This is a genomic window from Hungatella sp., from assembly GCF_046966825.1.
This window is the reverse complement of sequence record NZ_JBKVCZ010000018.1, coordinates 1-57671: the sequence shown is the minus strand read 5'-3', so window position 1 is coordinate 57671 and position 57671 is coordinate 1. Positions and strand designations below refer to the sequence as shown.

Genomic DNA, 57671 nt, shown 5'->3' with positions numbered 1-57671 from the left:
ACTGATATTTGAATACACCCATTCTCAACACTCTTCCTTTACTTTTTTATAGTTTCCGGCCATTATACAGGCCAGTATGACAGCAAGAATTCCTCCTGTGAGCTTTGCCGCCATCATTGGGGCAATCATGCGCGGATCGATCGACTGGGTGTAGGCATAATGCGCCGTGATAATACAGATCGCATTCGTATACCACGCTGCCGATATTATGACCCCCCGTCTGTCCATATCCTTTATCAGCATAAAGGCTGATAACACATTTACACAGGATATGGGAATCGCTGCTGCCGCCACATCATTGATATGCAGAAGTCTTCCAGCTGCCGCAAGAGGACGTCTCAACAGATAAATAAAGAGATATGCCAGGGGGATACTGCCAAGCTGTACAATACTCATATCGGCCACAATACCCATAGCATTTTCAATCGGTTCCAATCCATTGATGAGTGGGGTGTGGGTAATATACGTAAATGCTGCCGCTCCCAGGCTGAGAATCGTAATGATCCTGAGAATCCTGGCAAAAAGCATAAATCCGCGGATAACGCGGTCTTTAAGGATCAGGAAGCCGGCAATCACCAATCCGGATATCAACGCTACCGGTATTGTATTTCGAATCAGCAGGACAGCGTCAAGGCCCATTGACAGACCGCCGGCCACAGCCCCGGCCGGGACTGTGATCAGTCCGATCATAATTCCTGTTGCAAAATCTCCCTGCTGGTCTTTATTGATTAATCCCAGCGCCACCGGTATCGTATAGACCAGGGTGGCCCCCAGAGTAGAAGACACAATAAGGCCGGAATAGAGTCCAACGCCCTGGTCATCAGCCATAGACATGGCCAATGGATAACCGCCCATATTATTAGCCAGAATACATCCGAACATAGCCGGGTCGATTCCGAAGGACCGGAACAGAGGCGCCACAACTATTGCACAGCTTTTTCCCAGCAGAGGAGCAAGACAGATAATCCCCACCATGCTGAGTGCAGTCGGCCCCATACATAGAAAACCTTCCTCGAACTTTTCTCCAAGCTTTAATTTATTTCCGCATACGCAGTCGGCCGCGCCGATCAGGGCCCCCACCGCTATTAATAAATTCAGCATATTTCTCTGTCACATCCCCTGCATCTGACTGCAGATCCGCTTCACCCGTCTGTCTGCTTCATATTGGACACGCTCCCGGTCTATCGTCAGGAATTCGCCTTCCTTATACACCACGCGTCCGTCTATGACGGTCATATATATATCAGACGCCTGTGCAGAATAGACAACATTAGCCAGAATGTCATGTTTCGGAATCAGATGGGGCTTGTCCAGATCCAAAATGATAAAATCAGCTTTCTTTCCTGTCTCTATCACTCCACAGTCCGCTCTCCCCTGCGCCTCCGCTCCGTTAACCGTTGCCATCTCAAGCACGGTCTGAGGCGGCAGCAGCGTTGGATCCAGGAAGGCACCTTTGGCCGCCAGCGATGCCAGATGAATCTCCTCCATCACATTTAAATTGTTATTGCTTGCCGCTCCATCTGTTGCAACTACTACCCGGATACCCTCATTCAGGTAGCTGCTGATCGGAGCGACTCCGCTTCCCAGCTTTAGATTAGAAGAGATACAGTGGGACACTGTCGCTTTTCTCTCCCTCATGATCTCCTTATCCCGCTCCTCGAGCCAGACACAGTGAGCGGCCAACACGGGATTTTCAAACATTCCGCGCTCATAAAAATACTGGACCGGTGTTAATCCTCCATGACGAAGCTTACACTCCTCATGTTCTTTCTTTGTTTCCGAAATATGAGTATGGACTGTAAGGCCCTGTTCCTTTGCGAAAGCGGCCACTGCCTGTACCAGGTTATCTGTAGAGGTATACTCTGCATGCAGTCCCATATCTATCCGTATCCGTCCATCCTTTTTGTCTCTGTATTCATTCAGCAGGGATACCGTATTTCTCCAGCCTTTTAAGCTTTCCGGTCTTTCATGGGGATCTGAGGAAGAAAGACCATGGCAGATATTTGCCTTCATCCCTGCATCGTAAAGGGCACGGGCAATATCCTGTACATGGAAGTACATATCCGAAATTGATACGCATCCGCCTGCCATTAATTCCATCGCACCTAAGAGCGCCCCGTAATAGCAGTCTTCCTCTGTCATGTTTCCTTCAAAAGGAAACATTTTTTTCGTCAGCCAGTCATTTAATGAGAGCCCTTCTCCCAGTCCGCGCGTCAGAGTCATCGGCACATGGCAGTGCGTGTTGTAGAAGCCTGGCATCAACAGTTTATTTTTTCCATCAATGACCATTTCCGGGTCTTTTTCCACCACGTCCACGCCAATAGAATCAAACCGGCCGTCTTTCACAACGACATTCCTGTGCTCCAGGGGCTCCATATTACTGTTTAGAACCGTAATATCCTTTATCAGCATACCTTTCCCCCTCACTCAGCGTCGATCCGGATTAATGCCTCCAGGGCAATTAATATTTCATGTTCAACCGCCAGCGCCACCATTTCTTCATCCGGCTGATATCCCTCTACGCCGACTAACTCGAAGGCCGGTGCGTCCGCCGCAAGAATAGCGCCTGCTTTTATCCCATGAAGGCTGGCCACCACCAGAAGTCCCGCCACCTCATTTTCCATGGCGATCACTCCAGCCTTCTGATATAATTTGACCCTGGATTCCAGGAGTCCCGGATAAAACAAAGCCTGAGTCAAGACAATGCCGCTATGGGCCTGTAACTGCAAATTGCCGGAGCTTTCCTCCAATGCCCTCACCACATCCATATCCGCAACTGCCGGATAGGAAAGCGGAAGCATTTTCTCCGTCACGCCGTCTTCACGGCAGGCTGCCTTCACGATTACCAGACTCCCTGCGGTAACTTCCTTCTGCATTCCACCGCAGGTACCTACGCGTATTATGACCTTTGCTCCCGCACGGCAGAGGCTTTCAAATCCGATTACAGCCCCTCCTTCTCCCACGCCATGGGAAGTTACCGTTACGGGAACGCCTTTATAGGTACCGCTGTACGTATGGTATTCTCTGTTTTTTGCAAGGCATTTCACCTTTTCCAGCTTCTCAGAGATTTTCTTAGCTCTGGCCGGATCACCGCAGGTCAGTACTCTGGGGTTGATATCTCCCTCGCAAACTGCAATACACGGTAAAACATCTCTCTTTTTTTCTTCCATCTTCTTACCTCTGTTTTTTTCTGATTTTTTTACTTCCAAAAATCGACAATGCCGCCACCGTCGCAATATAAGGAATTGTCAATGTCAGCTGAGAAGGAATAACATTCTGCAGCGATACTCCGATTGCCTGACAGAACCCGAAAAACAGGCTGGAGGCGATAATGAATACCGGCTGATTCTGGCCCATACTCGCCGACGCCATGGCTATGTATCCTCTTCCTGAGCTCATATTTTCCGAAAAGAGCGTAACCTGCCCCATACTGAGCACAGCTCCGCCGAGACCACACAGGGCACCCGACACCAGAACCGCAATCATCTGAGTCTTTAAAGTTTTAATTCCCAGACTTCCTGCCGCTTCCTCATTTTTCCCAATACTCTGTACATGAAACCCCTGCACCGTCCTGTATAGATAGATAAACATGAATATCGCCAGAATATAGGACAGATAATCAATAAAGGTCAGCTGCTCGAGCACGCGTCCAAGAAATGGAATATCCTTTATCACAGGTATGTTTAATTTAGGCAGTGCCTTTAACTGGGGACTTGAGAAGCTTCCCTTAACCCCTAAGATCGTATACAGCAGTACGCTGGTCAGACCGCTGACCAGGAGATTCACCGACGTACCAATTACCATATCAGCCGCCTTATACTTTACCTGCAGAATGGAAACAAGAGAGGCCACCGCCGCTCCGGATGCCACACCACAAAGCACAGCCATGTACACGTTTCCTGTATAATAATTAGCCACAATAGCTACGAAGGAGCCAATTAAAATCTGGCCTTCCAAAGCAATATTAAATACTCCTACCTGACTGCAGATTGCAGAGCCTAACGCAGCAAGCAGTACGGGAGTTGTGGAACGTATTGTCGAATTAATGATAACCGCCAACAGATTTAAATTCATGCCGCAGCGCCCCCTCCTTCGCTATGATCCATTTTCAGTTTCCGTTTCTTAATAAATTTAATTCCTATCTTTGCCGAAACAAACAGTGTAATCGTACTTTGAATCACAGTCGCCATCTGCAGCGGAATGCTGGAGGATCGCTGGATCGCCTGTCCCCCAACCTGAAGTCCGGAAAGAAAAATCGAGGATACCAGGATTCCTACCGGATGCAGGTCTGCAATCAGTGCGGCCATCAGGCCCGTCCATGCGTAACTGGCGCTCGTAAACATCCCATCCGTATACCGGTATTTATATCCGAATATCTCGCACATCCCGGCCACAGCAGCGATCGCTCCGCTTAAGGCCATCGTCTTAAGCATGACTTTCTTTTCGAATACACCGCCATACTTTGCAAAATGAGGGTTTAATCCGGTCATCTTTGACTCATAGCCAAAAACAGTCTTCCGTTCCATATAAAAAAACAGAATTGTAATAACCGCCGCGACAACTATTCCCAAATTCAGGGTGTTCGAGGAGCTAAACTGCAGAAAATGGGTGCTTTCAGGAATTGTTTTTGTTACAAGCGACAATCCGTCTCCCGATTTATCCTTAAACGGATAGCTCACCAGATAGGAGGCGATGTAATTGGCTACATAGTTTAACATGAGTGTACATATTACGATAGAGCTTTGAAATTTCATATTCAGAACAGCCACAAGAGTAGCGTAAAGACCTCCTGCAATGATTCCGGCGAGGATTGAAAGCGGCAGCAGCAAAAAGCCGGGAAGAGGCACGTATATCGCTGTAACTGTCGCGGCAAAGGCTCCGGTAATCATCTGCCCTTCCACACCGATATTAATGTATCCTGCCCGCCATGCCGCTGCGGTTGCAATTCCACAAATAATAATTGGTGTGGCTCTGGTTAATGTCTGTGTCAAATAATAGGGGTTGAAAAACGATTTTTCAAACATATTCATATAGATTTCAATTGGATTTTCATGAGATACCAATATGAATACAGCTCCCACCAGAAGACCCAGAAGTGTAGCCGCAACAGGCTGGGCCATAACTTTTCCAAACTGTTTTCCATAGTTTTTTAATTTATCCATTATGCCCTCCCATCATTAAAAATCCGACCTCCTCCGTGGAAACTTCTTCCCGGTTGAACTCTCCTCTGATTTTTCCATCGTAAATAACGTAAACACGGTCAGATAAAGCCAGTATTTCAGACAGCTCCGAGGAAACGAGCAGCACCGCGTCTTTCCTGTTTCTTTTTTCCACGATTCTGTCATGAATAAATTCCCTGGCTCCTATATCGACGCCTCTGGTCGGTTCTGCTGCAATTAAGAATTTTGAGTGATGCTCAATCTCCCTGGCCACAATCAGTTTCTGTATGTTCCCTCCCGACAGCGATCCGGCTTTATTCTGAATATTGTCATACTTTACACCATACTTCTCCAGCAGCTGCAGCGTAAATTCCTGATTTTGTTTCTTGTCCAGTATTCCCTTACGTGAAAATTTCTTCTGATACTCAAATCCCATGATTGCAGTTTCTTCCAAAGACGCTTTCTTAGCGCATCCATATTCATAACGGTCTTCCGGAATATGAGCGCAGCCTGCCTCCCGGATCTCCCGTACACCCAGGCTGGATATCTCTTTTCCCTCCAGCGTAATCTTCCCTTTCGTCAGATTAGTAAGCCCGGTAAGACACTGGATCAGCTCTGTCTGTCCATTGCCGGATACGCCGGCCAGCCCTACAATCTCGCCCTCCTTCACATGCAGGCTCAGACCCTTTAAGACCGTAACGCCATCGTTTTCACAGTATGCATCCTCTATCTCCAAAACGGTTTTCCCGGGTTCCTGCTTCTCGATCTTACGCTGCGGGATTCCTTTCCCAACCATGAGATAGGACAGCTCTTTTATATCCGTTTCACTGATTTTCCGTTCCCCTATGTAGTTACCTTTTCTCATAATAACTGCCCGGTCCGCCACGTCCATGACTTCCTGCAGCTTATGTGTAATAATAATAATGCTTTTTCCACGGCTCGCCAGATGTTTCAGAGTCTTCAAAAGCTCATCAATTTCCTGCGGAACCAAAACTGCTGTGGGTTCATCGAAAATAATAATGTCCGCATCCTGATACAGCACCTTTAATATTTCAATCCTCTGCCGCATTCCCACAGAGCACTCCTCTACTTTCAAATCCGGATTAATTGAAAGCCCATATTCCTCACTTAGGTTTTTAACGATCTCACTCGCTTTTTTTCTGTCAAAAAACAAGTTTTTCTTCGGCTCTTTGCCATACACGATATTTTCCGCAACCGTATAGCTGTCAAACAGCATAAAATGCTGCTGCACCATGCCAATGCCGCAGGCAATGGCATCCTGCACGGAATGAATACTTACCTTCTTCCCATCCAGAAATATTTCTCCCGAATCAGCGTGGCCCAGTCCATACAGGATCTTCATGACCGTGGTCTTCCCGGCGCCGTTTTCTCCTATGACTGCCAGAATCTCACCCTTATTCATCCCAAAGCTGATATGATTATTCGCAATCGTCTTGCCATATGTTTTTGTTATATCTTTTAATTCCAGGAACATATTAAGTCCTCCTGTTATGGAAGAAGATACTGCAAAACACAGGATCTCTGTCTTTCACAGCATCTCCTCTGACATCTAAGCCTATTGGTTATAGCTCTCTTCTTCCGGAACTACTGATAGATCAATCTCTTTGTTCTTAATTTTTTCAGCAGTCTCTTTTAATGTTGCCACATCCTCGTCAGTCAGTTTTTCATTTCTCGGATTTTCACTCTCATGGGTAACGAAAACAGCACCGATCGCACCCTCGGCAACACCTAAGGACTCATCCTCTGTCGTCCACTTATCTGAGTAATACTGATCAAGCAAATACTGCATGGTTGCATAAGTATCCTTGATCTGGCTGGTAACAATCCATGGATTGTCAGGGGAAGTCAGATCCACATCCTGACCTGAAGTATAGAATTCTTTTTCTTTTGCGGCCTCAAACACACCTTTATCTCCTCCTGCCGCCGCGGAATTGATAAACTGGCATCCCTGCTCATACTGCTGGATTGCATACTCTTTGGATTTCGCCGGATCATTATAGCTGCCGACGTAATTGAAGATAAATTTGGCATCCGGTTTTTCGGATTTTACACCTTCCATATATCCCCATCTCCATTTCCAGCTGCCGGGTCCCTGATTCACATGTACTGCGCCGAATTGGCTTGCAGTATCATCCGTTACCATACCGGCAATCTTTCCGATTAAATACGCACCTTCCTGTTCTCTATAGGAAATGCATTTTACATTTTCTACATCTACCTGGGAATCAATAAGCGCATAGTCCGCCTTATCCGGAAATTCAGTTGCAACCTTGGTAATTGCATCGCCTGCCTGCCAGCTGCCTCCGATAATTAAATCGGCGCCCTCTTCCACCATGGCTCTGCAGTTGTCTTCATATGCAGCCGCATCGGCACACTCAGCCACAACCGCTTCAAATCCATATTTCTCTGCGCTCGCTTTCAGACCTTCAATCATGTTTAATACGAATACCTGTGTACCTGCCACATCGCAGATCAACGCGACTTTTTTCTTTTCACCATTCTTTTCCGGAGCCGCTTCACTCTGTGCCGAATCCGTTTTTTCCGCCGCATTTGTATTGCCTGTCGTTTCAGAAGCACCACAGCCCGTCAGCACGACCATAGCAGTGCAAAGCCCTACTGCCAACATTTTTGTTATACTCTTTTTCATCATTCATCCTCCTGTGATTCCATATGCGCCAAAATGCTGCTCAGATATTTTTTGAACTCCTTTGCTGACTGAGCGGCCACATAATCAACCTCTTCCCCATCAACCCGATTATTGTTTACACCCGCTGCCATATTGGATATCAGTGATATAGCCAGTGTCTTCAATCCACAATGTGCCGCAGTAAGTGCTTCTGTGACAGTTGACATCCCTGCCGCATCCGCGCCGGCCATTCTTAAGAAACGAATTTCAGCCGGTGTCTCAAAGTGAGGTCCCGTCTGATATGCGTAGACCCCTTCCTGAATCCTCAGACTGCACTCCTTTGCCAGACTCTTTGCCAGAGTTCTTAAACCTTCATCATAGGCATTGCATACATCAAAAAACCTCGGCCCGATCCGGTCATCATTCGGTCCCCTCAGCGGAGAGGCGCCTGCCAGATTGATATGGTCCCTGATAATCATCAGATCCCCCGGCTTGTATCCCGTATTGATTCCTCCAGCCGCATTCGTCAGAATCATATTCTCAACTCCCAAAAGCTTAAAAAGACGAACCGGAGCCACCAGCTGTTCATAATCATATCCTTCATAATAGTGGAAACGACCGGACATACAGACTACCTTTCTGCCGTATAATTCTCCCAGAATCAGTTTTCCCGCGTGAGATTTTACCGTGCTGACCAGGAAGTCAGGAATATCCTCATAAGGAATCTCAACGGGGTTTTTTATATCAGAAGCCAGGCTTCCTAATGCCGAACCGAGAATCAAAGCTGTCTGTGGTTTGAAATCAATCTTACTCTTTACGTAATCTGCACTTTTTTCAAAGTATTCCAGATTAAAGTTGTATTTCATCTCGATATTATTCATGCTTCTCCTTTTTAATTAAGATACGTATTCCTTCTATTACCGTTCTTATGGCCGGTGATAAATCCCGTACAGTCTCACAGGGGAGTCCGGCCTGCTCCCTCTCTTTGTTCCAGATTACATGCAAAACTGCACCCGCACGGATCCTTCTGATCTGGGAAACTATGAACACGGCTGCACATTCCATCTCTGATCCAAGCGCCCCTGCACGAATCCATGCATCATAATGTTCTTTTAAGTCCCTTCCAACAGGCATTTCAGCCGGCATATGCTGCCCATAATAGGAGTCCTTACTCTGCACCACTCCCTTGTGGGCTTTTACCCCAATCACAGCTGCAGCCTCACTCAAGGCAGAGGTCACATCAAAATCAGGGACCGCCGGAAATTCTCCATATACATATTCCTTCGTTGTGCCTTCCTGTCTGATCGCCCCCGTTGGGAGTATAATCTCACCGCTGCCAACCTCCTGCTGCATCCCGCCGCAAGTCCCTAACCGTATGACCGTATCAACCCCAATCATGGCCAGTTCCTCGACCGCGATCGCAGCCGAAGGGCCTCCCATTCCAGTTGAAATAACCAGTACTTTTTCGCCTTCCAGATAGCCTTCGTAGCTCGTATATTCTCTATGTACCGATAACGGTCTGGGATTTTCCAGATAGCCTGCGATTACCTTCACCCTACCGGGATCTCCAGGCAGAATCGCATACCTTGCACCGACCTCCGGCCCTAAATCAATGCTGCTGCAATATCCCCTCTTTATCATAGCGTTTTTCCTTTCTCCGCGTAGGCCTTCAGCTGATAGGGAGAGAACACTCCTAAATCCGTAACGACACCGTTGCAAAGTTTAGGCGGTGTAATATCAAAAGCAGGGTAATATGCCTTCACCCCTTCTTTTGTGACCTTTGTTCCCATAGCCTCCATTACAAGTTCCGGATCTCTGTATTCAATCTTCACCGTGTCAATAGTCTCATGACGCAGATTCGGTGTTCCTGTTACGAAATACGGGATGTTATGATAACTGGCGGCCAGCGCAATCTGGAATGTTCCCACCTTATTAACCACATATCCGTCCATGGTGATAACGTCGGCAGCAGAAGTAAATACATCCACATTTTTTTCCTTCATGATAAACCCCGGCATATTATCCGTTATAACCGATACATCAACCCCCATATCATACGCTACACTGGCGGTAAGCCTTGCCCCCTGAAAATATGGCCGCGTCTCCGCGCAGATCATTTTGATGTCATTATTACGCTTGTGGCATTCCTTGATCAGAGTACCGATGATTGTCTCCGCAAAACACTGGGTCAAAATGGTTCCATTTTTCGGAATCAAATCTGCTAAATAGCTGCCGATCTTTTCATACTTTAAATAATTGTTGTTAATATAAGAGAATGCATATTCTCTTAAGGGTTCGACAAGTTCTTTTGCACAGCCGCCGTCTTTTGCGTGCTTTCTTACAAGCATCATGGCTCCATCTACAATCTGTACCATTTTAGCCACCGTCGTCGGCCTTGCATGGGATAGGGTATAGGCTGCCTTGTCCATATATTGCACAAGCTCATCTCCTGATTTCTCCCCTGCCTCATATGCGGCCAGTGCCATACCCATGGCCGCCGCTGTATATGGCCCGCCGCTCTGTGTCACCATATCAGCAATCGCCTGTGCAACCTCCTCGTGTTTACTGCAGATTACATATTCCGTCTTTACGGGGTAAATTCTCCTGTCCAGAATTTTCACCTTACCATCTTCATACCACGCTACATTTTCGTACCGCAGAAGAAAACCCATCTGCTCATCTGCTCTTCTCATGCTATCCTCCTTATTTTCCTTTCATGACATTCACATATTTTTCATCAATAATCTGTACCTCTCCATTATTTAAGGCAAGGCTGTATATCTTAGCCGCGTCCTCCGTGTAGACTGCCCTGATATGAGCCTGGTCCAAATTCTCTCCCACAGCCAGAACTCCATGGTTGGCCATCAGGCATGCATTTCTGCCATTCAGCTTCTTAACCGCTTCCACACCAACCTCTACAGTTCCAGGTATGGCAAAGTCCGCAACTTCTACCTCACCGCCTAAAAATGGGACCATCTCAATTAAGATCACCGGTATGCTCTGATTATTTACGGCAAACGAAGTGGCATACGGTGAATGTGTATGTATCACAGATGATATCTCCGGCTTCTGCCTGTAAACCTCGGCATGCAGCCTCCATTCTGATGAGGGTTTTCTTTCCCCTTCCAGCACCTCTCCATCCAGAGTCATTCGTACCAGATCCTCCTCCGTCATAGTTTCATATGGGAGCGAACCTGGTGTGATAAACATCTCACCCGACGCATGATCATAATAGCTGATATTTCCGCTGGTCCCTGCAAACAGGGCTTCACGATAAGACTGCTTTGTTACTTCAAGAAGTTTTTTTCTTATTTCCAAGTGATTATGTCCCCCTTTTCTTGGTTTTATGTTGTTTTATGTTTTATATAAACAAGATACCACACAATTCCAATTTATGCAACTATTAATTATTAGTTTCTTCTATTTTTTTTGTGATTGTAAGTTGTTTTTTGTATCTATTCAACACATTTATTGATAGTCCAACACGTTCTTTCCACAAATGCCTCTTTTTTTCCTTATCTATTTTCCAATTCTTAAACATAATATACAATCCTCCAAAACAAAAAAGGTGCTGTTTCATGGAGAACAATCCATAAAACAGCACCTTTTTTGTTTTCTATTCTTCTTAACACCTCGTGAAATAATCCTATTTACCGCATTCGACCAAATGTATACTGCATTCTTTTAAATGATTCTTCCAATCCTTCGTCAGCTCTTTATCCGTAACCAGCACATCAACGCTGTCCAGTGTACCCATCCTGGCAAATGCCGAACGGTCGAACTTTGTGTGGTCTGCAATTAGAAATTTCTTATCCGCACAGTTTAAAATACTTCTATGAAATTCAGCTATCATATCACCTGAATCATAAATTCCATAAGCAGTATCCAGGCTGGTACAGGATATAAACGCCTTGTCAAAACAGTATCTCTTTAAATACTGGATCGTCTCAATTCCAAAGAACGCCTGGCTTTTTTCATCAAAGTCTCCGCCCGGTATACATAACTTTATATTGTTATGCTGAGACAACAGCTCCATGGCCGGAAGAGAATTGGTCATCACCGTCAAAGGGATGTTGGAAATAAAATTACAGAGTTCAAACACAGTAGTTGTATGGTCTAAAAATATACAATCATTCGGCTGTATAAACGCTGCTGCATACATTGCCATCTGTCTTTTTTCTTCCCGCATGATCGACGACTTTATCTTCTGTGAAACGGTTATATTCTTCTTAAAAACCAGGGAGGCTCCTCCGTACGTTTTAATCAGAAAACCTTCATTGCTCAAAACTTCAAAGTCGCGGCGGATCGTCTCTGTACTCACGGAAAAGGCGTCTGCCATCTCGGCAACCGTTACATTCTTCCTCTCGAGTAAAATTTCCTTAATTCGCTCTCTGCGTTCAATAGATAACATCTTGTTCCCCATTTCCCATTATCTGATTGGATACTATGAACCGGATCGTACAAACATATTCTTAAATGCGCCGGGTTCCCGAAATTTATTCCGGTTCAGAACCAGATCAATTCCCATCTCTAGAATCCGTCTTTCTGCCTCTGCCCTTTTCCCCTGGCCCAGACTGACGATATCCTCTGCCTTAGCGCTGCCAACAACCCTACGAATTAATTCCAGACCTGCATATCCCGCTGTATCCTCTAATATACCCATATAATACCATTTATTCAGAATCTTTTCAAATGCATCTTTCTGAACCTGCTCATGATCCATTCCTTTCACCACAAACAACTCTGGTATCTTTGAAACTGTATTCTCTGCCCATATTACACCAGCCGGTTTTTGGTTCTGTCTGGCATTTTCCCTTGCAAGCAGCAAATGTGCAATCAAATTTCCTATATCATATCCCATCGGGCCGTAAAATGCAAATTCCGAGTCAAATATTTTCATTCCCAGCTCATTTACAAAGATGGATCCTGTATGCAGATCACCGTGCAGCAGTGCCTGTGCCTCGGTCATATAGCGGTATTTCAGCTTTCCGGCTTCCTGATGCAGTGTCTCATTCTGGTAAATATTGGTTTTAACAAACAACTCATTTTCCGGTTCCACTGAATTTTTTCCCGAAAGGTTAAACATAGCTTCATCAAAAACAAGACGTTCGCTTATCTCACACAGTTCCGGATTGGTAAATCTCTTAACCTGATACTTTTTTTGAATATGATCCTTACCGACATCCGATGTCCTAACCCAGGTTTCCGCCAAAAACGAACTGATCTGTTCTGCAAAATCGGGGAAAATCCTGTCTTCTTCAATCAGCGCCTTCCTCAACACAGTATAGTCCTTCAAATCTTCCATAAACATACAGTCCATGGTCTCATCGTAGAGATAGACCTTCGGAGCACAGCCGGGCAATATCTCGTTTTCGGCCTCCAGAGCTGCAGCCTCTCTTCGGTTTCTTTTTCGGCTGATACTTCTTTCCGATGAAAGGCGGGTTGACAATCCCGCCTGTTTTAAGATAACGCTTTTCTCACCATCGCTGATCCGGTAAATATAATTCATATTCCCGTCCCCAATCTCCTTACAGCGCACGTTTGCTCCCTGACTGCAAAAAAATCCTTTAGCACATGCGTATTCAGCCGCACTCTTTTCATCCAGTGCAAAGTACTCCCCATTTTCCATGCAGTTCACTCCTGTCCTGAATCCATGTAAAGCAGATGAATAAGCCTTTCTCTGTCTATGTGACATACCTGGCTGATATTCATCTCCTCCTCCGTGTGCTCCAAACGGTTGTTAATATCAATAACCAGCATGCCAAATGTCAGCTTCCCCTTTAAATCCACCTCTCCATATCGCTTTTTCTTCTCACAAAGCCATGGAAGTACTGCCGCTGCCACCGCCGCCATCTCCTGCATGGGGAGATGCCTTTTTCTCTCCCCCATGGGGGCTTCTGCGTTCACATCACACCACCGTTTTTTCAACAGCCTGTTGAATTGATGCATGACCGGCTCTGTCTCATATCTTCTGCTGTCAACCTCACTCAAAGACATATAGCAGAAAGTTCCCGCATCAACCGGACACATGGTAAAATTTAATCCCTGTTCCAACACATACTGCGCCGCTTCCGGGTCGAGATATGTCTGCACATCCTTTACAATCTGCAGGCTGGCATGTCTTTGTGTCCCTCCGCACCAGATCAGCTCTTTTATTAATTTTCCTGCTTCCGGGTAGCGTTCAAGAAGTATTGCCATATTTGTCAGAGCGCCTGCACAGAGGACTTTGGCCTCTCCGCCGGCTTCTCTCAATTTTTCGTATAAAAAATCTGCAGCATCCAGCCTGGATACCGCACAGACTTTGCTGGTATCAACCTGAAGGCCATTGATCGACTCGGAAATATCACTTTCCGACACAGGCAGCTGATAATCTCTTCTCCACGGACGATCCGCACCAAGTGCGACCGGCACCTCCCAGCCCAGCAGTTCATTAAGGCCGGATATGCTTCTGTGTGAACTTTCCAGTGATGTCTCTCCAAAACACAATGATATTCCTTTTACCTCAACATAATTCAGACGGTTCAGGGCAAACAGTATGCCTGCTGTTTCTTCTGTAATATTTATGTCAACCAATATGAGTTCTTTATTCATTTCTGCCTCCTGTCTTTTTCCCGATGTATCTATTGACGCTCATACTTTTGTTCATACATTCGTTCATACTTTTGAAAGCACTCCATAAAAAATGACGAAAAGCCTTCCCGATCCACCGAATCTACAAAGAACAGATTCTTACGGTCAAGTGGAAGTTTCAGCGTATCCTCGTAGTCTATCACTGTCATTGCCACACATAAATCACTCTTGCTTTCTGCCCTGCAGTAATATCTTCCATAAGTAAATAATTCCGGATGTTCGATAAACGCCAGAGCGCAGTTGTCGTGCATAGACTGGCCGTTCAATCCATTTACTACATTTTCTCCAATCTTTGAACAGGTTTCGTAATAGGCGTCAACCATAAGACTGGCCGCCTTGCCAACCGGTGAGCGAAACTGCTTCATGTGCTCCATTTCCTCAATAGTTATAAGTGCATCCCCCGTTAAGTCTCCCGGACACATGTAAAAAGGAATACCGGACTCCATCACAATTTCCGCGGCCTGTGCATCATAAAAAATATTGACACTGGACATAGGGCTTAACGTTCCCTCTCTGATATAACCGCCCATATTAACAAAGCATTTAATATACCGGGCCGCGTCCGGATATTTCGTCAACAGAATTGCAGCGTCAGTCAGAGGGCCCAAAAGACAGTATACGACGGGCTTCCCATACTCTTTTATCGTCTGATAGACAAAATCCCATGCCTTTTCTTTTCTCAGCGCTGTTTTTGTATCTTCAAAATCGAATTCATAGCCCCCCAGACCATTTGCCCCATGAACCACCATTCCTCCGGATTCATTTTTCTCATCATACTTCCTGTTGCAAAGCAATGGCCTCTGGGCCCCCGCCGCGACCGGAATATCTTCCCGCCCGCACAGTTTAAGAACGTTCAGTGTATTCCTGAGAGTGTTCTCTAAGTGATTATTTCCATGGGTAGCCGTCACTCCCAGAATCTCCAGGGAATCACTGACACAGGCCATCATCAGAGTAGTTGCATCGTCAATGCCGGTATCTACATCAAAGATAATTGGGATTCGTTTCATCTTTTTTCTCCTTTTTCTTTTTATATTACGCCTGCCGGCACTGGTGTTCAATAATCGGTTCGTTGAAGATACAGCCAGATTCAACCAGGGGTTGAATAATTCGTGAAGATAGATTATATTGAAAAGAGAGACAACCCGGCCGGGTCGGAAAGAAGAGGTTTATGAATGGAATTAGGAAAAAACATTGCAAAGTACAGAAAAGAGAGAAATTTGACTCAAACCAGACTTGCAGACATGCTGGGAGTATCGTTTCAGGCGGTATCAAAATGGGAGAACGGAAATTCTATGCCCGACATTCTGCTGCTGCCTAAACTGGCCGCTGTTCTCAATATCAGCTGTGATATCTTAATAGGACATTACCCCGCAGTCCTTTCTTCTCCCTATGATGAACTTTATCAGTCTCCGGAATATTATTGGGGGACACAGCCGACGACGCTCAGCATGAAGGTACTTTCTTTCTATCCTCCCATGAGTTCCCCCTCTCTTCTCGATATCGGCTGCCGTGAGGGGCAGAATGTACTTTTCTTTGGCAGAAACGGTTACCGGGCTACCGGTGTCGATGTCTCGGAGGCAGGCATAAAAAAAGCTCAGCTGCTGGCTGAGAATTGGCACGTAAGGGCAGAGTTCATCTGCGCATCCATTGAGAATTACCTTCCCCGTCACAATTTTGATATTGTGTTCTGCGATGATATGCTTCATTTGCTTCCTCCTGACAGCAGGCTGCAGCTGCTGAAGGAGTGTAAGAAATTTACACAGACAGGTGGAATTCATGTGATGAATGTTCCGGTTGAAAAACCATTTTTAACATATAAGTATGGTATTCAGAAGGCTTATCCATGGCACTCCGGGGAACTGTTCACCATCTATTCCGATTGGGAGATTCTGGAGGGCGGCGAGACAGGCAAGATGCCCATGGGACATGGAGGGGAAGAACGGATTTATAATTACCTGGTGGCCAGAAAAAGGGAGGGGAAAGGGATATAGTTTTTATCTGAGAATATGGATTGGAGGGGGCGTTCGCCCCATAGAAAAAGAGGGATGGGCCGCGCGGAAAACAAACTTAAAGTGCAAGCTTGTTTCCGCGCGGCCCATCCCTCTTTTTCTATCCTGCTCATTGCTTGGCCATGTTTGCGAATTTCGTAAACTCCGGTCTCCATACTAAATTAACCGTTCCAATCGGACCATTTCTCTGCTTCGCAATGATAACTTCCGCAATATTCGGCATATCCGTATCTTTATTATAATAATCATCTCGATAAAGAAACATAACAACGTCCGCATCCTGCTCGATTGCTCCTGACTCTCGTAAGTCGGACAGCATCGGGCGGTGATCCTGCCTCGTCTCACACGCTCGGCTTAACTGCGATAATGCGATTACCGGCGCGCTTAATTCTCGCGCCAGCGCTTTTAAGGATCTTGAAATCTCTGAGATTTCCTGCTGACGGTTGTCTCCGCCGCCTTTTCCGCTTCCGCTCATTAACTGTAAGTAGTCGATGATTACAACACTCAATCCATATTCCAGCTTCATCTTTCGGCATCTGGAACGCAGTTCCATGATCGAAATACCTGGCGTATCATCTATGATCAGTTTGGAATTGCCGATGACACCGATTCCTTCTACTACCGCATCCCAGTCGGAGTCGGACAGCGTTCCGGTTCGAAGCTTCTGGGAATCTACGTTGGATTCCATCGCTAACATACGGTTTACCAGCTGCTCCTTTGACATCTCCAGACTGAATACCATACACGGCAGACCTTTTTTTACCGCAATATGATCAACCAGGTTTAGTACAAACGCCGTTTTTCCCATGGAAGGACGGGCCGCAATCAGAATAAAGTCGGAGGGCTGCAGGCCCGATGTCTTGTAATCCAGATCGATAAAGCCTGTCGGGATTCCCGTTACGGTTCCCTGGTTTTTGGAGGCTTCCTCGATTTTTTCGAGAACGTTCATCGCAACCTGACGGATAGGGACGAAATCACCGGAATTACGGCTCTGCAATAAGTCGAATACCGTTTTCTCCGTCGTCGCCAGGATTGTCTCCAGCGGCTCTTTTCCTGCGTAACACGTGTTGGCAATGTCTTCATTGACCTTGATCAGTCTCCGCAGGACCGCTTTCTCACGCACAATGTTCGCATACGATTTGACGTTGGCCGAAGTTGGCACCGTCGTGATGATGTCCCGCACGAAATCGAGACTGCTTACCTCGGGCGGGACATCCTTTTCCTTTAACCGGTTCTGAAGTGTGATTAAGTCTACCGGCCTGTTTTCATTGAAAAGCTCTACCATGGCCTCAAACATGACTCCATACTGGTGCTGGTAGAAATCATCGGCCGTTATGATCTCGGAAGCCGCTATAATCGCTTCCCTGTCCATCAGCATGGAGCCGATTACCGACTGCTCCGCCTCCACACTGTGAGGAAGTACCCGCTTGATCAGGGCGTCATCCATGTCTTAAGCCTCCTAGCTCTCTACTACTTTAACAGCAAGCTTCCCGGTCACTTCCTTGTGCAGCTTGATCGGGACCTCATGTACTCCAAATGTCTTAAGCGGCTCCGGAAGAACCAGTTTCTTCTTGTCGATGTCTAAGGACAGCTGGCTCGCGATGGCTGATGCGATCTCCTTTGAAGATACGGAACCAAACGCCTTTCCGCCTTCTCCCGCCTTGATGGAAACGGTGATGGAAGACTTCCCAAGCTTTTCTGCAAGCTCCCTTGCCGCTGCCAGCTGCTCTGCTGCCAGTCTGGCTTCATTGGCCTTCTGAAGCTTTAAATCATTTAAGTTCTTCGGAGTTGCTTCGATTCCCAGCTTTTTCGGGAGAATAAAGTTTCTCGCGTATCCGTCATTGACCTTGACAATCTGGCCCTTTTTTCCAAGTGTTTTTACATCCTCTAATAATACTACTTCCATTATGATATATCTCCCTTCTCTAACATGTCTCTGATGACTTCCTTGACACGGTTTCTCGCTTCCTCAAGACTCATGTCCTTCAGCTGCGCTCCCGCGATGGTCCGGTGGCCTCCGCCGCCCAGCTTCTCCATCATGACCTGGACATTCACCTCGTCGATGGAACGGGCGCTTAAGTAAATCGTGTTGTTGTAGAACGTCATAACGATAGACGCCTTCATTCCGGCTATGTCAAGCAGCTCGTTCGCCGCCTGGGCGCCCACAACCGTCGGGCTTTCAATACCCTCGGACGGGCATGTGCTGATCGCAAAACAGCCCTCAAATATCTCCGCCTCCCTGACCGCCTCCGCCTTGGCCTTATAATCGTCAAGATCGTCGCGGAACAGTTTGCGGACACGCACAACATCGGCGCCGTTTCTCCGTAGGAACGCGGCGGCCTCGAAGGTGCGGACACCTGTCTGATTCGTAAAATTGTTGGTATCAATCACGATACCGGCATACATCGCGTCGGCCTCGGCCGATTTGATACGGATTCCGTCGGCGATGTACTGCAGAACTTCCGCAACCATCTCACACGCGGAAGACGCGTACGGCTCTACGTAAGAAAGCACCGCGTTGTCAATGATCTCACTGCTCTGGCGGTGATGATCCAGAACCACAATGGTCTTGACCAGCTTAAGAAGCTCCGGTGCATCGGTGATGCTGGGACGGTTTACATCCACCACCACGAGGATGGTGTTATTGTCCACTAAGTCGGCAGCCCTTGCGCCGGTCATGAAAATATCGTCCGGATAATCGCTGTTGCCGGTAAAACGGTCCATCATCGGCTTCACCGAGGAAGTCACTTCGTTGATAATAATGTTGGCCTTCTTGTTCATGGCCGTGGCAATCCGGTAGATGCCGACTGCCGCGCCGAAGGAGTCCACGTCCGTCAGACGGTGCCCCATGATCAGAAGGCGGTCCTTCGTCTCCATCAGCTCACGGAGGGCGTGGGCCTTCACACGGGCTTTCACGCGGGTGGTCTTTTCCACCTGCTGAGCCTTGCCGCCGAAGTACTGAATCCGCTCCCCATCCTTTACCACAGCCTGGTCGCCTCCGCGTCCCAGAGCCATATCGATGGCGATACGGGCATAGTCGTAGTTCTGGCTGTAACTCTCCCCGTTCATGCCGAGGCCGATACTTAAGGTTACCGCCATCTCATTGCCGATGTTGACCGTCTTCACATCTTCCAGGATAGAAAAACGGTTATCCTTCAGCTCCTGAATATAGCACTGTTTGATCGCAATGAAATACTTATCCTTTTCCAGCTTCTTCACAATGCCGTTCATGGCGGTGATGTACTTGGTGATCTTCCGGTCGATCAGTGCGGTTAAAAGAGAACGGCGCACCTCTTCCACACTCTCCAGAGCCTCCTCGTAGTTGTCGAGATAGATGAGGCCGGCCACCATCTTCTGGTCGTTGACCATCTGCTTATAAGTAAGAATCTCCGTCTCATCGAATAAATAGACCGCGATCAGCATCTGACCCGCGTCCTCGGTACCGATGGCATCCGCTATGTCCTCGATGGAATCCTTCATGTAAACGGCCTTCAGCTGAACCTGATACTTACGGTCGCTGCACGTACAGTGGAGTACCACGGAGCCCTCCTCTAAATCCAGGACCTCCTTTGTGATCTCCGGGAAAATCGATGATAAGTTTTTTCTGGTATTTTTAAATGGTTTTTCCTCGCCCAGCACTTCTGCCAAAGCAGTATTCCCCCAGAGCACCCGGCCGCTCTCATCCGCAATTCCGTACGGAAGCTCCAGGTCGGTAAGCAGCTGTTTCTGCATCCAGGAATATTCCGCAGAAAATTCCACCAGGCCGTTTAGCAGTCGTTTCTTTCTGTAGGTGTAGATCCACAGAGCGATTCCGATATACAGCAGCGTAAACACTGCCATAATAATCCCGGCCGTCACGCTGACCGCGCCGATTATCGCATTCATGATAATCAGCATCGCCGATAGATATAACGGCCACTGCATATAAGCCCTCAGCTGCCCCTTTACTTTTATTTTTTCTTTCATATCAGTCTCCTTAGAATATAGGTTCCGCAGGCAAAGCGGGGCGCGCCTCCATGCGGAACATTTTCATATTATAGGGCGTATTGTCCCGTAACATGAAAAAAGGGTTCTTTTTTCGCTATTTTAATATTATAGCATAGCCTCTCTGGTTCGTCTATGATAATGGGGCAAAAAATCAGGGACTGCCCCCGCCGGAGTTCCCGCTTATGAATAAGTAAGAACCCGGTGTGCCAGTCCCATTCTGCCTGCTTTTTCCTGCTAAAACCGTCAGTATTTACTCAGAATTGCGGCGACCTCCTCCGGCCTTACATGACCGTAGGAATCGCTGTCCACCATCAGGTTCGGAGCGGTTTTGCACTGCTTTAGGCATTCCTTCATCATGATCTTGAACGCACCGGACTCTCTCGTCTCCACCGCCTTCAGCACCGCTTCAAAAACTTCAGCGGAACCCTCGCTGCCGCAGCGCGCTCCCGTGCAGACCGTGATGCAGTGTCCGTAAGGCGCCTTCTTAAAGCTGGGATACAGTTTGATCAGCTGTAAGAGAAGCGTCTGCTTCACGCCCAGTGCATCTGCCATCGCGCCGGTCTTCTCCGAGGGAATGTATCCGTACAGTTCCTGTACCTCCCGAAGCATCTCCACGATATTATCCTGGCTCTTCGCATCCTTCTGTCCGCCGTAGTAGTCCACGATTTCCTGCCACTGGCGTTCCTTCTGCTCTTCCTCCTCCATCTGCATTCTGAATTCATTTCTGTCCATGTCATTCACCAGCCCTTTCCCGCCTGTCCGGCATTACGCTCCCATCATACCAGATTTCGATCTATATTTCTATCCTTTCCTATTTCTGCCTGCCTATTCCTGTCACACAGGGCAACAGTCAGCTTACGCTAAGGGAATTTAGAAAAATGAAAGGGCTGTGAAAAAATGGAATTAAATTATCTCCATTTTTTCACAGCCACTTTCTGTCTTGTCTCTATTCTACCAGTTTCCCATTTTCATCCACCAGATATCCGTCCGGTGTCCTGGTATTCCGGTACATTTTTCCTCTGGTTCCGTCAGGTTCTTCATTAAAGTAGTAGTAAACTCCGTCAATGAGATACCATCCGGTCACCATCCGTCCTAAGGTGTTGTCGGAAACCGGATTCAAATAATAGGTATCTCCGTTTCCGTCCGTATACCATCCGGTCATCATGTATCCGTTTTCATCAAACCGGAACCAGTCGAAGGCAGACTGCCCGGCCAGGATATTGGCATAGGGATTAAATGCGGCAGCCCAGACATTTGCATAGCTTCCGTTGGCTCCGTAAAAATTCCAGCCGCCAGCCTCCTTCTGCCAGGTTCCTTCTGTCACGTATTCCGGAACACGAATTCCTTCTATCAGCTTCGTAGCGCCTCTGTAATTCACCGGCAGGCTGCTTTTCGATTCCCCGGTTCCGCTGGAGCCGGAGCTTCCTCCGTTATTTTCCGGTTTCTCCGGCTCTGCGGGCTGATCCGGTTCTTTATCCAGAACCTTGACGGTCCAGCCTACGGTAGTAGTCCTCTGATTGCCGGATTCGATGGTATTGGTCACCCTGCACTGATACTCATACGTTCCGGGAATCTCGGTGGAGGGCAGATAGCTGCTGCCCGCAGCTCCCTCTATGGCATTCCACTGACCGTCTCCATTCTTCACATACCACTGGTAGCTTAACGTTCCTCCGTCCGTCACCCATGCGGTGACGCCCATTTTAGCTGCCTTTTCACCCTTTGCATACTCCCTTTTGCCGGCATCAGAGCTGACAGTTGGATACTGTGCCCCTCCTTCCTCCCTGCCCAGCACCTGAACGCATGCAATCTTACTCATAACCTCTGCTGTCTGGTTTCCTGTTGCCTCGGGCTTGAAATTGATAATCTTACAGAAATAGTACGTAATCCCCGGCTTATCCATATGGGGAATGATCGTTTTTTCATTGTTATACATCGGGAGCCAGGCGGCGCCTGTCATGCTCTTTACATCGTTTTTAAACCACTGATATTCCACCTTTCCGCCGTCTTCCGATTTTGCATCAACCGTAAGAGTGATAAAGTTTCCGCTTCCCATTTCGCAGGTCTGCATCTCCTCATCCAAATCCTTTAAGAGGATCGGCGGTTTCGCATCGGTTACAGGCCCTGAAACCTCAATGAACCAGGTTGCATCGATGGTACTGTGATCGCCGGACAAAATGGTATTGGTCACGGCGCATTTATAACGAAACAGTCCGCTGTCTTTTGTGGAAGGCTTATAGCTCTTCTCGACAGCTCCTTCTATGAGCTTCCACTGACCGTCTGCCATCTCATACCACTGATAGCTTAATGTTCCTCCGTCCGTCACCCATGCATCCACTATCATGGCCTTCGGCTCTTCTCCCTTTGTATACTTTACCTCATTCGCATTGGAGCCGAGACTGGGGCGCTGTGCCTTTGCTTCTTCAACTACAATGGTAACTGCCTGCGTGGACACAGAGACTTCTTTCTCCTGTGTGGCCTTCTCGTTGGTATTGGTCACAACACACCAGTAATAGGTAGTTCCCAGTTCCTCGCTGGACGGCAGATAGTTGGAGCTTTTCGCACCGTCAATGGCTTCTGCGCCGCTCTGATCCGCCTTCAGGCTCCTGTACCACTGGTAGCTGATTTCTCCTCCATCCTTCGGATTCATTACGCCGATATATAACTCATCAGCCTTTTGATTCTGCTGGTATGTAACGGTTTTGGCTTCCAGATCCAAAGTAATCACCGGCTTATCGGCCTTTTCCGGCGGCGGATTTACCACGATCGTGGCAGTCTTACTGTTTATTTTGACCTCCTTCATGACACCGCTGAAGGATTTCTGGCTTGTCACCTGGCAGCGGTAGTATACAGTTCCTACTTCGTTTGTAGGGACAGGAAGGATATTCTGGGTTTTTCCGCTTAACAGCTCCCAGTTTTCTTTATCCGTACTCTGATACCACTGGCAGGTGAGCGTGCTGAAATTTTCACTCATGGCGTCGACCCGCAGTGACAGAGAATCCAGCTGGATACATTCCCTCGGCTTCTCGTCCAGATCAACAATAAAGTAAGGCTTATCCACCGCCATAGTATGGACATTTACCATAGTGCTGACAGCCTGGGCCGTCTTATTCACCGTGGCCTTCTCGTTGGTATTGGTGATGACGCACCAGTGGAAAATCTGGCCTGCCTTCTCCGTGGATGGCGTATAGGCAGGTTCCGTGGCTCCTTCAATCGCTGTGCCTGTGTCGTAATTGGCATTTATATTGCTATACCACTGATAGGATAAGGTGCCTCCGTCCTGGGACTCGGCCTTTATCCTTAATTCCTCGGCCTCATCTCCCACCCAATAATCGCTTTTTCCGGTGGTATCCAGGGTAATCTTCGGCTCCTCGGCATTCTCCACGGGTGCTTTTGGCTCCTCAATGATCACAATGACTCCGTAGGTTGCTTTGCTGGCCGTTTTCTTTCCTGTAGCCTGTAGATTTTCATTAGTAACCTCACAATCGTATAAGTGGATTCCTATCTCGCTGGAGGAAGGAGTGCAGGAAGGCTTGTTACTGTCCGGTATAAATTCAACAGAGTTGTTTCCCCTGTCGCCGTTTTCATCACAGATCGTCCTCCTCCACCGATAGTTGATGGTTCCCCCGTCTGTTGGCTCTGCCACTTCGATGGTTAAGGGTTCTGCAGTCTGATTGAGTTCATATCTGACAACGCTTTTCTTTTCTAAATTCTTAATAATAACCGGAGCCTCGGCATCCCAAAGCGGCTCGATCGTCCCGCCTTCTCCCTCCGGAAGAAGCGGCGTATCTGTGCCTGTTCCGTCAAAGGCAATGAGGGACGGAAGCTCAGCTCCCGCGGCAAGCTCTGTTTCCCCAGGCTGATTCCAGACATTCTTCGAAGCTGCTAAAAGCCGGAAAAACGTCATTAAGGAATCGTTGCCTGAAGCGGCGGAAAGAGTCTGGCCGTTGGCCGCCTTTTGAAGGTCTGACCAGCCCTCCTCTTTGAGCATTGCCTCCTCGCCCTCTTTTCCCAAAACCATATCCTGGCGGGCAGAGCAGTCTGTTATCATACCGGAGCTTCCCACATACCCTGCCAACCGGCCAAAGCTTTGCGCATTCTCCCCCAAAGCCGTAATTTTCACATTCAGCGCACAGCATTTTTCTATGTAGGCCCTGTAGGAAGCCACATAGCCTGCGATACCGCCGACGCCCGGGTTTTGATAACCAAAACCGCTATTCGCCGGCCCCGTAACCGTGCCTGTGGCGTAGCAGCGCTGTACAGCTCCCTCCTGCATCTGGCCCACCACGCCGCCGGCATGGCCGATTGCCATTGCTGATTCACTGGGCCATATCGACACGTCGCCGGTGGTATAGCAGTCCATAATCCACCCGTTGTCCTTTGCCGTTCCCACCAGACCGCCGGCGCTGACATTGACAGCGCCATCGTCCAAATCCTGATCAACGGTAATCTCGCAGGCAGAGTAGCACTGCTTCACATAGGAAGAGCCCTCTAAGACTCCCACCAGACTGCCTACATTACAGCCAGCGTCGCGATAAGACCTGGAATAGGCAGCAGTAACCGTAACGGTTCCCTCCACGCCCAACTGTTGTATTGTACTGCCTCCTGCCACATGGCGGAACAGGCCCACTGCATCCTGCCCCTTCATGGAATCCGGATCGGCCGTAATGGCCAGCCCCCGGATCACATGGCCGTTTCCGTTAAAGCTTCCTTTAAAATAGCTTTTCACGCTCTCACTCGGGTTTTCTGCTCCGGTTCCGATCATGATATTCCCGGCATTGTCAATATCTTCTAACAGCTCATACTTTGTCTCCCTGCTGGCCTGATTGGTATCCGGATCATTGACTAACTCCGTCAGTCTCTCAAGCTCCTCCAGGCTGCTGATGGTGTAGGTTTTTCCTGCTTCCAATTCAGTCACGGTGTCGTCCAGGGGGATTTCCGCCTGTCTTTTAGACGCCGCAGACGGGGTGGCCGCATTGCTGTCCGTCGCCTTCCGGCCAGCGAACTCTGCACTTAGTCCCTGATCCTTAGAAAGCTGGGCGTCCTCCCACGCGAAGCTTGGCGCTCCCGACATGGAAAAGACCATGGAAAGCGTGAGAAATACAGATAAAATCCGCTTTCCGTTCTTCATTTTTCTCATTTCATTTCCTCCTTATTTTATTTCTGCGGGCAGCAAGCCAGGCAGACACGCCGGCGCACCCATTTGGCGACTGCCAAAGGAGTCAAATCCCACATTTCTCTACCGTGAATTATAGCATGAACCATGACGGCGTTTTGGACACCGTGCTATAAGTCACGTTTTCGGAGATAAAAATCAACTCCCTTTTTCGGCTTCAAAAGAAGGAAAATTGAAAAGGCTGTGAAAAAATGGAATGAAATCAACTCCATTTTTTCACAGCCCTTTAAACGTTTATATCCTGTAAAACCATGATCAGCCCTTCACCGTCAGACTTCCGTCAGTACCATCTGCACAGCCGGATAATCGCCCATAATCATCGGGATGGATATCCCGGCATTCATCAGCGCGCTGCCGCTGTAGATACGGCCATTTTCCTCCAGACGATACCGTTTCTCCGGGTCAAGGCCGCGGAGCTTAAACCAGAGGTCAGGGGCATTAGCCCTCACATGAGTGATCACCAGATTAAGCAGAGTCCTCGTCTTATCGCCGGATACAAACTGCCACGCGGTGAAACCGGAATCTCCCTGCGGACTGGTGAGACGGTAGTAATCCCCGTTGTGAATCAGGTCATAATACTTCTTATAGTCTTCCACCTGCGCCTTCACTGCTTCTTTTTCATCCTCGGTCAGGAGATTTAAATCCATCTCATAACCGAAGCTGCCGGCCATGGCCACCACGCCGCGCGTCGCAAGCGGTGTCCTTCGTCCCGTCTGATGGTTCGGTATGGCCGATACGTGGGAGCCGACGGCCGAAATCGGATAGAAGAACGAAGTTCCGTACTGAATCTCCAGCCGCTCGATGCCATCCGTATCGTCGCTGCCCCAGATCTGCGGCGAGTAATACAGGATAGCCGGATCGAAACGGCCGCCTCCGCCGCTGCAGCCCTCGAAAAGGATATTGGGAAATGACGACGTAAAGCGCTCCATCAGGTCATAGATGCCCAGCACATAGCGGTGGTAAACCTCGCCCTGGCGTTCTTTGGGGAGAACGGCGCTGTAGACATCACAGATACTGCGGTTCATATCCCATTTTACATACTCGACATTGGCGCTCTTTAAGACCGCAGCAATCGAATCGAATACGTAGTCCCTGACCTCGCTCCTGGACATGTCGAGCACCAGCTGATTCCTGCTTCTGCACGGTTTTCTGCCCGGTATCGTCAAAGCCCAGTCCGGATGCTCCCGGTACAGGCGGCTGTCCTCATTTACCATTTCCGGCTCGATCCAGATGCCGAATTTCATGCCCAGACCGTTGATGCCTGTAACCAGATCCGTCAGTCCGCCCTTCAGCTTATCCGTATTGACGAACCAGTCTCCCAGGCCCGCATTGTCGCTGTCCCGGCTGCCAAACCAGCCGTCATCCAGCACCAGCATCTCGATGCCCAGCTCCGATGCCTGTCTGGCAATGGAGAGAATCTTCTCTTCATTAAAATCAAAGTAGGTGGCCTCCCAGTTGTTGATAAGGACCGGCCTCCTGGCAAACTTATATTTTCCCCGGCACAGATTGTGGCGGATAATGGAATGGAAATTGGCAGACATACGGCCCAGGCCGCTTCCGCTGTAGGTCATCATGAGCTGAGGCGTGTCGAAGGCCTCTCCCGGCTCCAGCCGGTACTCAAAGAATTCCGGATTTATTCCGCATACGGCCCGCACGGAATCCATCTGGTCCATCTCGATCTCCATGGAAAAGCTGCCGCTGTAAATCAGAGACAAGCCGTAACAGCCGCCGTGTTCCTCCGTCGCGTCAGGCGAGCACAGAATCACACCGGGATTGTGCTGATGGCTGGAGGTGCCTCTCCGGCTTCCCACCTCCATCGTCCCATGCATCAGCGGAAGGCGCTCCAGCCTTCGCTCCATGGCGTGCCGCCCGTGGAAATGAATCGCTTCCCAGGAGCCGTTCGGCAGTTCCAGACAGGCGGACATCATCTTCTCCAGCCTGACCGCCTCCTTTCCTCCATTGGTGATTCTGGCGGAGCGGGCGATCACATCGCGGTCCGCAAATACGACGTAGTACAGCTCCAGTTTCAGGGAAGACGCCGCGTCCTCCAGGAATATCACCAGCGTTTCCGCCGTTTCATCCTCGTCGAACAGGCACGGCAGCCCCGGAATCTTATGGGCCCCCTCCCGGATCTCCCAGGAGACATAGCGGAAGTCGGCAGCCCGCGTTCCGTCCGCCTGACACACGCCCACACAGTTGTTCCGGTAATCCCCCACTCCATAGGAGGGAAATTCCTGAGGCAGCGTATCCAGGGAAAATGTTCTGTCCTCCCCCGCCTCGTAAGGATTTCCGGAAAATCCCACGTCTTTTCTGTGCAGCAGGTAATCCATAGTACAGTCCTCTACCCTTGCGCCATAGTAGAGATGAAGCAGAATCCCGTAATCGCCTGCCTTCATCTGATAAGTCGTCCGTTTCGTCTGAAGCGTAAATACCTGTTCTGCCTGATTCATAATGATAGCCATAACCTGATCTCCTTATAATTTTATACTCAACTTTCCCAGCTTGAAAACCGCTGCTAAAGCAGCGTATTCAAGCCAAACAACGATTTATTTATGATTATTGACATAAAATATGCGCCAATCTTTGGTATAATAAGAGTGCGAACCGTCACCATACCAAACAAGAAAGGCGCATACTCTTATGATAAACTATAATGACCATTTTGACCATACCGAAAATCAATTTTTTACTGCAATAAAAGAACTTAAGCTTGGCATGCTTCTCCGTCAATCAAATATAACCAAATCCTGTGGCATTCCAGCACTTAAGGTGTTTGAGTTTCTCCTCCTGCTCGTGTTTCAGGGGAAGAACTTGTTCCAATTCCTTAACTCTAAGCGGAGAGAACAGGCCGTTTCTAAAAATACTTATTATCGCTTTTTGAATGATACTTCCTATAATTGGAGGAAATTTCTGGTTTTACTGGCGGCCAGAGTGATATCTGCCTTTACTCAGTTAACCAGACCAGAGCGCATTCGCGTCTTTGTTTTGGATGATTCCGTTATTAAGCGCAATCGCAGTAAACAAGTGGAACTTCTTGCCAGAGTTTATGATCATGTGGAGCATAAATTTCAAAAAGGATTCACGCTTCTGACGCTTGGCTGGTCCGACGGCTATAGTTTTCTCCCGGTTGGTTTCAACATGCTTTCTTCTGCCAAGAAGAAAAACCGTTATCAGGAGATATCTGACTCAATCGATCGCCGTACCAATGGCTATAAAAACCGAAATGAAAGTCTGATGGCAAAGCCACAAGCTGCTGTTTTGCTGTTGAAACGTGCACTTAACGCAGGAATTCATGCGGATTATGTTCTGATGGATTCCTGGTTTACTACTGAACCCATGCTCAAAGAGCTCCAGGGCATTGGTCTTGATGCGATTGGAATGGTAAAACAGCTAAAACAGCGATATCTTTATCAGGGGAAATCCTATACTCTGCCACAGCTGCGTAAGTTTATGCGGCATGAAAATGCAGTCAATATCTTTGGCTCTGTTCTGGTTCATACCCGGGATGGAATTCCAGTAAAAATCGTGTTCATTCGTAATCGGAACAAGAAAAGTGAATGCCTGTATCTGTTAAGCACCGATTGTAGTTTGAACGAAAGTGAAATTGTACGGATTTATGGAAATCGATGGTCGATCGAATGCTTTTTTAAAGCTACAAAATCCTTGTTGAAACTGGGAACAGAATTCCAAAGCCGCAGTTACGACGCGATAGTGAGTCATACAACCATTGTATTCACCAGATATATTCTACTGGAATGGATACGCAGGAATCAAAATGACCAAAAAACCTATGGTGAATTATTCTACCTGCTCTGTGAAGATATACAGGATATGGATTTAACCACCTCCCTGACGAGCCTCATGGCTCTATTTGTGGAGCAATTAAGCAATCTGTCTATTGGAATCACAGCGATTATAAAAAGTAAAGTAAACGATTGGATGCAATCCCAAGCCACATATATTCAGGCTTTATTTGGAAATCTGTGCTGGGAAAGTTGAGTTTTATATAAAAGTATTTTTCTGACACTCTTTGAGATGCGGCTGAAACAGCCTCAAGTAAAACCACGCGTTGCCGTAAGCCGTCAATGAAAATCCGCACATGAGCCAGATCAGAAGATAGACGGGAAAAAGCTTCGCATCCACCATGGTAAAATACATCGGCAGGCATGTGAGGGCGGCCGTGGCAATCAAGTATCCCGGCTTGTGAAAGGCGAAATAGAATGCATGGCCGGCCAGCTTACCCAGGGTGTTGGAAAATGCGGCAATGACCGGAAATATGTAAAGCAGCAGCACTCCCGTGATCAGCCCGATACCGATAAAGCCACAGGACAGGAGAAGGGCTTCCACCGCGGCAAAAACCGCCCAGATGGCCGTCGCCTGCATGAAGTTCTGCTTAAAGCTGTGAAAAAATGCCTTCCAGACCGTGACATCTTTATCCTTATGGAGTTTCAGCGCCGTGTAATACATGGCCGTGGTCGAGGCCCCGATCGTCACGATGGGGAGACTCGTCACAAGCCAGAGGATATTTAACGCGATCATATTTCCCAGGAATCCGAATATCTGCCCGAAAATACTGTCTTCACTCAATACATTCATCGTTTCACACATCCCTTTCTCTCTGCCGTTATCCTATAGTTTTCTATCCTACAGCTTTCCGCCGGAAGTTGCAATACCTTCAATAAACTGTTTCTGGAATATTAAGTAGATCACAATCATCGGCACACAGGCCAGCAGAGAAGCCGCCATCAGCTGCGGATAATTATTCGTATACTGCCCCTGCATCTTCGCCAGCGCGGCGGACAGCGGCATCACCGTCTTGTTGCAGATCATGGGCCACATCAGATCCTTGTAGGCAAACACCGCGGTAAAGATACCGAGGGCCACCATGCCGGAGCGGGTCAGGGGCGCCATGATGTATAAAAATGTCTGACCGATATTGCAGCCGTCCAGACGTGCCGCCTCTTCCAGATCCTTCGGAAGTCCCAGATACGCCTGCCTCAGCAGAAATGTTCCGAACGCGGTCACAAGCCCCGGGAATATCAGGGCAAACACGGTGTCCAAAAGGCCCATCTTACTCACCATTAAATACTGCGGAATGATGAAAATCTGTCCGGGCACCATCATCTGAAACAGGACCAGGGAAAACATGAAGTTCTTTCCCTTAAAATTCAGCCGTGCAAACGCATAGGCCGCCATGGTCGCCGTGAGGACCGCGGCCGCGACACGGCCCACGATCAGCAGGATGGTATTGATGTACAGCTGAAGGAAATTCATATTATCGATAACCGTCTTAAAATTATCCGTCTGCCATACGGCCGGGAAGATGACGAACGGATTGACAGAAGTTGCCTCTGTTGATGTCTTAAATGCGGTGAGCGCCATCCAGATAAACGGCACGAGCATCGTAATGCTTACCAGGATCAAAACAACGTGAATGGATATGGCTGCCGCCTTTTTCTTTTTTTCCATGTTTCGTCTCCCCCTCTCTAATTATAATAAACCCATTTTTTCTGCGCCTTCATCTGGAATACCGTGATGATCATGATGATGGCCAGAAGTACAACGACAATGGTGGAACCAAGGCCCTTGTTATTCTGTACGAAGGAATACTGATAGAATAAGTAGACCAGGGACTGGGTCTTGGAGAGCGCCGGATTGTTTCTGTCCATAACCATGAAGATTAAGTCAAATACCTGAAGCGCGCCGATCACTCTGGTCACCGTCACGAAGAAAATAGTCGGCGACAGAAGCGGAACGGTGATATGGAAAAACTGGTAGATCCCGCTTGCACCGTCGATATTGGACGCCTCATAGTAATCCTTCGGAATCTCCTGAAGCCCCGATAAGAACAGGACCATGTTGTAGCCGATGATGGACCACACGCCGATGACACCGATGGAATAGACGGCGATATTCGGGTTGGAGATCCAGTTAATATTGGTTCCGAACACGTTGTTTAAAAGGCCGAACTCCGAGTTAAAGAGCCATCTCCACACCATGGCAATCGCCGCGGGGGCCGCAACCATGGGGAGGAAGAAGATCGTACGGTAAGCGGCCCGCCCCTTCATCTTCCGGTTCAGCAGCACGGCCAGAACCAGAGCAATGATGATGGAAAACGGCACTTCCACGATGGCGTATTTGAATGTATTAAGCAGCGACTGCCATACCTCCGGGTCCGTTAAGACCCTTTGGTAATTGGCCAGGCCGATGAAGATGTTGCCCTTTCCGAAATCGCCTGTCTTGAAGAAGCTCTCATAGATCGTCTTGATAATCGGATAGATGTTCAGTACAATCAGTCCGATCATGGTCGGCAGGATAAACGCCCAGCCCCATAAAAACTCGTTCTTTTCCCGGCTGGTGATCTTTCTTTTTATTTTCAATTCTGTTCCCTTTGCCACAGAAATCCCTCCTTCTCGTACCAGAGCGTGTTTGAATATTCATATCCGAATTGTTCAAACACGCTCCAGGCCTTACTCGTCTGCCAGCATCTGATCCATTTTTTCTGAAATTGTCCCGCATACGGCAGCCATATCCTGATTACCGGACCATGCCTCTTTTAACTCGGTCGTCATCATATTCCACCATACGAGAGTGCTTCTGGAATGCGGACGAAATACGATATCACCGTTCATCATATCCAGATAAGGCTGTAAATGGAACTTATCCGTGTTATTTACCCATTCATCGGATACGCCTTCATAGGCCGCCATGGTAACCCCCAGCTGTGCCTGCTTTAACTGCATATCCTTCGTTCCAAGGAACTCGATCAGCTTCCAAGCCGCCTCCGGATTCTTTGTGTTGGCGCTGGCCGCCCATCCTAAACCATTGTATAAAGAAACGCGTTTTCCGGTCTCCGCATCCTTTGGAAGAACCGCTACGTCGCAGTGCTCTGCTATGTATTCGTTGTCCTTAAATGCAGCCACCATCCAGGAGCCCTGGGACAGCATTGCAATCTTGCCGGAACCGAGAAGTACATCGGTGCCCGTCTCAGACATAACCGCTGCCGGAGGCATTGCGTCTTTTACCAGCTTATCCACGTATTCCATAGCTTTAATGGTGTTTGGATCATCAAAACCAGACTTCTTCATATCATCAGAAATGACATTTCCGCCCATGGAGTAGATCACGTTCATCCAGCCGTCCTGCTCGTTGGAGGGGTTCATGGCGATTCCGTACTGGCTTCCGTCGTCCTTAGTCAGCTTCACCGCCGCATCGTACAAATCATCCCAGGTCCAGGTATCATCCGGATAGGCGATTCCGGCCTCATCGAACATATCCTTGTTGTACCATAAGGCAATGGTGTCGATGTCCTTCGGTACCGCGTAGGTCTTTCCGTCGTACTGGTACATTTCCTTAATATCGGACGGGAACTTATCCATCTCCAGTTTTTCGCTGGAGGCTACTTTATCGGTGAGATCCAGAAGAATGTCGTTGGACATATACTTTGTCGCCTCGTTGGAGTGCATCCAGAATACGTCAGGCATGTCGCCGCCTGAGGCTCCCGCCTCTAAAAGTGTCCAGTAGCTGTCCCATGTGATTACCTGTAAATCGGTCTCGATTCCGGTCTCCTTCGTAAAATCGGCGAGGATCTGATCCAGTCCCGGCTTCTGTCCGTTATCCCAAATTGCTACATTTAATTTTCCGCCTGCGTCCGCAGCCGGTGTATTTCCCGCTTCTTTGCTGCCGCCTGATGAAGAATTTCCGCCGCCGCATGCCGTTAAAGATACCGCCATCGTCGCCGCCATGGTAAGTGCTATACCTTTTTTCCACAATTTGATCACTTTTATTTCCTCCTTGCAATCCTGATTCATTCTGAGTTTTCGTTATTATTACCATCTGATTTTCTTCATCGGCCAATGAATTTTTCTTTTATTTGTGCACATCTTGTAATTATGTCTTCGTTTCTGTGACTATATATTAGCACATTGCCACTCTCACCGTAAATGGAAATACCCTGATACAAATATACCAAAATGCTTTCTTGTGCGAAATATCTTGAAGTCACCTCGCATTTTGGTATATAATATTTATAATTAATTCCCAGAAACCAATAGAGCGGAGGTGCTTTTTTGTCTAATTTTTCATTTGCCCTGTTTACCGATAAGAATTTCGTTGACTGTACCCTGTTTCAATACGGATGGGAGAAATGTGATCCGCACCACTCCTTCGGGCCGGCGGCGCGCAACCATTATCTGTTTCACTATATCATTTCCGGAAAGGGACTCTTCGTCTCTACCGACAGCAGCAAAAAGGATACGGAATACCATCTTCACGCCGGTCAGGGCTTCTTAATCTCGCCCGGCCAGACCAATACGTACATTGCCGATTCCCTGGACCCGTGGGAATACGCGTGGGTGGAATTCGACGGCCTGAAGGCGCCGGAGATCATCGCCCTGTCCGGCCTGTCCTTCGATCTGCCGGTTTACAACAGCAACAATCCGGCCATGGAACAGGTCTTAAAAGACGAGATGATCTATATTGCCGGCCATACGACTGAATCTTCCTTTCATTTGATCGGCCACCTTTATCTGGCTCTCGACGCGCTGATCAAGTCCTCCAACCGCCGTATGACGGCTGTGGGCGGCCAGCTGAAGGATTTTTATGCCCGGGAGGCGGTCTCCTTTGTGGAACACAACTACCAGAACGATATCACGGTGGAGGACATTGCCGCCTTCTGCAACTTAAACCGCAGCTATTTCGGCAAGATCTTTAAGGATGTCCTCTCTGTTACGCCGCAGGAATTCCTGATCCGTTTCCGTATGGCAAAGGCCTGCGAGTACATGGAGACGACCAATCTTCCCATTGGAGAGATCAGCGCACGGGTCGGTTACCCCAGCCAGCTGCATTTTTCCAGGGCCTTTAAAAAAACGTATGGCCAACCTCCACGGGAATGGAGATTGGCCAATCAGCATAAGTAATTTTGTATTCAGTTTTATTTCAGGATTTCCCCGGTCTGGGCTCCCGCCTCATCCCCTACCAGATTATACGCCTCCTGCTTATAATGGTAGGAATCCTTCATCAGCCCCCTGTCGCGGAATGTGCGAAAGGACCGTGATGTCATGAAAATGGTATCCACGGAGGCCGCCAGCTCCTCCTGGGCCTCCTGCATGGGAACGTAGAGGTCCGGCTGCTCCCTGTGGTTTCCGATCTGAATCAAAAAGATATTCTCAACCCCCAGCGCCTGAAAGGCCTGGAACAAGGTCAGCGTCTTCTCTTTATATTCTTCCTTTGTCATCCCATTGTCCGCATCCGTGCAGCCCTGACACCAGACCATCCCGATCGAATGCACCGCGATCTTCTGAGACTCCACAAAGCTTAAGCACGCGGAAAACCGCGCCGCTGCGTCCTTAAAATACGGAGTACCCGGCTGCCATTCCCGTATGCTGGAACCTCCCTTGGAACATGACACTGCGATAACCGGCCGTCCCGTCTTTCGATAACACGCATTTACAAACGCAGCCACCATGGAGCCGGTCTTCATGCCTGGCTCCCAGACTCCTCCCTCACGGTTCTCATTTACTCCAAATGGTTCCACAAGCGGCACCAGTATGTCCGGCTCCGTCACCGCCCGGTATTCCCAGGCAGCACCGGGCAGCACCTTCGGGGCCAGCTGATCGTCGCCGCGTCCGGCCATATTGCTCTGTCCCATAAATAACAGAATATCTGCTTCCATCATAAGTCCTCTCCTGTTCCAATTGTTTACAGAGCCTTCCGGGCATCCCTCTCGCACCGGTAACGGTTTAACATATCCACAATCTGCATTCTCGTATACGGCTTAATAATAAAGCCGAACGCACGAATCTTCCACGCTTCCAGCGAGAACCCGGGTATTCCGGATAAGAGAACTACCTCCGGCGGATCTGGAAGCTGATATATCTTGGATGCCAGCGTGATCCCGCTGATATCCGGCATCACCACGTCAGAAAATACGATATCCACAGGATTCTCCTTCACATATTGAATCGCCGCAATCGCTTCACCGAAGCTGCCGCACAGCTCGACGTCCTCCATCTCCCTTAGTATTCTGGTAATTTTTTCCAGAAGTTCTTCTGAATTGTCCACTACAATTGCCCTGATACTCATAACCCCTCCTGATTTTCATCTAAAAAGAAGCCCCGGAATATCGCTATTCCAACAGCCTCCGGTAATCGAAATTATTTCCTTTGTTAAGAAATACGATACCATAAAAATGAAAAGAAGTCTATCTTTATGATAAATTATCCTTCCAGTACCAATAATAAGAGGAAATTAGGATTTATAAATGGTAAAATAGAAAAACACCAGGAAGACGGAGATCACTTAAAATGGAATGGAACGAAAAATTACAAAGAATCATCGATTATGTGGAAGACCATCTGCAGCGGCGGGAAGAACCCATTGACGAAAACGTGGTATCGGACATTGCGGGCTGCTCCTTTGGTTTCTTTCAGAAGGTCTTTTCCTATATGAATGGAATCAGTTTTTCCGAGTACGTCCGCTCCAGAAAACTGACGCTGGCCGGCTATGACTTAAAAAGCACGGATTTAAAGGTGGTTGATATCAGCTATAAGTACGGCTATGCCTCGCCGACCTCCTTTACGAAAGCCTTCCAGCAGTTTCACGGCATAACGCCCAAAGAAGCAAGGGATGGCCGTTCAGAATTAAAAATAGCGCCGAAGATGCAGATATCAAACAGACAGCAGTATTCGTGGCATATCGATCAGAAAGAGTCTTTCCGGCTTATCGGTAAAAGCAAAACATTTTCCTGTAAAAACGGAGAGCACTACCTCCAGATTCCCAAATTCTGGAGCGAATGCCATGCGCGGGGCGATACGGCGAAGCTGATTTCGCTGGACCGCGGTAATCCAAAAGGAATCTTCGGTCTGTTTACTGATTTTTGTAAACAGCGCGATGAGACGGTCTATTCCATCATGGTAATATCCGATCAGGAAGCGCCTCCGGGATTTGATGAGATCGTCATTCCCCCAGCCGCATGGGCCGTCTTCGACTGCCATGGTAAAATACCGCAGTCCATACACCATGGCTGGAAGTATCTTAACGAGGAGTGGCTTTTAAAGTACCCCTTTAAACATGCGCCCTGCCCCGAGTTAGAATGGTACAGTGAAGGGGATCAGACCAGCGATACGTATAAGGCCCAGATATGGATACCCATTATAGAAGAACGATGAAAATGCAAAAAGGAGCAGCGTTATGAGCGAAAAATATACATTTGATGATTTTTTATCCACTGTCGATGGAGATAACCGGGAGTTTGTAAGGGAACTGCATGAAGAGCTGACGAAACTCGGCTGCAAAACAGAGATAAAGCAGGCAAAAAGCGGCTATGTCGTCTCCTGCCTTCAGAATAAAAAGACGATCCTCAACTACGTATTCCGCAGAAAGGGACTGATGGTCCGCATCTATCCAAACCATCTGGCGGACTACATGGAGGTGTTCGATACCATCTCCGACGAGCTGGCAAAGGCCATCCAGGACGCGCCTGTGTGCAAACGCCTGTTGGACCCATCCGCATGCAACTCCAAATGCGCCATGGGCTACGACTTTGTCCTGAAAGGGCAGCGGCAGCAAAAATGCCGCAGCAGTGCATTCTTCTTTTTACTTACCAGCGATAACAGGGCTTTCGCAAAAGCACTGCTGTTAAACGAGGCAAATACAGCCGTACAACCTTAAAAATACGTAATTCCTAACCGGAAAGGAATAACAATTATAAGAAATATGGAACCGCCGTTTCGAATCGAAAACGCCTTCAGGTACAAAACCTGGAGGCGCTTTTGGTATCAGCTGTTATGTTTTATGGAACTTTTCCATGCATCCAGTTATCTTTTTTCCAACATCCAATCCAGGATCCTGCGGATATAAGCATCCCAGAAATCCCAGTTATGTCCGCCTGGTCCTTCTTCGTAGACAAGATCTGCCTGCATATCTTCCATGCGCATTTTCACAGAACGGTTAATATCATATAGGAAATCTTCGGTACCGCAGGCCTGATACAGACTGGGTACCATATGGTTATTCCTGCACTGTTCATATAATGCAAACAAATCCTTGTCACTGCCGGAAAGCATTTCCGGGTTCCGGAAGATATCATGCCAAGGGAATGGGTTATCTATGGCGCCCTCCGATGCCTTCTTATATAAAGCTGCAATGTCCAGCGCTCCGGACATGCTGGCAGCCTTTGCATACAGATGCGGCGCTGACAAGGCCAGGTACCAGGCTCCGTAGCCTCCCATGGAGAATCCGGCAATATAGGTGTCCTCCTTTTTGGAGGAAACAGGAAACACGCTTGTGACGAATACGGGAAGTTCTTCCGTAAAAAAGGTGCGGTAGGCGCTTCCGTGATACATGTCCTGATAGAAGAAGTTACCCGCAGAGGCCATGACCACGGCGCAGCACCGTTCCTGGGCATACCGCTCGATATTGCTGTAACGGATCCAGGAGCTGAAATCCCCATAGGCGCCGTGCAGAAGATAGACTACAGGTAAGCCGGTTTCATATTGATACTGTTTTTGTACATCCTGATCCACAATCTGTTCATTTCCCTGTGGAGTTGGGATGATAACATTAATTGCAATATTATTTCCCAGTGTAGAACTATAATAGTGACATGTCATACTTGCCATAAAAATTCCTCCTTATCAAAAATTATTTTCATTATACTGTAGACGAAAATCATATACTAGACGAAAATTGCTCTGTCCTGGTCAAAAACGAACGTATCTTGTTCTCTTAAAAGGGATAGTTTTTTTATGTTTGATCCCTTTTCAGTCAAAATATACGATTAAGCAATCATTTTCTCATGGTATCCTACGTGAAATATTCAAAATTCATTTCGTTCAAAAGAGCAAAATATGCAAAGTTTCTACAAAAACACTGCAAAATCCGTCTAGCTTTTAAACCTGCTTTTCTGTATGATTGAACCAGAATAACTCAAGGAGGAACGGTATGAAAGTTTGTAAAAAGGCACTTGGAATCTGCTCCAGAGATGGCTATTATTCGATTCAGACCAACTGCGTAGAAATCCGAATATGGTTTCTGACTGATTCTATTATAAGAATTCGGGCAGGGTTTGACGGAGATTTTAAAGAAGGATCCTATAGCCTGGTCATGACCGCATGGGAGGATCCCATGGATGACCTGATGAAGGACTATCGGAAACGGATCCAGCCGGCAGAATCCAAACTGACGGATGGAGAAAAACAAGCGGTGATTCAGGGTAAGCAGCTGAAGGCAGTTGTAGACAAAGAACCTTTTTCCATCCGCATCTATGACCAGGATGGAACCATGCTTCATGGAGATATTGTAGATCTGGCATACCAGGAGGATTCCAACCACCGTCGGATCCATACCAGCGAGATTTCACCGGAGGATTGTTTCTATGGGTTTGGAGAAAAAAGCGGAGAGTGGAATAAAGCCCAGAAATACATGTGCATGAGCCCAAAGGATGCCATGGGCTATAATCCCAGGGAGACAGATTCCTTATACAAGCATATACCTTTTTATATCAAGCTCAACCGCAGTACCAGAAAGGCAGTGGGCTATTTCTACCATAATACGGCTGAGTGTGATTTTGACATGGGGCGTGAGAAAAGCAATTACTGGAACATGCACAGCCGTTACCGGACCGACGCGGGCGATATTGACCTGTTCTTTATTGCAGGTCCAGCCATACGCCAAGTCGTAGAGCGCTATACAGATCTGACCGGAAAATCTGCGATGCTTCCGCGCACAGCCCTGGGATACCTGGGTTCATCCATGTATTATCCTGAATTGGAGGCGGATTGTGATGACGCAATCCTGGAATTCATAGATACCACGAAGGAAGAGGATATCCCTGTAGACGGTTTTCAGCTCTCATCCGGTTACACCTCACAGGAAACCGGAGAAGGCTTAAAGCGCTGTGTATTTACATGGAATAAGAAGCGTTTCAAGGACCCCAAAAAATTCTTTTCAGAAATGGCAAAGCGTGGAATAACCGTATCTCCCAATGTAAAACCCGGAATCCTGTTGTCCCATCCGGAGCTTGCAGAAATGAAGAAGCAGGATATTTTTGTAAGGGACAGTGAGGGAGATGAACCGGGAGTCGGCACCTGGTGGGGCGGAAAGGGTGTGTTCGTAGACTTTACGAAACCGACTGCCAGAGCAGTATGGAAGGATATGCTGAAAAAGTCGGTCCTGGAGATGGGAACCAGCTCTGTGTGGAACGATAACTGCGAATATGACAGTCTGGTTGATAAAGACTGCCGCTGTGATTTTGAGGGAAACGGGACTACCATCGGCCAGGTAAAGGCCGCCATGTCTAACATCATGTGTCATGTAACGGCAGAAGCAGTGAGGGAAACCTTTGATAATACCAGACCATTTATCGTGTGCCGTTCCGGACATGCGGGAATCCAGAGATATGCTCAGACGTGGGCAGGGGATAACCTGACCTGCTGGGAATCACTTAAGTATAACATAGCCACTATTTTGGGCATGAGCCTGTCCGGCGTTGCCAACCAGGGCGCAGACATCGGAGGCTTTTATGGGCCTTCCCCGGAAGCAGAGTTGATGGTTAGATGGGTGCAGAACGGTATTTTCCAGCCCAGATTCTCCGTACACTCCGTGAACACGGACAACACGGTAACCGAACCGTGGATGTATGGGGATTGTACCGGATATATCCGGGATGCCATCAAATTCAGGTACCAGCTGATTCCTTATCTCTATTCTCTCATGGCACGCGCCCATGAAACCGGACTTCCTATCATGGAGCCTATGTGCAGTGCATTCCAGCAGGATCCGGCCTGCTATGAAGAAGGCGTGGACTTTATGGTTGGCGATTCCCTTTTCGTTGCCAATGTAGTGGAAAAAGGTGCCACGACCCGCAGGATCTACCTGCCGCAGGATGAGCGGTTCTATGATTTCTATACACGGGAGGCATACGAGGGTGGACAGACCATTGAAATACCGGTCACATTATGCAGTATTCCCCTGTTTATACGGGCAGGGGCCATCATCCCCATGGCACTGAACCAGATGAACAACCTGGCAGGAGAGAAGGTTGAAGGCATCCGCCTCTTATGCGCGCCGGACCGTGACCGCTCATTTACCTTGTATGAGGATGACGGAAATACTGAAGACTACAAAAAGGGCGTTTATCTGAAAACAAAAATTACCATGACCGCGGGCATCCGCACTGTTCTCTCCTTTAAGCAGGAAGGAAATTATGAAACGGCTGTGGAGGATATGCAGATAGACTTAATCCACAGAGAAAAGGCACCGTTTGCAGTAACTGTGGCTGGGGAGCAGCTTCCTCACTTTCTTCACCGGAAGAAATACGAAGCAGCCCAAATTGGATGGTATTACAGCCAGACACTGAAATCTGTACAGATAAAATATCCGAACCCCAAAAAAGACTATGATTTAATCATTTCATTCGAGCAGTTTGATATGATTGGAATGTAAGTACAGGAAGGAGATCCACGATTATGAAAAAATTTGCAGGCTTACTGACAGCGGCCGTCCTGACTGCCTTGACCCTGGCCGGATGTGCCAGCTCGGGGGCGGCGGGCAGCGCCGATGCAACGGCAGAACATCCCTTGGTACTGAATCTGGCCCACAACCTGGCAGAAACCCACATTACATCAATCGCTCTGCAGGAATTTGCCGACCGTGTGGAGGAAAAGAGCAACGGACGTATCCAGATAAAAATCTTCCCCAACGGTACTCTTGGCTCTGAAACAGAGGTTTTGGAGCAGCTGATGGCTGGCGTGGTGGACATGACCCGCGTATCAGCCCCGGGACTCGCAACGTATAACGAAGGGTATCATACCTTCGGTCTGCCCTACATATTTGATGACAATGAGAACTATTATAAGGTAATGGGTTCGGAGCAGATGGGAGAATTTTTCCGTTCAAGTGAGGCGGATGGATTTGTTACGCTGACCTATTACACTTCCGGATCCCGCTCCTTTTACACCATAGACCGCCCGATCCGCACACCAGAGGACCTAAACGGATTAAAGATACGTGTACAAGACATGAAGTCACAGACAGATATGTTGAAAGCCCTTGGCGGTACTCCTGTTGCAATGGCTATGGGTGATGTGTATACTGCCCTTCAGACCGGAATCATTGATGGCACAGAAAATAATGAAACAGCTCTGACAACCGGTATGCACGGCGAAATCTGCAAGTTCTATTCGGTGGACCAGCATACCATGATCCCGGACGTTCTGGTCATTGCCACGGATACCTGGGAAAAACTGTCGGAGGAGGACAGGCAGCTTCTGATTGACACGGCAAAGGAATCCACGGAAAATCATATCGAAAAATGGGAGCAGGCTGTGGCAGAGGCAGTCGAGACAGCCACCAACGACATGGGGGTAACCTTCATCGAAGATGTGGACAAGGAGGCATTCCGCTCAGCCACAGCAGATATGATCGAGAGCTATAAGTCACAGTATCCCAAAGTTGGGGATGTTCTGGAAATCATTAATTCAGTGGAATAGGAGGGAATTATGGAACAGTTCTTTACCAAACTAAAGCGGGGGATGGTATTCCTGCTGTCATGGATATCGGCTATCCTTCTGGTAGCCATGAGCTTTCTTGTTATTTACCAGGTATTTACCCGTTATGTGTTAAACAGTCCCAGCGATTTTACAGAAGAGATTGTCCGGTATCTGCTGATATGGACCGGCTTCATGGGCGCGGCCTATGGGTTCTGCACCAGACAGCATATGGCTCTTCTTTTGCTCCATAACAAGATGACGCCTGAAAAGAGACGTTTTCTGATGATCTTTATTGATCTGTTGATATTTGCATTTGCTCTGGCAATCCTGACAGTGGGCGGTACCAAGCTTGCACTCAGTGCCAGAAAAGAATACTCAGCCCTGCTGGGCATTTCCAGAAGCCTGGTATACAGCATGGCTCCGATTTCCGGAGTGTTTATCATGGTTGCACAGCTTATCAATATCTGGGAAGATATGACCGGAATCACGATTAAGGAGGAGGACAAATAAGTATGAATATAGCGATTACTGCTCTTGTATTGTTTGGGGTTTTTGCAATCTTGCTGATTCTGGGATGCCCCATTTCCGTCAGTATTGCAATTTCCTCCATTGCTACCACTCTGGTGAATCTGCCCTGGGACCAGACCAGCTTCATCGTCATGCAAAAGATGAACAGCGGTGTGGAAAGCTTTTCCCTTCTTGCAGTCCCGTTATTCATACTTGCGGGTAATATCATGAACAACGGCGGCATTGCCAGAAGGCTGATCCGGTTCGCCCAGCTGCTGTCCGGACGTATTCCAGGCTCCCTGGCACATACCAATGTACTGGCTAACATGTTCTTTGGCGCGCTGTCCGGTTCAGCGGTGGCAGCGGCTTCAGCTATCGGCGGCATCATGGCTCCTATGGAGGAGGAAGAGGGGTATGATCCTGCATTTTCCACCTGTGTGAATATTGCATCGGCCCCGACCGGGCTTCTGATTCCGCCAACCAGCGCATTTATCGTATACTCCACAGTTGCAGGCGGCGTATCTGTCTCAGCCCTGTTCATGGCGGGCTATATTCCCGGCATATTAATGGGCCTGAGCACCATGGCGATTGCATACTGTTATGCGAAGAAACATAATTATCCTGTTTGCCCGAAGGTTTCAGCCTCAGAGGCGGTTCGGATTACCCTGGACGCCATACCCAGCCTGCTGCTGATCGTGATCGTCATCGGTGGTATTGTGGGCGGTATCTTTACTGCCACAGAAGGCGCCGGCATCTGTGTGCTGTACTGCCTGATCCTCTCACTGTTTTACCGTTCCCTGACCTGGAAGAGCTTTATGAAAATCCTGCTGAACAGCGCGGCAACCAGCGGTATCATTCTGTTCCTGATATCCGCGTCATCGGCAATGTCATGGGTAATGGCATATACAGGAATCCCGGCTGCTATCAGCAATGCAATCATGTCCTTGTCCACCAATAAGTATGTCATCCTGCTTCTGATGAACCTGGTGCTCCTGGTGGTTGGCATGTTTCTGGATATCACACCGGCCTGCTTGATTTTCACGCCCATTTTTCTTCCGATTGTCCAGAGCCTGGGCATGGACCTTGTTCAGTTCGGCGTGGTACTGACCTTCAATATGTGTATGGGTACCATGACGCCTCCGGTGGGCTCGGTACTATTTGTATCCTGCGGTATCAGCAAGGTGCCCATTGAGCGGGTGGTTAAACCCCTGCTTCCCTATGTGGGAGCGCTGCTGATTGTGCTTTTTTTAGTCACCTATGTGCCTGCAATTTCCTTGACGCTTCCAAGGCTTATGGGACTTGTCTGACAATTCACACATCGCCCCGGCAGATTTGCCGGGGCATTATTGTATCCCTATATAGGAGGATGATGAAAATGAACCAGGTAACACCGGAAACCACCATAGGAGAACTTTGCAGCTATGAGGAATACAAGCCCCTGTCGGATTACTTTTTTACCAATATGACAGAAGATGTATGGAGACGTCCTTTGGGTGATTATGGGTTTAAAAAATGCGGGTTTGAAGAAACCCTGGAACGGATAAAAGCGCTGGTCCTTACCGGACAGCCCCTGATTTATCCCAGCACTTCCACAGATCTGTTCTTTGATGCGGCAGAGGAAGCCAAACGAAATGGACAGGAGGTGGACGGCTGGCCGGAACAGGCAGCCGGATTCTGGCAGCAGATGATTATGAGAAAAGCAGAGGCAGGAAGATGAGGTTCCCCCCTTCTATGCCTCCACTGTGCGGATTGACATCAACTGGGGAGGCCGCGCCGTTCCATTGCTGCACTGCGCTCCTTAGCCTGTTTACGGCTTTTGGAAGGGGAGAGCCCGGTGACAGAGCGGTACACCCGGTTAAAATGTGTCACATTGGAAAAGCCCACAATCTTGCTGATTTCCGTGACGCTCTTATCCGTTTCCACAAACAGCCTTTGGGCATGTCCCACACGCAGGCTATTAATATACTGAACAATGGTGCTGTTGGTGTATTTTTTAAATTCCCGGCACAGATAATAAGGACTGAGATAAAACTGTTCGGCCAGATCATTCAGGGTGATGGGGGATGTATAATTCTCGTGGAGATAATGGATGATGCTGGTTATACGGCTCTGTTTCTCCGGCTTTGCGGTTTCTGTGGAATTGCGCAGCAGCAGGATCAGAATCTGATTCAAAATGAAATACAGGGCCTCTTCTGAATAATTGTCATTGCATTCCTGTTCTTTTAGCAGCGCGCGCAAAAGTGCGTGTATCTCATTCTTCTCATCTGACTTATATACCCAGGCGTGCTGGTTGAGCACATCTGTCACGCCGGGAACCGCTATCATTTCCCTGGTAAAATAAAGCACCAGCCGTTTAAACGGAACATCGCTATCCCCGTAGGAATGATGCATCACATAAGGGGGAAACAGTATAAATTCCCCTGAATTAAGGCAGTACAGCGTATCATCCGCTATGTGGTACCGCTTGCCGGACTCCAGATAATAAAGTTCAAAATATTCGTGATAATGGGATTTTGCCATGTTATCATTTACCCCCTGTATCCGTTCACAGGCAATCTGATAACCCGTGTCCATGCGCAAACCAGCCTGGTCTATCATTTGAATCTACGCCCCCATTCCTAATTTAGCAGATATTCCTTTATTATAAGGTATTTTTTCTTAATAATCCAGTATGAAATACGCCGTTTCGTACTGCTGCCCCCGGGTTCTGTGACTTTTGCTCCACTCACCCAAAACACCTCGCGGAATATTGGCAGTGAACAAAAAAATGGAGCTGGAAAAACGGAGTCAGATCAACTCCATTTTCTCACAGCCCCTTTCATGGTAATGCGGCATCCACATCCGCAGCTTATCTATGCAACGACTTCTCCCGCAGACTTCTTTGTATCTGCGGTCTCTGTATTTTCTAAGGTCTCATCTTTTCCAATCAGCTTCTTAATCCCCTCAAAGGCTACAATCACGCCCAGAATCAGAAGAAGCACTGCGAATACCAGCTGCAGGGCATTGCCGAAAACAAACTGGCCGGAAAGTGCGGTCACCAGCTCCGTGATCTTTAAAGCCAGAGCCGTAAATGTGACGCCAAGCATGATCACCATCGGCCCCCAGAGCATGGCGCCCTGGCGTTTCGTCTTCTTTAAGAATACGGCGCAGGCGATCAGGGCCAGTGCGGAAAGCAGCTGGTTCGCCGAACCGAACAGCGGCCAGATGCTGGCGTAACCGGCGCGGGAAAGCGCATAGCAGAGCAACAGTGTCAGGATAGTGGCAAAATACTTATTGGTCAGGACCTTGTTAAGCGGTGACTGATCCTCCGGGGCGATGCTGTCATCCGTGAAGAATTCCTGGAACGCGATACGTCCCACACGCGCTACGGAATCGAGACTCGTCAGTGCAAACGCGGAAATTGCCAGGGTGATTAACGTATAGCAGACGGATTCCGGAAGCCCGAGGCTTGTCAAAAAGATGGAAATGGCCTGTGCAAACAGCTGCGGCGGCGTTCCTGCCGGAAGTCCTTCCTGTGTGGCGACGAATCCGGCCGCGATCAGCGCCGTAATGGCAAGAAGACTCTCCAAAAGCATGGCGCCAAAGGATACCGGAAGCATGTTCTTTTCATTTTTAATCTGCTTGGAGGCCGTTCCCGAGGCGACCAGAGAGTGGAAGCCCGATACAGCGCCGCAGGCGATGGTGACGAACAGCGCCGGGAATAAATAGGAGACGCTCCCGTTGGCCGCGGTCAGCTTAAAGGCTGTAAAGGAAGGCAGATTCATAGACGGATTGTATACACAGATGCCGAGCACCGATCCCACGATCATGGCGATCAGCAGATAGCTGTTTAAATAGTCACGAGGCTGTAAAAGCGCCCATACCGGTGTCACACAGGCAATGATTACGTAGATAAATACGAAAATCAGCCATGCGCTCTGCGGCACATAGATTGGAAATGCCAGCCCCAGGCCTACGGCCAGTACGAGAAGCGCGATTGCAAACAGTGTGTTAAGCATCTTGGGGAATCTCGTATATTTTAAATAAAAGCCCAGTCCCACGGCAAATACGATGAAGAGCAGCGAGGTCGTCGCAACCGCGCCGTTGGCAGTCACCGTGGCTCCGTTGGCGTCAAAACCATTGAAGGTACCTGCCACGATATCGGCAAATGCCGCTACCACCAGAATGGAGAACAGCCAGGTAAACAGCAGAAACAGCCGTTTTCCAAGTTTTCCGATATAGAGTTCGATGATATAGCCGATGGAACGGCCCTTATTTTTCACGGAGGCATACATGGAGGCAAAATCCTGTACTGCGCCGAAGAACACACCGCCCAGCAGAATCCAGAGCATAACCGGAAGCCATCCGAACATCGCCGCTTGAATCGGTCCGTTGATCGGCCCCGCGCCGGCAATTGATGCAAACTGGTGGCCAAATACCACGTTGGTATCGGCCGGAACGTAATCCACACCGTCCTCCATCTCATAGGCGGGCGTTTTGGAATCCGGATTGATGCCCCATTTCTTTGCAAGATACCTCCCGTAGACCAGGTACGCGCCGCCCAGCACTACGACGGCAAGAATCATCATTGTTAAGCCATTCATACTCTGTCTCTCCTTTTTCTTCAACCAGACCAATTCCTCCTGTGTCTGGTCAGAGGTTCCGGAGAAAAAAGAGACGCTGCGCCGTAGACAAATCATCCCGTTTTTCCTCCAAACTTCTGATGAAATGGAGTTTATCACTTTACCGTACAGAAATCAATAAAAACTTTATACTTTTTTTATACTTTATTTATATATCTTTTATAACTTACAGTTATATAGAGGCCAATTACCATACCACGGAGAGATCACTCCTTGTTTCTATCTGCACCGTCTCATGCTCTCTTAAATACCAAAGGGCCATCTGCGGCACCTCGGAGCCGATCCGTTTCACCACCCGGCATTTGCGGTAGAAATCATAGCCGCCCGTCCCGCTGGCGCGGTAATCGCTCATACAGAGCGTAAGCTTCCGGCCGCCAATGGGGGCCCCGTCATACAGAAGCTTCGTCACGCGGTCTCCCACCGGTCTGCGCAGATCGAACTCACAGGAAATCCCGGCGAAGAAGTCGTAATTGTAGTGCTCGACCTTAGGCTTTAAAAATACATCCGAAACCCGCACTTTTCCATTTTCCACGGTGAAATATTCCGCACACCGTTCCAGTGCCTTCTTCATCACCGTTTCGTCCACTTCCAGAACCACCAGAGTGTTGGCAAACGGGTACACAGACACGATATCCCGTGTCGTCACACGTTTCTCCAGCCCCATCGGTGTGTTCCCCAGCCCCACACAGGAAATATCCGCTCCCGAATATTCCAGCTGGAGCTGGTTAAAGAAATCGGCTACCCTGGAGCCCTGAAGCGCCATCTCAAGCTTGGACTGCCGGGGAATATCCTCCTCCAGGCTGCCCGCCTTCTCGTCAAGCCACTGCTGAACCCTCCGCTCCAGCGGAAGCAGGGACCGGTACGGTTCCTCATCATGAATCTCTCCCGCCGGATCGATCGAAGCCGAGACGGACACGTCTCCATCCTCACAGGCGATCTCCAGCTTTGCATAGTAGACCGCATTTGCCGGAAGCTGCAGCGTTGTGGTCCCGTTTATCTTCCTGACAGGCACCATCATGTGCTGATGAGCAGTCAGCAGCACGTCGAAATCCAGCTCCCGAAGGATCCGGCAACCCACATTTTCCCCGCTCTCACTCAGCAGGTCTCCGGTTTCCAGATCACATTCATAGCCGCCGTGATAGATGCACACCGTCACATCCGAGATCGCCTTTAAGCGCTCCAGTTCCCGTTCTGCCGCCGAAAAGGCGTCGGTCACTTCCAAATCTCTCATATGCTCCGGCTGTTCCCACACATTGACAAAATCGGTTACCACACCGGTTACTCCCATACGCAGACCATTTTCCATGGTAAACACCTGGCTGGATATCACTCCCAGGCGGCCTTTCCGGTCCCGGACATTGGCACAGATGCAGCGCGCGTTTAAGGCATTTAAATGATGCTCCAGATACTCATATCCGAAGTTAAAATCATGATTCCCAAGAGTCACCGCGTCGTAACCGCCGGCGTTAAAGACGTCCGCAATGGCATGCTCCGCCTCCAGGCCTTCCTTCCTGCCCGCGGAGAGGTAAATGGCCATGGGGGACCCCTGTAGCGTGTCGCCCCCGTCCAGGACCAGCGTATTCCCGTCCTTCTGATAATTGGCGATGCAGTTTAACAGTCCGGCCGGCTTCTCGCTCCGTTCCGTGTATGCAGAAGGGAAAAGATATCCGTGGACATCTGATGTATAATAAATTTTTGCTGTCTTTCTCATGTTTATCCCCTCGTCAGTTTTACCCTGATTCTCGTGGAAATGTATTCCACAATCAGAACCAGCACAATCAGTCCCACCAGAATGGCTCCCGCCTCGTTCCAGCGATAGGAATTCATGGCGAAGATCAGTGGTGCGCCGATACCGCCCGCGCCTACCAGACCCAGCACAGTGGCATCTCTTAAGTTAATATCAAAACGGTAAATGACCGTCGATGCAAAATTCGGAATCAGCTGAGGCAGAATTCCATACCTGATCTTCTGCATCGTATTGCAGCCGCAGGCGTCCAGCGACTCCAGAATTCTGATGTCCAGATCCTCGATTGCCTCAATATACATCTTGGACACCATACCGATGGAACACACGGACATGGTCAAAAGTCCCGTAAATGCCCCAGGCCCGCTGACACGGATAAACATCAGTCCATAGACAAACGCCGGCACGGTACGGATTGCCATGATGGCCATCCGGCTCAGCCAGGCGATGGGCGCCGGCATCAGATTCGATGCGGACAGAAACGAAAACGGGATCGCCAGTACCGCGCCCACCAGTGTGCCCAAAAATGCGATGCAGACGGTCTCCAGAAGAAGGTAGGGCACGCCCTGCATAGTAAAGTTAAAGAGCAGCTTTGGATCGGGATGAAAGATTCCCTTTAAAATGTTTAAGGCGATCTGCCCGCCGTTTGCTCCGCCTCCCGTAAATTCCACCGCGGAACCGGACCATACGATCAGGGCCACCACGATCACCGATACCACAATCTGGTATACCGTGCTGCGCGGACGATCTTTATATGCTTGTTCAATCTGTTTGTTCATTTTCCGCTCTCCCCTCTATACCAGTTTTTTCCGGCAGTAACGGCTCACCGATTCGATGATGAATACCGTTAGAAACAACATCACCAGGATCATGCCGACGCTGGAATACTCTCTCCAGCCCAGCTTTTCATTCAGGATCAGACCCAGGCCGCCCGCGCCCACGTAACCGAGGATCGCGGCGTACCGGACATTTCCCTCAAAACAGAACAGGCCGTTGGAGATGTAGGATGGGAGCACCTGCGGAATAATTGCGCTGACAAATGCGCGGACCCGCGTCGCCCCGATGGCTTCCACCGCCTCGAAGGCGCCCATATCCACCGTCTCGATCTCCTCATACAGGATTTTCCCCATATAGGCAAATGTGAAGATGGCAATCGCCGTGGTTCCTGCCAGAGTGCCCAGTCCGAATACATAGGTAGCGATCAGAGCGGTTACCAGCGTAGGAAGCGTTCTCACAATACTCAGGAACAGCCTCATGACACTGATCACCAGCCTGCTCTTAATCACATTGGTGGAAGCCGCCATGGCAAACGGTACCACCAGCACCGCGCCGACCACCGTACCTAAAAGCGACATTTTGATGGTATCAAAAAGCGGTTTCCAGATCTGTGACATATAGGAGACCCTCGGCGGGATCATCATGCCCAGTATGACGAAAAACTGATTTCCCCTCTCGGCCAGAACCCTCAAGTCAAATCCGGTTATCTTCACGGAAATGGCCGTCATAATCAGCAGGATAACCGCAACGAGAGGCAGACGCGAAGCCGGTTTTTCAATTGTCTTACCATTGGAAATCGTCATTTTCTTCGGCGGAAAGACCTTGTCGTATAAACTCATCCGGCCACCTCCTGCTCCAGCTTCCCTTCGTAGATATTGTTCAGGATCTCTTCATTGACATCGGATACGGGGCCGTCATAGACGATCTGGCCCGCACGTATGCCGACCACGCGGCTGGCGTACGTGAGCGCCAGTTCCACGTGGTGAATGTTAAGAAGAATGGTGATATTCATCTCCCTGTTGATCCTCTGGAAGTCCTCCATAACCTGCTTGGCCGTTACCGGGTCTAAGGATGCCACCGGCTCATCCGCCAGGATGATCTGCGGATTCTGCGCCAGGGTTCTCGCCAGGGCCACTCTCTGCTGCTGCCCGCCGGAGAGCTGGTCCGCGCGCACAAATGCCTTGTCCAGAATCCCCACCTTATCCAGAGCCTCCAGGGCCGCCAGCTTGTCATCCTTCGGATAGATCCCGAAGAGCGCCCGGATAAAGGACAGATCCGGCACCTTTGCCATCAGCACATTATTGATGACCTTTGTCCGGGTCACTAAGTTAAACGACTGGAAGATCATGCCGATCTTTCTGCGGAAACGGCGGAGCTCCTTACCCTTCAGCTGCATCACATCGGTTCCGTCCACAGTAAGCTTCCCCTCGGTGATGTCGTGCATCCGGTTAATGGTCCGCAGAAGCGTAGATTTCCCGGCGCCGGAAAGGCCAATGATCGCCACAAATTCTCCCTGCTCGATCTTTAAATTGACATCCTTCAGTGCGTTGAAACCATTGGGGTACGTCTTTCCTACTTTATCAAATTCAATCATGCTCCTACCTCGACTTTAGTATTTTCTCATGGAAACCCAAAAGGAGGCGCCGTAAACCATATTTCTTTACGGTGCCTCCTTAATAATCGTGCTTATCGCTTATTTGGCATTTAATTCCTGAATCATCTTCTGTGCTGCGCGCTCATTATCGTAATCGGAAGACTGTGCAGGCTCATATCCCATATGGCTGTAAATGGCGATTACCTTCTTGCCATCTTCTGTCTTTCCAATGTTGATAAAGGCATTCTGAATGGCTGTCTTAAAGGCGTCATCCATAATCTTGGAAGTCTTGCTTACGCTGACTGTATCGTTATAGATTGGAGGAGTTACACCGATCACATTCGTCTCTTCCCAGATCGATCCGCTTCTTCCATACTCTGAATTCCACTTTTCTTCATAGTCTCTGCGGGCGTCTGCGTATGTACAGAGGACATCCACCTGTCCGGAAGCCAGTCTTGCAAATGCGCTGCCGTAAGAATCGGACTGAACCGCATGTCCAAGATCCAGAATGTTCTTCTCAAAGTTCTCCTGAAGCCATAAAGACGGATAGATGTATCCGGCCGGTGATGAGGAAGACATCACGCTCCAGTTTGCGCTGCTCAGATCATCAAAGGTCAGCGCTTCTCCGCTGTTAACCTTCTTTGCCAGCTCCTGTCCTTTTTCAGATGGTCCTGCGATCATCAGCGCACGGTAGGAAGTAACCTGCTGGTCTGTCGGCTCCGTCGCCTTGCCGTCATTCCAGTCCTTGGCGCTGTCGGAATTCTTGCTCAGTCCGTCACGGGTTGCTGTCAGGATAACATCGGCGCCATCGTCGTAAAGCACATACGTTCCGCCTGGAATCAGACCGATATCCGCGGTTCCCGCGGAAAGGGCCTCGCCTACTGCCTCATAGCTGGTACCTACTGTGATAACCACCTCACCGATATCATACCCTTCCCTGGCGAGTTCTGTCTTTAACATCTCCTTTAATGGTTCTGTTGCCGTTACAATCTCTTCCGGTTCTCTGGAAGGAACGAAGTATACGTTCAGTTTGTCAATCTTCTTGTTTTCCGCCGCAGCCGTCTGTTCCTCAGACCCTTTTTCCGCTGCTCCGGAAGCAGTTGTCTCCACTGCAGCCTTGGTATCTGCCGCGGTATCCTTCTGTCCGCCGGATCCTGAACATCCGCTGACCATTGCTGCACACAGTGCAATTGCCATCATTACAGAAACTGATTTTTTCATAACGCTCTCCTTTACCTGATCCATCTTCTCTGGGGTTACCGTTATGCGCTGTCGCCAACCTCTAGCTTGGTGGGAAGATAAATTGTCATGTTGTCACTGCGTCCGCCCTGGATCTGTTCCAGGAGAAGTTTGATCGCTGTCTGCCAGACAATCTCCGGAAACATACGAACCTTGGTGTACGTCGGCCACTGGGATTCCAGTGTCTCGATATCCTTGTAGATCACCACGGCCACATCCTTGGGTACCCGGAGCCCCGCATCAAAAAATGCCTCCAGCACCCCTTCGGCCACCTCGTCGCTGCCTAAAAGCACAGCTTCCGGCAAATGCCCCGACGCTGCCGCCTGTCTTGCAAGCTCGTATCCGCCATCCCGGCTGAACTCCCCGATAAAGAAGTGATTCTCATCGTAACAGCCCCGCTCCCGGAAGGTCTCTCTCAAGCCCTCCAGTCTCCGGTAACCGATGCGCAAGTCTCCCTCTTCATAAAGTCCGCCTATGTACCCGACACTCCGGTACTGCTTTCTGTCCAGAAGATAGTAAAGCATCTCCCGTATTCCCTTTGTAAAGTCCATGACGATACAGTCGTACTCGTAGTCCTTTGGATCCGAATTAATAAACACGATGGCGAAGCTCTGCATCCGCAGACTCTCCATCTCCGACTCGGAGAAGACACCAAAGGCGATGATTCCGTCGTAATGTGACGGTGCCGCCTTGTCCATACGTACAAACTTCACGTCGGTCTTTTCCGCCATGGTCTTTGCAATGCAGTCCAGAGAAGAAATCCGGATATTCGGCCTGTCCTTCCTGATGATGTGCCAATCCGCAACTCCTATGACAATTTCCTTTTCTTTCTGCGCATGCCGCATTCTGGGTGGGACATAGTTTAATTCGTGGGCAATTTTAAATATCTTCTTTCTTACTTCAGGACTTACCACAATGGTGTCATCCTGATTCAGCACACGCGATACCGTCGTACTCGAGACGCTCGCCAGCTGAGAAATTTCTTTAATTGTAGCCATGTTTTATATCCTCACCTTTCAATTTTATTATAGTTCCATTATCTTCCAGAGTCAATGAAAATAGTAAATATTTACTGAAATTTTACCAAGAAATAAAGAGTCCTTTACAAATCAAAAAGGGAGACCGTTTACCGGCCTCCCCTCACTGTACGCGGCAGTCTCACAGTTAGTCTAAAAACTGATCGCCATACCCATAATGTTCCACCACATAGTCAATATCCTTATCACCTCTGCCGCTTAAGCACACCAGGATCGAACCCTGTCTCATCTCCTTCGCCCTGCGCATCGCGTATGCCACGGCGTGGGAGCTCTCAATCGCGGGGATGATTCCCTCGTAGCGGGACAGCTTGAAGAAAGCTTCCATGGCCTGCTCGTCGCTGACTGTCTCGTATTTCACACGGCCCAGGTCATGTAAAAATGCGTGCTCCGGTCCTACCGACGGGTAGTCCAGACCGCTGGCAATGGAATATACCGGCGCCGGTTCTCCGTTTTCGTCCTTCAGCATGATGCTCTCGAAGCCATGCATGATGCCCTTTTCTCCAAACTTCATGGAAGCCGCATGGTCGCCTAACTTCTCGCCTCTGCCTAAAGGCTCCACGCCGGTGATGTCCACGGGATCATCCAGGAATGGAATGAACATACCGATAGAGTTGCTTCCGCCGCCGACACAGGCGCACACCTCGTCCGGGAACATTCCTGTCATCTCATAAAACTGGTCTCTCGCCTCGTATCCCACGACTGACTGGAAATCACGCACCATTAACGGGAATGGATGCGGGCCCAGCGCGGAACCGATACAGTAGATCGAGTCCTTATAATTCTTCGCATACGATTCGAAAGCGGAATCAACTGCTTCCTTTAAGGTCTTGAGACCGTGTGTCACAGGCACCACCTTGGCGCCCAGAATCTTCATTCTCGTCACATTGGGAGCCTGCTTCGCAATGTCGACTTCCCCCATATGGATCTCGCACTCCAGGCCAAAGAAAGCCGCAGCCGTGGCCAGAGCCACGCCGTGCTGGCCAGCTCCTGTCTCCGCGATCAGACGCTTCTTTCCCATGAACTTCGCCAGAAGTCCCTCGCCCATGCAGTGGTTTAGCTTATGAGCCCCTGTGTGGTTTAAGTCCTCTCTCTTTAAATAGATCTGGCAGTTGCCGATGCTTTTGGAGAGACGCTCGCAGTGGTAGACCGGCGTCGGCCTGCCCTGGAACTCCTTCCTGATTCTCCGCAGCTCGTTGATAAACTGGGAGGAGTGGCAGATCGTCTGGTACGCGTCCGCGATCTCCTCAAAAGCCGGGATCAGTTCATCCGTTAAATAAGCGCCTCCATAAGGGCCAAAACGCCCGTCTTTGTCCGGGTAGTTCTTCAAATATGTCCTGTAATCCATATCCTTCTCCTTTATAACTGTTTTTGTTAGCCGCTAAGTGTTTACAGTATAGCATAAATAGGGGGCGCTTGAAAGACTTGCGGCGTTACTATTCCATTATTTCTTCTTATCCAAATTTAATTTTGCAAACGCATCCGCAAACGCTGAGTTGATCGGCGCCTCCGCCTCCTTCTTCTGCTGGTTCAGATATTTGGCCACGTCCTTTTTCGATACGCCTGCGCCCTCCTTGGCCCGGCGGTCCTTGAAGGATGACAGTTTTTCCTTATAACCACATTTGCATACAAAGATCTGACTGTCTCCTTTTCCGCGCAGCTCCATCTTCTTATGGCAGACCGGGCAGCGTGCGTTGCTGGTTCTGGCTACGGTTTCCCTGTGGCCGCACTCCCTGTCCTGACACACCAGCATCTCGCTGTTCTTCCCTTTTACGAGAAGCATCCGCTTGCCGCAGACAGGGCATTTTGTATTTGTCACATTATCGTGGCGGAACTGGCCATCTCCGCTTTTAATCTGGGAGATCAATTCATTGGAATAGGAGCGGATATCCTTCATAAAGGCGGCACGCTTCAGCTTTCCATCCGCAATTTTCGACAGCCGCATCTCCCAGTCAGCAGTCAGTTCCGGTTTTCTCAAATCCTCCGGAACCAGGGTGAGAAGCTGTTTCGCCTTGGAGGTCAGGCAGATGTCCTTCCCCCGTTTCTCCAGCAAGAAGCTGGAGAACAGTTTCTCAATAATATCTGCTCTGGTGGCGACGGTACCCAGACCGCCTGTCTCTCCCAGCGTCTTCGCCATAGCTTTATCCTTCGATTCCATATAGGCGGTGGGATTTTCCATAGCGGAAAGCAGTGTCGCCTCGTTAAATGGAGCCGGCGGCTTCGTCTTTCCTTCCGTCATTGTGACGGAAAGCTTCGGAATCCTGTCCCCTCTCTTTACATCCGGAAGTTTCTGCGCGCGTATCTCCTGCCGCTCCGAATCCTCCCCGTCATCCTCGTCGTCATCCTGCCCCTCATAGACCTCCCGCCATCCGGCGCTCTTTACAATCCTGCCCTTTGCGGCAAAATTTTCACCGGCCAGTTCTACCGTAAGCTCCGTCTGCTCGTACTCGAAAGGCGGATAGAGAACGGCGATGAATCTTCGCACCACGAGGTCATAGATTTTGCGTTCCTCCACAGTCATATGGTCCAGCTGTACGAACTGCTCCGTCGGTATGATGGCATGGTGGTCCGATACCTTCTTATCATCCACAAAAGACGGCTTAGCCACAATCTTCTGATTCATCAGGCGCCCGGCCAGTTTCCGGTACGGACCCACGCCGCAGGCCTCCAGGCGCTCCTTGATTGACGGTACGATATCCGAGCTCAAGTACCTGGAATCCGTTCTGGGATACGTCAGGACCTTGTGATTTTCGTAAAGCCGCTGCATGATATTGAGCGTTTCCTTGGCCGAATAATTGAACTTCCGGTTTGCCTCCCGCTGAAGCTCTGTCAGATCATAGAGCTGCGGTGCATACGTCTTCTTCGGAATACGCTTTACCTCGGTTACAAGCCCCTGGCCGCTGCCTGCCTCGATCTTCTTCATAATTCCTTCCACCCGTTCCTTATCAAAGGAGCGGAAGCTCTTTGACTTTTCGTCGCGCCACGTCAGTGTGAGCGGTGGTGTCTGGCTCTTTGCCGCGATTCCGTAATAGGGCTTCGGCACAAAATTCTTAATCTCCTCCTCCCGGCTGGCGATAATTGCAAGGGTCGGAGTCTGAACACGGCCGCAGGACAGCTGCGCATTGTACTTGCAGGTCAGAGCTCTGGTAGCATTGATTCCCACCAGCCAGTCTGCTTCCGCCCGGCACATGGCGGCATCATAGAGATTGTCGTATTCATGGCCGTTTTTCAGCTTCGCAAATCCGTCCCTAATTGCCTTGTCCGTGACAGACGAAATCCAGAGTCGCTTGATCGGCTTTCGGCATCCGGTTTTCTCCAGGATCAGCCTGGCCACCAGTTCCCCCTCCCGGCCTGCATCTGTGGCGATAATGATCTCGCCCACATCCTTCCTCTGAAGCTGCGCCTTGACTGCGCTGAACTGTTTTCCCGTCTGTTTGATCACTTCCAGCTTAAACTGCTCCGGCATCATGGGAAGGTCTTCCATCTTCCACGTCTTATACTTCGGGTCGTAATCTTCCGGGTCCGCCAGCGTCACCAGATGCCCCAGCCCCCAGGTTACAATATATTGATCGCCCTCCAGCGCGCCGTTTTGATTCCTTCCGCAGCGAAGGACCCTGGCAATATCACGCGCCACCGACGGCTTTTCTGCAATTACTAAAGATTTCATTCTTATTTATTCCTCCTGACTGATTCCGGTGAATCTCTGTCCTCCTATTATGGTGAATCTCTGTCCTCCTATTATAAGGAAATGCGGGGGAAATTGCAACGTGAGGATGGAAAAACAGCTTGTCCCGGGCCGTCTGTCCATGTTATACTACTATCACAAAACCGATGATAGCCTTTATAAGAAGCTATCGCCACAGGAATCCGGTTTCTATCCGTATTCCTTTCTGCCCAATTCATCTGGCATTCTACGTCCGTTCGGACTTAAGAATCCCCATTTCACCAAAAATCAATGTAAATAACACCAAAAAATAAGCAGGGCTATTGTCTGTTTTTGAAAAAAACATTATAATGGAGATAGGTTCTTATATAGCTGGAAACGGAGGCTATATGAGC

General features: G+C 48.9%; 49 protein-coding genes (1 of these 49 running past the window's edge). 11 read left to right on the top strand and 38 right to left on the bottom strand.

Annotated elements, in window-relative coordinates:
* The 16 genes from ACLTD4_RS08280 to ACLTD4_RS08205 form a co-directional block, all read right to left on the bottom strand.
* Window positions 1-22, bottom strand: partial view of an iron-containing alcohol dehydrogenase gene (locus ACLTD4_RS08280; protein WP_412331232.1) — the 5' portion only. 1133 nt of this gene lie to the left of the window's left edge; only the first 22 of its 1155 coding nucleotides appear in the window; it begins with the start codon at window positions 20-22; its stop codon lies beyond the left edge, outside the window.
* 2 nt (window positions 23-24) lie between these two features.
* Window positions 25-1101 carry an ethanolamine utilization protein EutH gene (locus ACLTD4_RS08275; protein WP_002602011.1) on the bottom strand — a complete coding sequence of 359 codons (1077 nt, stop codon included), beginning with the start codon at window positions 1099-1101 and terminating at the stop codon, window positions 25-27.
* Window positions 1102-1110: 9 nt separating this feature from the next.
* Window positions 1111-2412 (bottom strand): amidohydrolase, encoded by a 1302-nt coding sequence (locus tag ACLTD4_RS08270; RefSeq protein ID WP_117622591.1) that lies wholly within the window; start codon window positions 2410-2412, stop codon window positions 1111-1113.
* 11 nt (window positions 2413-2423) lie between these two features.
* Window positions 2424-3170: a nucleoside phosphorylase gene (locus ACLTD4_RS08265; protein ID WP_117622590.1), complete on the bottom strand. Its 747-nt coding sequence runs from the start codon at window positions 3168-3170 to the stop codon at window positions 2424-2426.
* A gap of 4 nt (window positions 3171-3174) precedes the next feature.
* Window positions 3175-4074: an ABC transporter permease gene (locus ACLTD4_RS08260; protein WP_002602014.1), complete on the bottom strand. Its 900-nt coding sequence runs from the start codon at window positions 4072-4074 to the stop codon at window positions 3175-3177.
* On the bottom strand, window positions 4071-5162 hold the full coding sequence (locus ACLTD4_RS08255; protein WP_002602015.1) for an ABC transporter permease: 1092 nt from the start codon (window positions 5160-5162) through the stop codon (window positions 4071-4073). Before ACLTD4_RS08255 ends, ACLTD4_RS08260 begins: the two co-directional genes overlap by 4 nt.
* Complete coding sequence (locus ACLTD4_RS08250; protein ID WP_025531851.1) at window positions 5155-6654, bottom strand: ABC transporter ATP-binding protein; 1500 nt, start codon at window positions 6652-6654, stop codon at window positions 5155-5157. The genes ACLTD4_RS08255 and ACLTD4_RS08250 overlap by 8 nt, the downstream gene beginning before the upstream one ends.
* An 81-nt stretch (window positions 6655-6735) precedes the next feature.
* Complete coding sequence (locus ACLTD4_RS08245) at window positions 6736-7830, bottom strand: BMP family ABC transporter substrate-binding protein (RefSeq protein ID WP_412331231.1); 1095 nt, start codon at window positions 7828-7830, stop codon at window positions 6736-6738.
* Window positions 7827-8687, bottom strand: coding sequence for a purine-nucleoside phosphorylase (locus ACLTD4_RS08240; RefSeq protein ID WP_025531850.1), 861 nt, complete (start codon window positions 8685-8687; stop codon window positions 7827-7829). The genes ACLTD4_RS08245 and ACLTD4_RS08240 overlap by 4 nt, the downstream gene beginning before the upstream one ends.
* Window positions 8680-9447, bottom strand: coding sequence for a nucleoside phosphorylase (locus ACLTD4_RS08235; RefSeq protein WP_002602019.1), 768 nt, complete (start codon window positions 9445-9447; stop codon window positions 8680-8682). Before ACLTD4_RS08235 ends, ACLTD4_RS08240 begins: the two co-directional genes overlap by 8 nt.
* Window positions 9444-10499: an S-methyl-5-thioribose-1-phosphate isomerase gene (locus tag ACLTD4_RS08230; protein ID WP_002602020.1), complete on the bottom strand. Its 1056-nt coding sequence runs from the start codon at window positions 10497-10499 to the stop codon at window positions 9444-9446. Before ACLTD4_RS08230 ends, ACLTD4_RS08235 begins: the two co-directional genes overlap by 4 nt.
* A gap of 10 nt (window positions 10500-10509) precedes the next feature.
* Window positions 10510-11124, bottom strand: a complete 615-nt coding sequence (locus ACLTD4_RS08225; protein WP_002602021.1) for a class II aldolase/adducin family protein — start codon at window positions 11122-11124, stop codon at window positions 10510-10512.
* A gap of 328 nt (window positions 11125-11452) precedes the next feature.
* Window positions 11453-12217: a DeoR/GlpR family DNA-binding transcription regulator gene (locus ACLTD4_RS08220; protein ID WP_002602022.1), complete on the bottom strand. Its 765-nt coding sequence runs from the start codon at window positions 12215-12217 to the stop codon at window positions 11453-11455.
* Between the two features lie 33 nt (window positions 12218-12250).
* Entirely contained in the window at window positions 12251-13435 is a 1185-nt protein-coding gene (mtnK, locus tag ACLTD4_RS08215; protein ID WP_181988620.1) for an S-methyl-5-thioribose kinase, read from the bottom strand.
* Between the two features lie 5 nt (window positions 13436-13440).
* Window positions 13441-14397: a nucleoside hydrolase gene (locus ACLTD4_RS08210; protein ID WP_117622587.1), complete on the bottom strand. Its 957-nt coding sequence runs from the start codon at window positions 14395-14397 to the stop codon at window positions 13441-13443.
* A gap of 29 nt (window positions 14398-14426) precedes the next feature.
* On the bottom strand, window positions 14427-15443 hold the full coding sequence (locus tag ACLTD4_RS08205) for a nucleoside hydrolase (RefSeq protein ID WP_117622586.1): 1017 nt from the start codon (window positions 15441-15443) through the stop codon (window positions 14427-14429).
* A 165-nt stretch (window positions 15444-15608) separates the two neighbouring features.
* Here ACLTD4_RS08205 and ACLTD4_RS08200 point away from each other — a divergent pair, with 165 nt between their 5' ends.
* Window positions 15609-16427, top strand: a complete 819-nt coding sequence (locus ACLTD4_RS08200; protein ID WP_117622585.1) for a helix-turn-helix domain-containing protein — start codon at window positions 15609-15611, stop codon at window positions 16425-16427.
* Between the two features lie 127 nt (window positions 16428-16554).
* On the opposite strand, the gene dnaB is transcribed toward ACLTD4_RS08200, so the two are convergent.
* The 4 genes from dnaB to ACLTD4_RS08180 form a co-directional block, all read right to left on the bottom strand.
* The gene (dnaB, locus tag ACLTD4_RS08195) at window positions 16555-17892 is read right to left on the bottom strand and encodes a replicative DNA helicase (RefSeq protein ID WP_002602027.1); all 1338 of its coding nucleotides are present in this window, start codon (window positions 17890-17892) and stop codon (window positions 16555-16557) included.
* A gap of 12 nt (window positions 17893-17904) precedes the next feature.
* Window positions 17905-18351, bottom strand: a complete 447-nt coding sequence (rplI, locus tag ACLTD4_RS08190) for a 50S ribosomal protein L9 (protein WP_025531337.1) — start codon at window positions 18349-18351, stop codon at window positions 17905-17907.
* A complete protein-coding gene (locus ACLTD4_RS08185) occupies window positions 18351-20411 on the bottom strand; it encodes a DHH family phosphoesterase (protein ID WP_117622584.1) in 2061 nt (686 codons plus the stop codon). Before ACLTD4_RS08185 ends, rplI begins: the two co-directional genes overlap by 1 nt.
* A gap of 264 nt (window positions 20412-20675) precedes the next feature.
* Window positions 20676-21164, bottom strand: coding sequence for an NAD(P)H-dependent oxidoreductase subunit E (locus tag ACLTD4_RS08180; RefSeq protein WP_147335889.1), 489 nt, complete (start codon window positions 21162-21164; stop codon window positions 20676-20678).
* A 1151-nt stretch (window positions 21165-22315) separates the two neighbouring features.
* On the opposite strand from ACLTD4_RS08180, the gene ACLTD4_RS08175 reads away from it, so the two are divergent.
* Window positions 22316-22417, top strand: a complete 102-nt coding sequence (locus tag ACLTD4_RS08175; RefSeq protein WP_117502070.1) for a hypothetical protein — start codon at window positions 22316-22318, stop codon at window positions 22415-22417.
* 3457 nt (window positions 22418-25874) lie between these two features.
* Here ACLTD4_RS08175 and ACLTD4_RS08170 read toward each other — a convergent pair.
* Window positions 25875-28067: an alpha-galactosidase gene (locus ACLTD4_RS08170; protein ID WP_117622582.1), complete on the bottom strand. Its 2193-nt coding sequence runs from the start codon at window positions 28065-28067 to the stop codon at window positions 25875-25877.
* Window positions 28068-28245: 178 nt separating this feature from the next.
* On the opposite strand from ACLTD4_RS08170, the gene ACLTD4_RS08165 reads away from it, so the two are divergent.
* Window positions 28246-29604, top strand: a complete 1359-nt coding sequence (locus ACLTD4_RS08165) for a transposase (protein ID WP_195521993.1) — start codon at window positions 28246-28248, stop codon at window positions 29602-29604.
* Window positions 29605-29607: 3 nt separating this feature from the next.
* Here ACLTD4_RS08165 and ACLTD4_RS08160 read toward each other — a convergent pair whose 3' ends face one another.
* The 4 genes from ACLTD4_RS08160 to ACLTD4_RS08145 form a co-directional block, all read right to left on the bottom strand.
* Window positions 29608-30201, bottom strand: coding sequence for a YesL family protein (locus tag ACLTD4_RS08160; protein ID WP_242840516.1), 594 nt, complete (start codon window positions 30199-30201; stop codon window positions 29608-29610).
* Between the two features lie 48 nt (window positions 30202-30249).
* Window positions 30250-31074, bottom strand: coding sequence for a carbohydrate ABC transporter permease (locus ACLTD4_RS08155; RefSeq protein WP_002602034.1), 825 nt, complete (start codon window positions 31072-31074; stop codon window positions 30250-30252).
* Window positions 31075-31091: 17 nt separating this feature from the next.
* Window positions 31092-32003, bottom strand: coding sequence for a carbohydrate ABC transporter permease (locus ACLTD4_RS08150; protein WP_002602035.1), 912 nt, complete (start codon window positions 32001-32003; stop codon window positions 31092-31094).
* A gap of 72 nt (window positions 32004-32075) precedes the next feature.
* The gene (locus tag ACLTD4_RS08145; protein ID WP_055657920.1) at window positions 32076-33416 is read right to left on the bottom strand and encodes an ABC transporter substrate-binding protein; all 1341 of its coding nucleotides are present in this window, start codon (window positions 33414-33416) and stop codon (window positions 32076-32078) included.
* Window positions 33417-33674: 258 nt separating this feature from the next.
* Here ACLTD4_RS08145 and ACLTD4_RS08140 point away from each other — a divergent pair, with 258 nt between their 5' ends.
* On the top strand, window positions 33675-34523 hold the full coding sequence (locus ACLTD4_RS08140) for an AraC family transcriptional regulator (protein WP_002602037.1): 849 nt from the start codon (window positions 33675-33677) through the stop codon (window positions 34521-34523).
* A gap of 14 nt (window positions 34524-34537) precedes the next feature.
* Here the strand turns inward: ACLTD4_RS08140 and ACLTD4_RS08135 are convergent, their stop codons facing one another.
* Both ACLTD4_RS08135 and ACLTD4_RS08130 read right to left on the bottom strand, forming a co-directional pair.
* Window positions 34538-35281 carry a sialate O-acetylesterase gene (locus ACLTD4_RS08135; RefSeq protein WP_412331230.1) on the bottom strand — a complete coding sequence of 248 codons (744 nt, stop codon included), beginning with the start codon at window positions 35279-35281 and terminating at the stop codon, window positions 34538-34540.
* A gap of 23 nt (window positions 35282-35304) precedes the next feature.
* Window positions 35305-35688, bottom strand: a complete 384-nt coding sequence (locus ACLTD4_RS08130) for a LytR/AlgR family response regulator transcription factor (protein ID WP_055657922.1) — start codon at window positions 35686-35688, stop codon at window positions 35305-35307.
* A 221-nt stretch (window positions 35689-35909) separates the two neighbouring features.
* Here ACLTD4_RS08130 and ACLTD4_RS08125 point away from each other — a divergent pair, with 221 nt between their 5' ends.
* Window positions 35910-36773 carry an AraC family transcriptional regulator gene (locus ACLTD4_RS08125; RefSeq protein WP_117622580.1) on the top strand — a complete coding sequence of 288 codons (864 nt, stop codon included), beginning with the start codon at window positions 35910-35912 and terminating at the stop codon, window positions 36771-36773.
* Between the two features lie 22 nt (window positions 36774-36795).
* Complete coding sequence (locus tag ACLTD4_RS08120) at window positions 36796-37275, top strand: hypothetical protein (protein WP_117622579.1); 480 nt, start codon at window positions 36796-36798, stop codon at window positions 37273-37275.
* A 146-nt stretch (window positions 37276-37421) separates the two neighbouring features.
* Here ACLTD4_RS08120 and ACLTD4_RS08115 read toward each other — a convergent pair whose 3' ends face one another.
* Window positions 37422-38225, bottom strand: coding sequence for an alpha/beta hydrolase (locus tag ACLTD4_RS08115; RefSeq protein ID WP_243008294.1), 804 nt, complete (start codon window positions 38223-38225; stop codon window positions 37422-37424).
* Between the two features lie 322 nt (window positions 38226-38547).
* Here ACLTD4_RS08115 and ACLTD4_RS08110 point away from each other — a divergent pair, with 322 nt between their 5' ends.
* The 5 genes from ACLTD4_RS08110 to ACLTD4_RS08090 all read left to right on the top strand — a co-directional run bounded on the left by ACLTD4_RS08110 (window position 38548) and on the right by ACLTD4_RS08090 (window position 44319).
* The gene (locus tag ACLTD4_RS08110; RefSeq protein ID WP_055657929.1) at window positions 38548-41049 is read left to right on the top strand and encodes a TIM-barrel domain-containing protein; all 2502 of its coding nucleotides are present in this window, start codon (window positions 38548-38550) and stop codon (window positions 41047-41049) included.
* Window positions 41050-41072: 23 nt separating this feature from the next.
* Entirely contained in the window at window positions 41073-42095 is a 1023-nt protein-coding gene (locus ACLTD4_RS08105) for a TRAP transporter substrate-binding protein (protein ID WP_055657930.1), read from the top strand.
* A 9-nt stretch (window positions 42096-42104) separates the two neighbouring features.
* On the top strand, window positions 42105-42605 hold the full coding sequence (locus ACLTD4_RS08100) for a TRAP transporter small permease (protein WP_117622578.1): 501 nt from the start codon (window positions 42105-42107) through the stop codon (window positions 42603-42605).
* A 2-nt stretch (window positions 42606-42607) separates the two neighbouring features.
* Window positions 42608-43909: a TRAP transporter large permease gene (locus tag ACLTD4_RS08095; RefSeq protein ID WP_055657935.1), complete on the top strand. Its 1302-nt coding sequence runs from the start codon at window positions 42608-42610 to the stop codon at window positions 43907-43909.
* 68 nt (window positions 43910-43977) lie between these two features.
* A complete protein-coding gene (locus ACLTD4_RS08090; protein ID WP_055657937.1) occupies window positions 43978-44319 on the top strand; it encodes a hypothetical protein in 342 nt (113 codons plus the stop codon).
* 38 nt (window positions 44320-44357) lie between these two features.
* Here ACLTD4_RS08090 and ACLTD4_RS08085 read toward each other — a convergent pair whose 3' ends face one another.
* The 10 genes from ACLTD4_RS08085 to ACLTD4_RS08040 all read right to left on the bottom strand — a co-directional run bounded on the left by ACLTD4_RS08085 (window position 44358) and on the right by ACLTD4_RS08040 (window position 57279).
* Window positions 44358-45200, bottom strand: coding sequence for an AraC family transcriptional regulator (locus tag ACLTD4_RS08085; RefSeq protein WP_117622577.1), 843 nt, complete (start codon window positions 45198-45200; stop codon window positions 44358-44360).
* Window positions 45201-45454: 254 nt separating this feature from the next.
* Window positions 45455-47185, bottom strand: coding sequence for a carbon starvation protein A (locus ACLTD4_RS08080; protein ID WP_117622613.1), 1731 nt, complete (start codon window positions 47183-47185; stop codon window positions 45455-45457).
* Window positions 47186-47411: 226 nt separating this feature from the next.
* Window positions 47412-48935: a bifunctional metallophosphatase/5'-nucleotidase gene (locus ACLTD4_RS08075; protein WP_117622576.1), complete on the bottom strand. Its 1524-nt coding sequence runs from the start codon at window positions 48933-48935 to the stop codon at window positions 47412-47414.
* A gap of 2 nt (window positions 48936-48937) precedes the next feature.
* A complete protein-coding gene (gene phnE / locus ACLTD4_RS08070) occupies window positions 48938-49747 on the bottom strand; it encodes a phosphonate ABC transporter, permease protein PhnE (protein ID WP_002602045.1) in 810 nt (269 codons plus the stop codon).
* 15 nt (window positions 49748-49762) lie between these two features.
* Complete coding sequence (gene phnE / locus ACLTD4_RS08065; protein ID WP_002602046.1) at window positions 49763-50584, bottom strand: phosphonate ABC transporter, permease protein PhnE; 822 nt, start codon at window positions 50582-50584, stop codon at window positions 49763-49765.
* On the bottom strand, window positions 50581-51339 hold the full coding sequence (phnC, locus tag ACLTD4_RS08060; protein WP_002602047.1) for a phosphonate ABC transporter ATP-binding protein: 759 nt from the start codon (window positions 51337-51339) through the stop codon (window positions 50581-50583). Before phnC ends, phnE (ACLTD4_RS08065) begins: the two co-directional genes overlap by 4 nt.
* A 99-nt stretch (window positions 51340-51438) precedes the next feature.
* A complete protein-coding gene (locus ACLTD4_RS08055; protein WP_117622575.1) occupies window positions 51439-52560 on the bottom strand; it encodes a phosphate/phosphite/phosphonate ABC transporter substrate-binding protein in 1122 nt (373 codons plus the stop codon).
* Between the two features lie 41 nt (window positions 52561-52601).
* Window positions 52602-53576, bottom strand: a complete 975-nt coding sequence (locus tag ACLTD4_RS08050; RefSeq protein ID WP_117622574.1) for a LacI family DNA-binding transcriptional regulator — start codon at window positions 53574-53576, stop codon at window positions 52602-52604.
* Between the two features lie 166 nt (window positions 53577-53742).
* Window positions 53743-54960 (bottom strand): tryptophan synthase subunit beta, encoded by a 1218-nt coding sequence (gene trpB / locus ACLTD4_RS08045; RefSeq protein ID WP_002602050.1) that lies wholly within the window; start codon window positions 54958-54960, stop codon window positions 53743-53745.
* 96 nt (window positions 54961-55056) lie between these two features.
* Entirely contained in the window at window positions 55057-57279 is a 2223-nt protein-coding gene (locus ACLTD4_RS08040; RefSeq protein ID WP_117622573.1) for a DNA topoisomerase III, read from the bottom strand.
* Window positions 57280-57671: the final 392 nt, after the last annotated feature.

Excerpts from the sequence above, each read along its gene's own strand:
- ACLTD4_RS08275 (WP_002602011.1), bottom strand. The coding sequence starts at position 1,101 with ATGCTGAATTTATTAATAGCGGTGGGGGCCCTGATCGGCGCGGCCGAC.
- ACLTD4_RS08270 (WP_117622591.1), bottom strand. The coding sequence starts at position 2,412 with ATGCTGATAAAGGATATTACGGTTCTAAACAGTAATATGGAGCCCCTG.
- ACLTD4_RS08265 (WP_117622590.1), bottom strand. The coding sequence starts at position 3,170 with ATGGAAGAAAAAAAGAGAGATGTTTTACCGTGTATTGCAGTTTGCGAG.
- ACLTD4_RS08260 (WP_002602014.1), bottom strand. The coding sequence starts at position 4,074 with ATGAATTTAAATCTGTTGGCGGTTATCATTAATTCGACAATACGTTCC.
- ACLTD4_RS08255 (WP_002602015.1), bottom strand. The coding sequence starts at position 5,162 with ATGGATAAATTAAAAAACTATGGAAAACAGTTTGGAAAAGTTATGGCC.
- ACLTD4_RS08250 (WP_025531851.1), bottom strand. The coding sequence starts at position 6,654 with ATGTTCCTGGAATTAAAAGATATAACAAAAACATATGGCAAGACGATT.
- ACLTD4_RS08245 (WP_412331231.1), bottom strand. The coding sequence starts at position 7,830 with ATGATGAAAAAGAGTATAACAAAAATGTTGGCAGTAGGGCTTTGCACT.
- ACLTD4_RS08240 (WP_025531850.1), bottom strand. The coding sequence starts at position 8,687 with ATGAATAATATCGAGATGAAATACAACTTTAATCTGGAATACTTTGAA.
- ACLTD4_RS08235 (WP_002602019.1), bottom strand. The coding sequence starts at position 9,447 with ATGATAAAGAGGGGATATTGCAGCAGCATTGATTTAGGGCCGGAGGTC.
- ACLTD4_RS08230 (WP_002602020.1), bottom strand. The coding sequence starts at position 10,499 with ATGAGAAGAGCAGATGAGCAGATGGGTTTTCTTCTGCGGTACGAAAAT.
- ACLTD4_RS08220 (WP_002602022.1), bottom strand. The coding sequence starts at position 12,217 with ATGTTATCTATTGAACGCAGAGAGCGAATTAAGGAAATTTTACTCGAG.
- mtnK (WP_181988620.1), bottom strand. The coding sequence starts at position 13,435 with ATGGAAAATGGGGAGTACTTTGCACTGGATGAAAAGAGTGCGGCTGAA.
- ACLTD4_RS08210 (WP_117622587.1), bottom strand. The coding sequence starts at position 14,397 with ATGAATAAAGAACTCATATTGGTTGACATAAATATTACAGAAGAAACA.
- ACLTD4_RS08205 (WP_117622586.1), bottom strand. The coding sequence starts at position 15,443 with ATGAAACGAATCCCAATTATCTTTGATGTAGATACCGGCATTGACGAT.
- ACLTD4_RS08200 (WP_117622585.1), top strand. The coding sequence starts at position 15,609 with ATGGAATTAGGAAAAAACATTGCAAAGTACAGAAAAGAGAGAAATTTG.
- dnaB (WP_002602027.1), bottom strand. The coding sequence starts at position 17,892 with ATGGATGACGCCCTGATCAAGCGGGTACTTCCTCACAGTGTGGAGGCG.
- rplI (WP_025531337.1), bottom strand. The coding sequence starts at position 18,351 with ATGGAAGTAGTATTATTAGAGGATGTAAAAACACTTGGAAAAAAGGGC.
- ACLTD4_RS08185 (WP_117622584.1), bottom strand. The coding sequence starts at position 20,411 with ATGAAAGAAAAAATAAAAGTAAAGGGGCAGCTGAGGGCTTATATGCAG.
- ACLTD4_RS08180 (WP_147335889.1), bottom strand. The coding sequence starts at position 21,164 with ATGGACAGAAATGAATTCAGAATGCAGATGGAGGAGGAAGAGCAGAAG.
- ACLTD4_RS08170 (WP_117622582.1), bottom strand. The coding sequence starts at position 28,067 with ATGGCTATCATTATGAATCAGGCAGAACAGGTATTTACGCTTCAGACG.
- ACLTD4_RS08165 (WP_195521993.1), top strand. The coding sequence starts at position 28,246 with ATGATAAACTATAATGACCATTTTGACCATACCGAAAATCAATTTTTT.
- ACLTD4_RS08160 (WP_242840516.1), bottom strand. The coding sequence starts at position 30,201 with ATGAATGTATTGAGTGAAGACAGTATTTTCGGGCAGATATTCGGATTC.
- ACLTD4_RS08155 (WP_002602034.1), bottom strand. The coding sequence starts at position 31,074 with ATGGAAAAAAAGAAAAAGGCGGCAGCCATATCCATTCACGTTGTTTTG.
- ACLTD4_RS08145 (WP_055657920.1), bottom strand. The coding sequence starts at position 33,416 with ATGAATCAGGATTGCAAGGAGGAAATAAAAGTGATCAAATTGTGGAAA.
- ACLTD4_RS08135 (WP_412331230.1), bottom strand. The coding sequence starts at position 35,281 with ATGATGGAAGCAGATATTCTGTTATTTATGGGACAGAGCAATATGGCC.
- ACLTD4_RS08130 (WP_055657922.1), bottom strand. The coding sequence starts at position 35,688 with ATGAGTATCAGGGCAATTGTAGTGGACAATTCAGAAGAACTTCTGGAA.
- ACLTD4_RS08125 (WP_117622580.1), top strand. The coding sequence starts at position 35,910 with ATGGAATGGAACGAAAAATTACAAAGAATCATCGATTATGTGGAAGAC.
- ACLTD4_RS08120 (WP_117622579.1), top strand. The coding sequence starts at position 36,796 with ATGAGCGAAAAATATACATTTGATGATTTTTTATCCACTGTCGATGGA.
- ACLTD4_RS08115 (WP_243008294.1), bottom strand. The coding sequence starts at position 38,225 with ATGGCAAGTATGACATGTCACTATTATAGTTCTACACTGGGAAATAAT.
- ACLTD4_RS08110 (WP_055657929.1), top strand. The coding sequence starts at position 38,548 with ATGAAAGTTTGTAAAAAGGCACTTGGAATCTGCTCCAGAGATGGCTAT.
- ACLTD4_RS08105 (WP_055657930.1), top strand. The coding sequence starts at position 41,073 with ATGAAAAAATTTGCAGGCTTACTGACAGCGGCCGTCCTGACTGCCTTG.
- ACLTD4_RS08100 (WP_117622578.1), top strand. The coding sequence starts at position 42,105 with ATGGAACAGTTCTTTACCAAACTAAAGCGGGGGATGGTATTCCTGCTG.
- ACLTD4_RS08095 (WP_055657935.1), top strand. The coding sequence starts at position 42,608 with ATGAATATAGCGATTACTGCTCTTGTATTGTTTGGGGTTTTTGCAATC.
- ACLTD4_RS08090 (WP_055657937.1), top strand. The coding sequence starts at position 43,978 with ATGAACCAGGTAACACCGGAAACCACCATAGGAGAACTTTGCAGCTAT.
- ACLTD4_RS08085 (WP_117622577.1), bottom strand. The coding sequence starts at position 45,200 with ATGATAGACCAGGCTGGTTTGCGCATGGACACGGGTTATCAGATTGCC.
- ACLTD4_RS08080 (WP_117622613.1), bottom strand. The coding sequence starts at position 47,185 with ATGAATGGCTTAACAATGATGATTCTTGCCGTCGTAGTGCTGGGCGGC.
- ACLTD4_RS08075 (WP_117622576.1), bottom strand. The coding sequence starts at position 48,935 with ATGAGAAAGACAGCAAAAATTTATTATACATCAGATGTCCACGGATAT.
- phnE (WP_002602045.1), bottom strand. The coding sequence starts at position 49,747 with ATGAACAAACAGATTGAACAAGCATATAAAGATCGTCCGCGCAGCACG.
- phnE (WP_002602046.1), bottom strand. The coding sequence starts at position 50,584 with ATGAGTTTATACGACAAGGTCTTTCCGCCGAAGAAAATGACGATTTCC.
- phnC (WP_002602047.1), bottom strand. The coding sequence starts at position 51,339 with ATGATTGAATTTGATAAAGTAGGAAAGACGTACCCCAATGGTTTCAAC.
- ACLTD4_RS08055 (WP_117622575.1), bottom strand. The coding sequence starts at position 52,560 with ATGAAAAAATCAGTTTCTGTAATGATGGCAATTGCACTGTGTGCAGCA.
- ACLTD4_RS08050 (WP_117622574.1), bottom strand. The coding sequence starts at position 53,576 with ATGGCTACAATTAAAGAAATTTCTCAGCTGGCGAGCGTCTCGAGTACG.
- trpB (WP_002602050.1), bottom strand. The coding sequence starts at position 54,960 with ATGGATTACAGGACATATTTGAAGAACTACCCGGACAAAGACGGGCGT.
- ACLTD4_RS08040 (WP_117622573.1), bottom strand. The coding sequence starts at position 57,279 with ATGAAATCTTTAGTAATTGCAGAAAAGCCGTCGGTGGCGCGTGATATT.